At 68.0% G+C, this 55,006-nt stretch carries 60 protein-coding genes (2 of these 60 only partly in view); 40 read left to right on the plus strand and 20 right to left on the minus strand.

The genetic code is table 11. The features are described 5' to 3' along the window. The 23 genes from rpsC to rplQ form a co-directional block, all read left to right on the plus strand. Positions 1 to 198: the final stretch of a 30S ribosomal protein S3 gene (gene rpsC, locus ACJJV7_RS00260; protein WP_405371648.1), read on the plus strand. Its footprint begins 558 nt before the window's first position; 198 of the gene's 756 nt are visible here — the last part of the coding sequence; the start codon falls outside the window, past its left edge; the stop codon is at positions 196 to 198. Then, entirely contained in the window at positions 198 to 617 is a 420-nt protein-coding gene (gene rplP / locus ACJJV7_RS00265; RefSeq protein ID WP_405371649.1) for a 50S ribosomal protein L16, read from the plus strand. Before rpsC ends, rplP begins: the two co-directional genes overlap by 1 nt. Further along, positions 617 to 931, plus strand: coding sequence for a 50S ribosomal protein L29 (gene rpmC, locus ACJJV7_RS00270; protein ID WP_405371651.1), 315 nt, complete (start codon positions 617 to 619; stop codon positions 929 to 931). The genes rplP and rpmC overlap by 1 nt, the downstream gene beginning before the upstream one ends. Continuing rightward, positions 931 to 1,311, plus strand: coding sequence for a 30S ribosomal protein S17 (gene rpsQ / locus ACJJV7_RS00275; protein WP_405371653.1), 381 nt, complete (start codon positions 931 to 933; stop codon positions 1,309 to 1,311). The genes rpmC and rpsQ overlap by 1 nt, the downstream gene beginning before the upstream one ends. 4 nt (positions 1,312 to 1,315) lie before the next feature. Further along, on the plus strand, positions 1,316 to 1,684 hold the full coding sequence (rplN, locus tag ACJJV7_RS00280) for a 50S ribosomal protein L14 (RefSeq protein WP_248170008.1): 369 nt from the start codon (positions 1,316 to 1,318) through the stop codon (positions 1,682 to 1,684). A 2-nt stretch (positions 1,685 to 1,686) separates the two neighbouring features. Next, positions 1,687 to 2,046: a 50S ribosomal protein L24 gene (gene rplX, locus ACJJV7_RS00285; RefSeq protein ID WP_405371655.1), complete on the plus strand. Its 360-nt coding sequence runs from the start codon at positions 1,687 to 1,689 to the stop codon at positions 2,044 to 2,046. Between the two features lie 2 nt (positions 2,047 to 2,048). Next, on the plus strand, positions 2,049 to 2,639 hold the full coding sequence (rplE, locus tag ACJJV7_RS00290; protein ID WP_405371657.1) for a 50S ribosomal protein L5: 591 nt from the start codon (positions 2,049 to 2,051) through the stop codon (positions 2,637 to 2,639). A 98-nt stretch (positions 2,640 to 2,737) separates the two neighbouring features. After that, positions 2,738 to 3,136, plus strand: a complete 399-nt coding sequence (gene rpsH / locus ACJJV7_RS00295) for a 30S ribosomal protein S8 (protein ID WP_405371659.1) — start codon at positions 2,738 to 2,740, stop codon at positions 3,134 to 3,136. A 6-nt stretch (positions 3,137 to 3,142) separates the two neighbouring features. Beyond that, on the plus strand, positions 3,143 to 3,679 hold the full coding sequence (gene rplF, locus ACJJV7_RS00300) for a 50S ribosomal protein L6 (RefSeq protein WP_405371661.1): 537 nt from the start codon (positions 3,143 to 3,145) through the stop codon (positions 3,677 to 3,679). Further along, positions 3,679 to 4,038 carry a 50S ribosomal protein L18 gene (gene rplR, locus ACJJV7_RS00305; RefSeq protein ID WP_405371663.1) on the plus strand — a complete coding sequence of 120 codons (360 nt, stop codon included), beginning with the start codon at positions 3,679 to 3,681 and terminating at the stop codon, positions 4,036 to 4,038. Before rplF ends, rplR begins: the two co-directional genes overlap by 1 nt. Continuing rightward, complete coding sequence (gene rpsE / locus ACJJV7_RS00310) at positions 4,035 to 4,742, plus strand: 30S ribosomal protein S5 (protein WP_405371664.1); 708 nt, start codon at positions 4,035 to 4,037, stop codon at positions 4,740 to 4,742. Before rplR ends, rpsE begins: the two co-directional genes overlap by 4 nt. Continuing rightward, complete coding sequence (gene rpmD, locus ACJJV7_RS00315) at positions 4,742 to 4,927, plus strand: 50S ribosomal protein L30 (protein ID WP_405371779.1); 186 nt, start codon at positions 4,742 to 4,744, stop codon at positions 4,925 to 4,927. The genes rpsE and rpmD overlap by 1 nt, the downstream gene beginning before the upstream one ends. Then, the gene (gene rplO, locus ACJJV7_RS00320; RefSeq protein WP_405371666.1) at positions 4,927 to 5,487 is read left to right on the plus strand and encodes a 50S ribosomal protein L15; all 561 of its coding nucleotides are present in this window, start codon (positions 4,927 to 4,929) and stop codon (positions 5,485 to 5,487) included. Before rpmD ends, rplO begins: the two co-directional genes overlap by 1 nt. Before the next feature lie 100 nt (positions 5,488 to 5,587). After that, entirely contained in the window at positions 5,588 to 6,913 is a 1,326-nt protein-coding gene (gene secY, locus ACJJV7_RS00325; protein WP_405371668.1) for a preprotein translocase subunit SecY, read from the plus strand. Then, on the plus strand, positions 6,910 to 7,503 hold the full coding sequence (locus ACJJV7_RS00330; RefSeq protein WP_405371670.1) for an adenylate kinase: 594 nt from the start codon (positions 6,910 to 6,912) through the stop codon (positions 7,501 to 7,503). Before secY ends, ACJJV7_RS00330 begins: the two co-directional genes overlap by 4 nt. Further along, positions 7,503 to 8,336, plus strand: coding sequence for a type I methionyl aminopeptidase (gene map / locus ACJJV7_RS00335; protein ID WP_405371780.1), 834 nt, complete (start codon positions 7,503 to 7,505; stop codon positions 8,334 to 8,336). Before ACJJV7_RS00330 ends, map begins: the two co-directional genes overlap by 1 nt. 12 nt (positions 8,337 to 8,348) lie before the next feature. Further along, positions 8,349 to 9,026, plus strand: a complete 678-nt coding sequence (locus ACJJV7_RS00340) for a DsbA family protein (protein WP_405371672.1) — start codon at positions 8,349 to 8,351, stop codon at positions 9,024 to 9,026. A gap of 151 nt (positions 9,027 to 9,177) precedes the next feature. After that, positions 9,178 to 9,399, plus strand: a complete 222-nt coding sequence (infA, locus tag ACJJV7_RS00345) for a translation initiation factor IF-1 (protein ID WP_017201569.1) — start codon at positions 9,178 to 9,180, stop codon at positions 9,397 to 9,399. A 67-nt stretch (positions 9,400 to 9,466) separates the two neighbouring features. Then, positions 9,467 to 9,583: a 50S ribosomal protein L36 gene (gene rpmJ / locus ACJJV7_RS00350; protein WP_405371677.1), complete on the plus strand. Its 117-nt coding sequence runs from the start codon at positions 9,467 to 9,469 to the stop codon at positions 9,581 to 9,583. A gap of 145 nt (positions 9,584 to 9,728) precedes the next feature. Further along, positions 9,729 to 10,103 carry a 30S ribosomal protein S13 gene (gene rpsM / locus ACJJV7_RS00355; RefSeq protein WP_405371679.1) on the plus strand — a complete coding sequence of 125 codons (375 nt, stop codon included), beginning with the start codon at positions 9,729 to 9,731 and terminating at the stop codon, positions 10,101 to 10,103. A 31-nt stretch (positions 10,104 to 10,134) separates the two neighbouring features. After that, on the plus strand, positions 10,135 to 10,533 hold the full coding sequence (gene rpsK, locus ACJJV7_RS00360) for a 30S ribosomal protein S11 (RefSeq protein WP_018171470.1): 399 nt from the start codon (positions 10,135 to 10,137) through the stop codon (positions 10,531 to 10,533). Between the two features lie 118 nt (positions 10,534 to 10,651). Then, entirely contained in the window at positions 10,652 to 11,641 is a 990-nt protein-coding gene (locus tag ACJJV7_RS00365) for a DNA-directed RNA polymerase subunit alpha (protein ID WP_405371681.1), read from the plus strand. A 56-nt stretch (positions 11,642 to 11,697) separates the two neighbouring features. Then, complete coding sequence (rplQ, locus tag ACJJV7_RS00370; RefSeq protein ID WP_405371683.1) at positions 11,698 to 12,258, plus strand: 50S ribosomal protein L17; 561 nt, start codon at positions 11,698 to 11,700, stop codon at positions 12,256 to 12,258. Between the two features lie 347 nt (positions 12,259 to 12,605). Here the strand turns inward: rplQ and ACJJV7_RS00375 are convergent, their stop codons facing one another. Both ACJJV7_RS00375 and ACJJV7_RS00380 read right to left on the minus strand, forming a co-directional pair. Continuing rightward, positions 12,606 to 13,661: a GNAT family N-acetyltransferase gene (locus ACJJV7_RS00375; protein WP_405371685.1), complete on the minus strand. Its 1,056-nt coding sequence runs from the start codon at positions 13,659 to 13,661 to the stop codon at positions 12,606 to 12,608. A 152-nt stretch (positions 13,662 to 13,813) separates the two neighbouring features. Further along, positions 13,814 to 15,838 (minus strand): acyltransferase family protein, encoded by a 2,025-nt coding sequence (locus tag ACJJV7_RS00380; RefSeq protein WP_405371687.1) that lies wholly within the window; start codon positions 15,836 to 15,838, stop codon positions 13,814 to 13,816. A 300-nt stretch (positions 15,839 to 16,138) separates the two neighbouring features. Between ACJJV7_RS00380 and ACJJV7_RS00385 the strand changes: the two genes are divergently transcribed. The 3 genes from ACJJV7_RS00385 to truA are packed head-to-tail and all read left to right on the plus strand — an operon-like array spanning position 16,139 to position 18,799. Beyond that, positions 16,139 to 16,981, plus strand: a complete 843-nt coding sequence (locus tag ACJJV7_RS00385) for a universal stress protein (RefSeq protein ID WP_405371689.1) — start codon at positions 16,139 to 16,141, stop codon at positions 16,979 to 16,981. A gap of 38 nt (positions 16,982 to 17,019) precedes the next feature. Further along, positions 17,020 to 17,919: a PfkB family carbohydrate kinase gene (locus ACJJV7_RS00390; protein WP_405371691.1), complete on the plus strand. Its 900-nt coding sequence runs from the start codon at positions 17,020 to 17,022 to the stop codon at positions 17,917 to 17,919. A gap of 31 nt (positions 17,920 to 17,950) precedes the next feature. Beyond that, the gene (truA, locus tag ACJJV7_RS00395) at positions 17,951 to 18,799 is read left to right on the plus strand and encodes a tRNA pseudouridine(38-40) synthase TruA (protein ID WP_405371693.1); all 849 of its coding nucleotides are present in this window, start codon (positions 17,951 to 17,953) and stop codon (positions 18,797 to 18,799) included. 226 nt (positions 18,800 to 19,025) lie between these two features. On the opposite strand, the gene ACJJV7_RS00400 is transcribed toward truA, so the two are convergent. Then, positions 19,026 to 19,571, minus strand: coding sequence for a hypothetical protein (locus ACJJV7_RS00400; RefSeq protein WP_405371695.1), 546 nt, complete (start codon positions 19,569 to 19,571; stop codon positions 19,026 to 19,028). Between the two features lie 250 nt (positions 19,572 to 19,821). Between ACJJV7_RS00400 and ACJJV7_RS00405 the strand changes: the two genes are divergently transcribed. The 3 genes from ACJJV7_RS00405 (at position 19,822) to ACJJV7_RS00415 (ending at position 23,246) form a co-directional block, all read left to right on the plus strand. Further along, positions 19,822 to 20,463, plus strand: a complete 642-nt coding sequence (locus ACJJV7_RS00405) for a hypothetical protein (RefSeq protein WP_405371697.1) — start codon at positions 19,822 to 19,824, stop codon at positions 20,461 to 20,463. A 197-nt stretch (positions 20,464 to 20,660) separates the two neighbouring features. Continuing rightward, positions 20,661 to 21,512, plus strand: a complete 852-nt coding sequence (locus tag ACJJV7_RS00410; protein ID WP_405371698.1) for a fructose 1,6-bisphosphatase — start codon at positions 20,661 to 20,663, stop codon at positions 21,510 to 21,512. Between the two features lie 33 nt (positions 21,513 to 21,545). Then, positions 21,546 to 23,246: a glycosyltransferase gene (locus ACJJV7_RS00415; RefSeq protein WP_405371700.1), complete on the plus strand. Its 1,701-nt coding sequence runs from the start codon at positions 21,546 to 21,548 to the stop codon at positions 23,244 to 23,246. 73 nt (positions 23,247 to 23,319) lie between these two features. On the opposite strand, the gene ACJJV7_RS00420 is transcribed toward ACJJV7_RS00415, so the two are convergent. Together ACJJV7_RS00420 and ACJJV7_RS00425 are read right to left on the minus strand one after the other, a co-directional pair. Next, positions 23,320 to 24,384, minus strand: coding sequence for a response regulator transcription factor (locus ACJJV7_RS00420; protein WP_405371702.1), 1,065 nt, complete (start codon positions 24,382 to 24,384; stop codon positions 23,320 to 23,322). Positions 24,385 to 24,473: 89 nt separating this feature from the next. Beyond that, a complete protein-coding gene (locus ACJJV7_RS00425; protein WP_405371703.1) occupies positions 24,474 to 25,481 on the minus strand; it encodes a glycoside hydrolase family 6 protein in 1,008 nt (335 codons plus the stop codon). Between the two features lie 30 nt (positions 25,482 to 25,511). Here ACJJV7_RS00425 and ACJJV7_RS00430 point away from each other — a divergent pair, with 30 nt between their 5' ends. Then, on the plus strand, positions 25,512 to 26,207 hold the full coding sequence (locus ACJJV7_RS00430) for an endonuclease/exonuclease/phosphatase family protein (RefSeq protein ID WP_405371705.1): 696 nt from the start codon (positions 25,512 to 25,514) through the stop codon (positions 26,205 to 26,207). A gap of 23 nt (positions 26,208 to 26,230) precedes the next feature. On the opposite strand, the gene ACJJV7_RS00435 is transcribed toward ACJJV7_RS00430, so the two are convergent. From ACJJV7_RS00435 to ACJJV7_RS00460, 6 genes are all read right to left on the minus strand, one after another. Continuing rightward, entirely contained in the window at positions 26,231 to 26,785 is a 555-nt protein-coding gene (locus ACJJV7_RS00435; RefSeq protein WP_405371707.1) for a cell wall protein, read from the minus strand. A gap of 76 nt (positions 26,786 to 26,861) precedes the next feature. Further along, complete coding sequence (locus tag ACJJV7_RS00440) at positions 26,862 to 28,640, minus strand: DUF4012 domain-containing protein (protein WP_405371708.1); 1,779 nt, start codon at positions 28,638 to 28,640, stop codon at positions 26,862 to 26,864. A gap of 46 nt (positions 28,641 to 28,686) precedes the next feature. Further along, entirely contained in the window at positions 28,687 to 29,826 is a 1,140-nt protein-coding gene (locus ACJJV7_RS00445; protein ID WP_405371710.1) for a hypothetical protein, read from the minus strand. Further along, the gene (locus tag ACJJV7_RS00450; protein ID WP_405371712.1) at positions 29,823 to 31,457 is read right to left on the minus strand and encodes a sensor histidine kinase; all 1,635 of its coding nucleotides are present in this window, start codon (positions 31,455 to 31,457) and stop codon (positions 29,823 to 29,825) included. The genes ACJJV7_RS00445 and ACJJV7_RS00450 overlap by 4 nt, the downstream gene beginning before the upstream one ends. Positions 31,458 to 31,503: 46 nt before the next feature. Continuing rightward, positions 31,504 to 33,006, minus strand: a complete 1,503-nt coding sequence (locus tag ACJJV7_RS00455) for a sugar transferase (RefSeq protein ID WP_405371713.1) — start codon at positions 33,004 to 33,006, stop codon at positions 31,504 to 31,506. A 94-nt stretch (positions 33,007 to 33,100) separates the two neighbouring features. Next, positions 33,101 to 34,747 (minus strand): ATP-binding protein, encoded by a 1,647-nt coding sequence (locus ACJJV7_RS00460; protein ID WP_405371715.1) that lies wholly within the window; start codon positions 34,745 to 34,747, stop codon positions 33,101 to 33,103. Between the two features lie 83 nt (positions 34,748 to 34,830). Here ACJJV7_RS00460 and ACJJV7_RS00465 point away from each other — a divergent pair, with 83 nt between their 5' ends. Next, on the plus strand, positions 34,831 to 35,199 hold the full coding sequence (locus ACJJV7_RS00465) for a response regulator transcription factor (protein WP_405371717.1): 369 nt from the start codon (positions 34,831 to 34,833) through the stop codon (positions 35,197 to 35,199). A 2-nt stretch (positions 35,200 to 35,201) separates the two neighbouring features. Here the strand turns inward: ACJJV7_RS00465 and ACJJV7_RS00470 are convergent, their stop codons facing one another. Continuing rightward, on the minus strand, positions 35,202 to 36,125 hold the full coding sequence (locus ACJJV7_RS00470) for a hypothetical protein (RefSeq protein WP_405371719.1): 924 nt from the start codon (positions 36,123 to 36,125) through the stop codon (positions 35,202 to 35,204). A 3-nt stretch (positions 36,126 to 36,128) separates the two neighbouring features. Next, positions 36,129 to 37,616, minus strand: a complete 1,488-nt coding sequence (locus ACJJV7_RS00475) for a polysaccharide biosynthesis tyrosine autokinase (protein WP_405371782.1) — start codon at positions 37,614 to 37,616, stop codon at positions 36,129 to 36,131. 486 nt (positions 37,617 to 38,102) lie between these two features. On the opposite strand from ACJJV7_RS00475, the gene ACJJV7_RS00480 reads away from it, so the two are divergent. Both ACJJV7_RS00480 and ACJJV7_RS00485 read left to right on the plus strand, forming a co-directional pair. Then, on the plus strand, positions 38,103 to 39,074 hold the full coding sequence (locus ACJJV7_RS00480; protein WP_405371720.1) for a hypothetical protein: 972 nt from the start codon (positions 38,103 to 38,105) through the stop codon (positions 39,072 to 39,074). A 14-nt stretch (positions 39,075 to 39,088) separates the two neighbouring features. After that, the gene (locus tag ACJJV7_RS00485) at positions 39,089 to 40,072 is read left to right on the plus strand and encodes a glycosyltransferase family 2 protein (RefSeq protein WP_405371722.1); all 984 of its coding nucleotides are present in this window, start codon (positions 39,089 to 39,091) and stop codon (positions 40,070 to 40,072) included. 3 nt (positions 40,073 to 40,075) lie between these two features. Here ACJJV7_RS00485 and ACJJV7_RS00490 read toward each other — a convergent pair whose 3' ends face one another. The 4 genes from ACJJV7_RS00490 to ACJJV7_RS00505 form a co-directional block, all read right to left on the minus strand. Beyond that, on the minus strand, positions 40,076 to 41,023 hold the full coding sequence (locus tag ACJJV7_RS00490) for a hypothetical protein (protein WP_405371724.1): 948 nt from the start codon (positions 41,021 to 41,023) through the stop codon (positions 40,076 to 40,078). Continuing rightward, positions 41,013 to 42,029, minus strand: a complete 1,017-nt coding sequence (locus ACJJV7_RS00495; RefSeq protein WP_405371726.1) for a hypothetical protein — start codon at positions 42,027 to 42,029, stop codon at positions 41,013 to 41,015. Before ACJJV7_RS00495 ends, ACJJV7_RS00490 begins: the two co-directional genes overlap by 11 nt. Before the next feature lie 61 nt (positions 42,030 to 42,090). Continuing rightward, positions 42,091 to 43,185 carry a hypothetical protein gene (locus tag ACJJV7_RS00500; protein WP_405371728.1) on the minus strand — a complete coding sequence of 365 codons (1,095 nt, stop codon included), beginning with the start codon at positions 43,183 to 43,185 and terminating at the stop codon, positions 42,091 to 42,093. 12 nt (positions 43,186 to 43,197) lie between these two features. Next, on the minus strand, positions 43,198 to 44,355 hold the full coding sequence (locus ACJJV7_RS00505; protein WP_405371729.1) for a glycosyltransferase: 1,158 nt from the start codon (positions 44,353 to 44,355) through the stop codon (positions 43,198 to 43,200). Positions 44,356 to 44,679: 324 nt separating this feature from the next. Here ACJJV7_RS00505 and rplM point away from each other — a divergent pair, with 324 nt between their 5' ends. From rplM to ACJJV7_RS00525, 4 genes are all read left to right on the plus strand, one after another. Further along, positions 44,680 to 45,126, plus strand: a complete 447-nt coding sequence (rplM, locus tag ACJJV7_RS00510; protein ID WP_405371731.1) for a 50S ribosomal protein L13 — start codon at positions 44,680 to 44,682, stop codon at positions 45,124 to 45,126. Positions 45,127 to 45,155: 29 nt separating this feature from the next. Then, on the plus strand, positions 45,156 to 45,641 hold the full coding sequence (rpsI, locus tag ACJJV7_RS00515) for a 30S ribosomal protein S9 (protein WP_405371733.1): 486 nt from the start codon (positions 45,156 to 45,158) through the stop codon (positions 45,639 to 45,641). A 7-nt stretch (positions 45,642 to 45,648) separates the two neighbouring features. Further along, entirely contained in the window at positions 45,649 to 46,992 is a 1,344-nt protein-coding gene (glmM, locus tag ACJJV7_RS00520; protein ID WP_405371734.1) for a phosphoglucosamine mutase, read from the plus strand. Positions 46,993 to 47,382: 390 nt separating this feature from the next. Next, positions 47,383 to 48,741: a hypothetical protein gene (locus ACJJV7_RS00525; RefSeq protein WP_405371736.1), complete on the plus strand. Its 1,359-nt coding sequence runs from the start codon at positions 47,383 to 47,385 to the stop codon at positions 48,739 to 48,741. A 165-nt stretch (positions 48,742 to 48,906) separates the two neighbouring features. Here the strand turns inward: ACJJV7_RS00525 and ACJJV7_RS00530 are convergent, their stop codons facing one another. Then, the gene (locus ACJJV7_RS00530) at positions 48,907 to 49,029 is read right to left on the minus strand and encodes a hypothetical protein (RefSeq protein WP_405371738.1); all 123 of its coding nucleotides are present in this window, start codon (positions 49,027 to 49,029) and stop codon (positions 48,907 to 48,909) included. Between the two features lie 360 nt (positions 49,030 to 49,389). On the opposite strand from ACJJV7_RS00530, the gene ACJJV7_RS00535 reads away from it, so the two are divergent. Both ACJJV7_RS00535 and ACJJV7_RS00540 read left to right on the plus strand, forming a co-directional pair. Further along, entirely contained in the window at positions 49,390 to 49,560 is a 171-nt protein-coding gene (locus ACJJV7_RS00535; protein WP_405371740.1) for a CsbD family protein, read from the plus strand. Between the two features lie 184 nt (positions 49,561 to 49,744). Then, a complete protein-coding gene (locus ACJJV7_RS00540; protein ID WP_405371742.1) occupies positions 49,745 to 51,598 on the plus strand; it encodes a hypothetical protein in 1,854 nt (617 codons plus the stop codon). Between the two features lie 8 nt (positions 51,599 to 51,606). Here the strand turns inward: ACJJV7_RS00540 and ACJJV7_RS00545 are convergent, their stop codons facing one another. Together ACJJV7_RS00545 and ACJJV7_RS00550 are read right to left on the minus strand one after the other, a co-directional pair. Beyond that, complete coding sequence (locus ACJJV7_RS00545; protein WP_405371744.1) at positions 51,607 to 53,145, minus strand: GMC family oxidoreductase; 1,539 nt, start codon at positions 53,143 to 53,145, stop codon at positions 51,607 to 51,609. Then, a complete protein-coding gene (locus ACJJV7_RS00550) occupies positions 53,142 to 54,503 on the minus strand; it encodes an alpha/beta fold hydrolase (protein ID WP_405371746.1) in 1,362 nt (453 codons plus the stop codon). The genes ACJJV7_RS00545 and ACJJV7_RS00550 overlap by 4 nt, the downstream gene beginning before the upstream one ends. Positions 54,504 to 54,674: 171 nt before the next feature. Between ACJJV7_RS00550 and ACJJV7_RS00555 the strand changes: the two genes are divergently transcribed. Further along, positions 54,675 to 55,006, plus strand: the 5' end (the start) of a protein-coding gene (locus tag ACJJV7_RS00555) for an SDR family oxidoreductase (protein WP_405371748.1). It continues 565 nt past the right edge of the window; only the first 332 of its 897 coding nucleotides appear in the window; the start codon lies at positions 54,675 to 54,677; its stop codon lies off the right edge, out of view.

Raw genomic sequence — 55,006 nt, forward strand, 5'->3', positions numbered from 1 at the left:
GACTACGGCTTCTACGAGGCGAAGACCACCTTCGGCCGCATCGGCGTGAAGGTCTGGATCTACAAGGGCGACCTCACCAACAAGGAGCTTGCTCGCGAGCAGGCCAACCAGAAGCCGTCGCGCGATCGTGACCGTGGTGGCGACCGTCGTCGTGGCCCCCGCAACGAGGCCCCTGTCGCAGAAGGAGCGTCTGCCTGATGCTTATTCCCCGCAAGGTCAAGTTCCGCAAGCAGCACCACCCCAAGCGTGACGGTGCAGCGACCGGTGGCACGAAGGTCAGCTTCGGTGAGTACGGCATTCAGGCCATCACCCCCGCCTACGTGACGAACCGTCAGATCGAGTCCGCTCGTATCGCCATGACGCGTCACATCAAGCGTGGTGGAAAGGTCTGGATCAACATCTACCCCGACCGTCCCCTCACCAAGAAGCCTGCCGAAACCCGCATGGGTTCCGGTAAGGGTTCGCCCGAGTGGTGGGTCGCGAACGTCAAGCCGGGTCGCGTCCTCTTCGAGGTCGCAGGCGTCAGTGAGGAACTCGCTCGCGAGGCCCTCACCCGTGCAATTCACAAGCTGCCGCTCAAGGCACGCATCATCAAGCGCGAGGAGGGCGACGCGTAATGGCTGTCGGCACCAAGACGCTCGCCCCGAGCGAGCTAGATACATTCGAAGACCAGCGTCTCGTTGAAGAGCTGCGCAAGGCCAAGGAAGAGCTGTTCAACCTGCGCTTCCAGTCGGCCACGGGCCAGCTCGAGAGCCACGGCCGCATTCGTGCGGTCAAGCGCGACATCGCGCGGCTCTACACCGTGATCCGTGAGCGCGAGCTCGGCATCCGTGCCACGCCCGCTCCGGTTGAGGCGGCAACGAAGGCGAAGAAGAGCAAGGCCAAGAAGGCGGACGAGTCCGCTGAGGCCCCGAAGGAAGAGGCCGAGTAATGGCTGAGACCACCAAGAAGGCTCCTGCCAAGAAGGCAGCACCCAAGGCTGAGGCCCCCAAGACCGAGGCCCCCAAGGTCGAGGTCAAGGGTCACGAGTCGTCCGAGCGTGACGTCCGCGACGTCAACGCCCGCGGTTACCGCAAGACCCGTCGTGGGTACGTCGTCAGCGACAAGATGGACAAGACCATCGTCGTCGAGGTCGAAGACCGCGTGAAGCACCCGCTGTACGGCAAGGTCATCCGTCGCACGTCGAAGGTCAAGGCCCACGACGAGCTCAACGGCGCCGGCATCGGCGACCTCGTCCTCATCAGCGAGACCCGTCCGCTCAGCGCCACGAAGCGCTGGCGTCTGGTCGAGATTCTCGAGAAGGCGAAGTAATCACATGATTCAGAACGAGTCTCGCCTCAAGGTCGCCGACAACACCGGCGCCAAGGAGCTGCTCACCATCCGCGTGCTCGGTGGTTCCAACCGCCGTTACGCCGGCGTGGGCGACATCATCGTGGCGACCGTCAAGGACGCGATCCCGGGCGGCAACGTCAAGAAGGGCGATGTGGTCAAGGCCGTCATCGTCCGCACCGTCAAGTCGACCCGTCGTCCCGACGGTTCGTACATCAAGTTCGACGAGAACGCCGCCGTCATCCTGAAGAACGACGGGGAGCCCCGCGGCACCCGCATCTTCGGACCGGTCGGTCGTGAGCTTCGTGACAAGAAGTTCATGAAGATCGTCTCGCTGGCCCCGGAGGTCATTTGATCATGGCGAACATCAAGAAGGGTGACCTGGTTCAGGTCATCAACGGCCGCAAGCAGGACAAGGGCGGCGACCGCGGCAAGCAGGGCAAGGTCCTCGAGATCCTCGTCGAGCAGAACCGCGTCGTCGTCGAGGGCGTGAACTACGTCACGAAGCACTCCCGCGTCGGTCAGTCGCAGCGCGGCACCAAGACGGGTGGCATCGAGACGATGGAAGCCCCGATCCACATCTCCAACGTGGCGCTGGTCGACCCGTCGACCAAGAAGCCGACTCGCGTCGGTCACCGCGTCGAGGAGCAGACGAAGGACGGCGTCAAGCGCACCGTCCGCGTCCGCTACGCCAAGAAGTCAGGCAAGGACCTCTGAACATGAGCAACGCAACTGCCGCGGTGGCTGGCAAGATCCAGCCCCGCCTGAAGCAGAAGTACCAGGCCGAGATCAAGAAGGCGATGCAGGAAGAGTTCGGTTACCCGAACGTCATGCAGATCCCCGGTCTCGTCAAGGTCGTCGTCAACACCGGTGTCGGTGAGGCTGCGCGCGACAGCAAGGTGATCGATGGTGCGGTCGACGACCTCACCAAGATCACCGGCCAGAAGCCCGTCGTCACCAAGGCCCGCAAGTCCATCGCGCAGTTCAAGCTGCGTGAGGGCCAGCCCATCGGCGCGCACGTCACCCTCCGTGGTGACCGCGCGTGGGAGTTCGTCGACCGCCTCGTCAACCTGGCGCTTCCGCGCATCCGTGACTTCCGCGGCCTGTCGGACAAGCAGTTCGACGGCAACGGTAACTACACCTTCGGTCTCCAGGAGCAGTCTGTGTTCCACGAGATCAACCAGGACAAGATCGACCGCGTCCGCGGCTTCGACATCACGATCGTCACCACGGCGAAGACGGATGCCGAGGGTCGGGCGCTGCTGAAGCTCCTCGGCTTCCCCTTCCAGGCAGCCGACGCCAAGGCGTGATCGCCACGGTTCCCCCGGGACTTCCGGGGGAACCGCACCACCACAGGTCGCCTGTCGCGTAACGGCAGTCGAAACCTGGTGAACGAAAGAAGATTCACATGACGATGACAGACCCGGTCGCAGATCTGCTGACCCGTCTGCGCAACGCGAACTCCGCGCACCACGACTCCGTGGCGCTGCCGAGCTCGAAGCTCAAGACCCACATCGCCGAGATCCTCCAGCAGGAGGGCTACATCGCCGGCTGGGAGATCTCCGACGCACGTGTCGGCCAGACCCTCACGCTCACGCTGAAGTACGGCCCGAACCGCGAGCGGTCGATCGTCGGCATCAAGCGTGTGTCGAAGCCCGGCCTCCGCGTGTACGCGAAGTCCACCGAGCTCCCCAAGGTCCTCGGCGGCCTCGGCGTCGCGATCCTGTCCACCTCCTCTGGCCTCCTCACGGACCGCCAGGCTGAGCAGAAGGGCGTCGGCGGGGAAGTCCTCGCCTACGTGTGGTGATCTGAGATGTCGCGTATTGGACGACTTCCCATCGACATCCCCGCCGGTGTGACCATCACGGTCAACGGCCAGGACGTCGCTGTCAAGGGCCCGAAGGGTGAGCTCGCGCTCACCATCGCCCGGCCCATCGAGGTTGCGGTCGAGGAGAACCAGGTTCTTGTCTCGCGTCCCGACGACGAGCGCGAGTCGCGTTCGCTCCACGGACTCACCCGCACCCTGATCAACAACAACATCATCGGCGTGACGCAGGGCTACACCAAGGGCCTTGAGGTCGTCGGCACCGGTTACCGCGTGGCTCAGAAGGGCACGGCGGTCGAGTTCGCACTCGGCTTCTCGCACCCCGTTCTGGTTGAGGCTCCGGCGGGCATCACGCTCACGGTCGAGGGCAACAACAAGGTCACCGTCGCCGGGATCGACAAGCAGGCCGTCGGTGAGGCTGCTGCGAACATCCGCAAGATCCGTAAGCCCGAGCCGTACAAGGGCAAGGGTGTGCGTTACGCCGGCGAGGTCGTGCGTCGCAAGGCCGGAAAGGCTGGTAAGTAATGGCTGTGAAGTCGAAGTCCGTCGCGCGTGCGCGTCGACACGCCCGTCTTCGCAAGAAGATCGTGGGTTCCGAGGTGCGTCCGCGCCTCGTCGTGACCCGCTCGGCCCGCCACGTCTTCGTGCAGCTGGTCGACGACACCAAGGGGTTCACCGTGGCTTCGGCCTCGACCCTCGAGGTCGACCTGCGCTCGTTCGAGGGTGACAAGACCGCCAAGGCCCGCAAGGTCGGCGAGCTCGTCGCTGAGCGTGCGAAGGCCGCCGGCATCGATTCGGCAGTGTTCGACCGTGGTGGCAACCGCTACGCCGGCCGTGTCGCAGCGATCGCCGATGGCGCTCGCGAAGGAGGTCTGAACCTGTGAGCGAGAACAAGGAGAACGAAGTGACCGCCACCGAGCAGCCCGCCACGGCAACCGCCGCGGCCACGGCTACGGCTACGGCCACCACCGACGCACCCGCCGAGCGCGAGCCGCGCCGCGGTGGGCGCGAGCGCAGCCAGACCCGCGGTGACCGCAACTCGCGTGACCGTAACGACAGCCAGTTCCTGGAACGTGTCGTCACGATCAACCGCGTGTCGAAGGTCGTCAAGGGTGGACGTCGCTTCAGCTTCACGGCGCTCGTCGTCGTGGGCGATGGCAACGGCCTCGTCGGTGTCGGCTACGGCAAGGCCAAGGAGGTGCCCCTCGCTATCTCGAAGGGTGTCGAAGAGGCCAAGCGCAACTTCTTCCGCGTGCCCCGCGTCGGCTCCACCATCCCGCACCCCGTGCAGGGTGAGGCCGCCGCTGGTGTCGTGCTGCTTCGTCCGGCTGCTGCCGGTACCGGTGTTATCGCCGGTGGCCCGGTTCGCGCCGTGCTCGAGTGCGCCGGCATCCACGATGTGCTGTCGAAGTCGCTGGGTTCGTCGAACACGATCAACATCGTGCACGCGACGGTCGCCGCGCTGAAGCAGCTCGAGGAGCCCCGTGCGGTTGCCGCTCGTCGTGGCCTGGACTTCGATCAGGTCGCCCCGGTCCGTCTGGTCCGTGCCGAGGCTGAGGCTGCCAAGGCAGCGAAGGCAGGTGCATGATGGCTGCACGTCTGAAGGTTACGCAGACCAAGTCCAAGGTGAGCGAGAAGCAGAACCAGCGTGACACGCTGCGTTCGCTCGGTCTGAAGCGGATCAACGACTCCGTCGTTCGTCCCGATGACGCGCAGACGCGCGGATACATCAAGACCGTCGCGCACCTCGTGAAAGTTGAGGAGATCGACTGATGGCTGAGAAGAAGGTCGAGACGGTCGACACCGTCGAGCCGAAGGCCAAGAAGCCGGCTGCCAAGAAGGCTGCGGCGAAGCCCGCCGCTGACAAGGCTGCCCCCCAGAAGGATGCTGCGCGCCCCGGCGTGCTCAAGGTCCACCACCTCCGTCCCGTCCCCGGCTCCAACAAGTCGAAGATGCGCGTCGGCCGTGGTGAGGGCTCCAAGGGTAAGACCTCGGGCCGTGGTACCAAGGGCACGAAGGCTCGCTACCAGGTCAAGGTGGGCTTCGAGGGTGGGCAGATGCCCCTCCACATGCGTACTCCGAAGCTGCGCGGGTTCAAGAACCCGTTCCGCGTCGAGTACCAGGTGGTCAACCTCGACAAGCTCGCCGAGCTGTACCCGACCGGTGGCGACGTCACCGTGAGCGACCTCGTCGCAAAGGGCGCCGTGCGCAAGAACGAGAAGGTCAAGGTGCTCGGCACCGGAGACATCTCGGTCGCGCTGACGGTCGCCGTCGACAAGGTCTCGGGTTCGGCCGAGCAGAAGATCGTCGCCGCTGGCGGTTCGATCAAGTAATCGCGTCACAGGGGTCGGAGGGTAACCTCCGGCCCCTGTTGCCGTATGTTGGAATGCGGCGTGCCCCGACTCGCCCGGCATCCCACTGGAGGAAATCCCTTTGTTCAGCGCCATCGCGCGGGTCTTCCGCACTCCGGATCTGCGCCGCAAGATCGGTTTCACGCTCGGCATCATCGCCATCTACCGGCTGGGTGCCCACATCCCCACGCCGTTCGTGAACTTCCCGAACGTGCAGACGTGTCTCGACCAGTCAGGGTCGACCGAGGGTCTGCTCTCGCTCGTCAACCTGTTCTCGGGAGGCGCGCTGCTCCAGCTGTCGATCTTCGCGCTGGGCGTCATGCCGTACATCACGGCGACGATCATCGTGCAGCTCCTGCGCGTCGTGATCCCGCACTTCGAGACGCTGTACAAGGAGGGCCAGGCCGGTCAGGCCCGCCTCACCCAGTACACCCGCTACCTGACGATCGCGCTGGCGCTCCTCCAGTCGACCACGCTCGTCACGGTGGCACGCTCGGGCCAGCTCTTCGGCATCACCGGCATCGCCGAGTGCGAGCAGCTGCTCACCGATGAGGCCTGGTGGGCGCAGCTCCTCATGATCATCACGCTGACCGCCGGTACCGGCCTCATCATGTGGATGGCCGAGCTCATCACCGAGCGCGGCATCGGCAACGGCATGTCGCTCCTCATCTTCACCTCGATCGCCGCGACCTTCCCGTCGGCGCTCTGGGGCATCGCGCAGGCCCGCAACTTCGAGACGCTCCTCCTGGTCCTCGCCGTCGGCGTGGCCACGGTCGCCCTCGTCGTGTTCGTCGAGCAGTCGCAGCGGCGCATCCCCGTGCAGTACGCCAAGCGCATGGTCGGCCGCCGCACCCTCGGCGGCAGCAACACCTACATCCCGATCAAGGTGAACATGGCCGGCGTCGTGCCCGTCATCTTCGCCTCGTCGCTCCTGTACATCCCGGCGCTCATCGCGCAGTTCAACGCGAACCCCGCCGCCGACGGCAGCGTTCCGGGCTGGGTCGCCTGGGTTCAGGCGAACTTCACCACCGGTGACCACCCGCTCTACATGGCGGTCTACTTCCTGCTGATCATCGGCTTCACCTACTTCTACGTGGCGATCACGTTCAACCCGGTCGAGGTCGCGGACAACATGAAGAAGTACGGCGGGTTCATCCCCGGCATCCGTGCGGGCCGTCCGACCGCCGAATACCTCGACTACGTCCTGACGCGCATCACGCTGCCGGGCTCGATCTACCTCGGTCTCATCGCTCTGCTGCCGCTCATCGCCCTGGCCACGGTCGGTGCGAACCAGAACTTCCCGTTCGGCGGCGCCTCGATCCTCATCATCGTCGGTGTGGGTCTCGAGACCGTGAAGCAGATCGACGCGCAGCTGCAGCAGCGTCACTACGAAGGGCTCCTCCGATGACGACGACCCCCGCGCGCCTGCTGATCATCGGCCCCCAGGGCTCCGGCAAGGGCACCCAGGGTGTCCGCATCGCCGAGGCGCTCGGCATCCCCGCCGTCTCGACCGGCGACGTGTTCCGCGCCAATGTCAAGGACGGCACGGAGCTCGGCCTCAAGGTCAAGGCGATCATCGACGCCGGTGACCTGGTGCCCGACGAGCTGACGAGCGAGATCGTCCGCGACCGCCTCGCGCAGACGGATGCCGCGGAGGGCTTCCTGCTCGACGGGTACCCCCGCAACCTCGGCCAGGTCCGCGACCTCGACGCCTTCCTCGGTCTGCGGGACGAGCCCCTCACCGCGGTCATCGAGCTCTCCGTGCCTCGCGAGGAGTCGATCGCCCGCCTGTCGCGTCGCGCCTCGGAGCAGGGTCGCGCCGACGACAACGAGGAGTCGATCGCCAAGCGCCTCTCGATCTACGAGTCCGAGACCGCCCCGATCCTCGAGGTGTACCGCGAACGCGGCATCGTCGACCGGGTCGACGGCGTCGGATCGCTCGACGACATCACGGGTCGCATCGTCGCCGCGCTGTCGGCTCGCGGCATCTCGGCGTGATGGGCCTGCGCCGCTCGCTGTACAAGACGCCCGCGCACCTGCGCGCGATGGTGGAACCGGGCCTCATCACGGCGGCAGCCCTCGACGCTGTGCGGCCCGCGGTGGTCGCGGGTGTGACGACGCTCGAGCTCGACACGATCGCCAACGAGGCGATCGTCGCCCGCGGCGCTGAATCGAACTTCCAGCTCGTCCGCGGATACCGGCACACCACGTGCATCTCGGTGAACGAGCAGGTCGTGCACGGCATCCCCGGGAGCCGCGTGCTCGAGCCGGGCGACATCGTGTCGATCGACTGCGGCGCGCAGTTCCAGGGCTGGAACGGCGACTCGGCGATCACCATCGTCGTCCCCGATCCGAGCCGGCCCGAGCTCGTCGCCGCACGTCAGCGCCTGTCGGACGTCACCGAAGGCTCGCTGTGGGCGGGCATCGCCGCGCTCGCCTCGGCGTCGCGGGTGGGCGAGATCGGCGACGCCGTGCAGACGTTCGTCGAGTCTTCGGGGGAGGGCTACGGCATCCTGCGCGACTACGTCGGGCACGGCATCGGTCGAAAAATGCACGAGGGCCCGACCGTCTTCAACTACCGCGTCGAGGATCTTGGTCCCGAGGTGCGCCCCGGTCTGTGCGTCGCCATCGAGCCGATGATCGTCGCCGGCAGTGAAGAGACGCTGGTCGAAGACGACGACTGGACCGTCTCGACGGTCGACGGCCGCGACGGCTCCCATTGGGAACATAGCGTCGCCGTGCACGATAGAGGCATCTGGGTGCTGACCTCGCCGGATGGCGGAGCCTCGAAGCTCGCCGAATTCGGCGTCGCACCCGTCGAGATCAACTGAGAGGCAATCGGCATGGCCACCACGGCAGGAAAGACCAACTGGTTCGCGATCTGGATCAGTGTGGCGGTGGTCGCCGTTCTGGCCCTGGTCATCGCGCTCGTCGTCATCATGAACAACCAGGCGACGGCTCCGGCTGCCCGTCCTGACAGCGCGGGCATCGACGAGGCATCCGGCGCCGTTGTCGTGGGCACCGGCGAGGGACAGGTCGACGTCTACGTCGACTTCTACTGCCCTCACTGCCAGGACTTCGAAGACGTCTACGGGCCGACCATCGAAGACGAGCTCGAAGCCGGCTCGATCACCCTCAACATCCACCCCGTCGCCCTTTCGGGATTGAACGCCGCCTCGGGCACCGACTTCTCGAAGCGCGCCTCGAACGCGCTCTACTGCGTGGCGGATGCCGAGCCGTCGGCCGCCTTCCCCTTCTACACGAGCGTGTTCGCGCAGAAGCCGACCGGTGCCGGACTCACCGACGAGCAGCTCGTCGCCGAGGCCGAGAAGGCCGGCGCTCCCGGCGCCGCAGAGTGCATCGCGGACCGCAGCTGGGACGACCTCGTCGCCGAGCAGACCACGGCGATCCCGAAGGACCCGAGCACGGGTGGCGCGGGAACCCCCACGCTGATCGTGGGCGGCGAGTACGTCGCGCTCACGGGCGACCCCGAGGCGGACATCTCCGCTCGCGTCCGCTGACGCGGGTCGCGCTCCGGCGACACGCCCGCCAGGTGGCGGGGCCGGAAAATATCACGTACACTGAATCTTTGGTGCGTTGCGCCTTTCTCGGCGTGTCACCACATCCCCATTCACCGCAGACCGACCGGTTTGCATAACTGTAAGCGAGCGTATGGCCAAGAAAGACGGTGTCATCGAGATCGAGGGCGTGATCTCCGAGGCTCTCCCGAACGCGATGTTCCGCGTCGAGTTGAGCAACGGACACAAGGTCCTGGCCACGATCTCCGGCAAGATGCGGCAGAACTACATCCGCATCATCCCCGAGGACCGCGTGGTCGTGGAGCTGTCGCCCTACGACCTGACCCGCGGGCGCATCGTTTACCGCTACCGCTGAGCCCGGTCGAGAAGTAACGCCCCGCGCCGTTTCAGCGCGTCGGCGAAGACAGCGAAACAGGAACATCATGAAGGTCAACCCCTCCGTCAAGCCCATGTGCGACCACTGCAAGGTGATCCGTCGCCACGGCAACGTCATGGTCATCTGCAAGTCGAACCCGCGTCACAAGCAGCGCCAGGGCTGAACGGATGCCGCGTACGCGCGGCCCGCGAAACCACAACTGAACACATTTCGGCAGGATCAGAACCCGCATCGCGGGGGACACCTCGGGTCGGAGGCCCGGGCACCGATCCTGCTCCACACCTCCACATACTCCTAGGAGATACCGCATGGCACGTCTTGCCGGCGTAGACATCCCGCGCGACAAGCGCGTGGTGATCGCCCTCACCTACATCTACGGCGTTGGCCGTACCCGCTCCGTCGAGATCCTCAGCTCGACCGGCATCGACGAGTCGATCCGCGTCAAGGACCTCTCCGACGAGCAGCTGATCGCCCTGCGCGACCACATCGAAGGCACCTACAAGGTGGAAGGTGACCTTCGCCGCGAGGTCGCCGCTGACATCCGCCGCAAGGTCGAGATCGGCTCGTACGAGGGCATCCGCCACCGTCGCGGCCTCCCCGTGCGCGGTCAGCGCACGAAGACCAACGCGCGTACCCGCAAGGGACCCAAGCGCACCGTCGCCGGCAAGAAGAAGGCGCGCTAAGCGCCGCCGCTAGGTTCAGGAGAACACGCACATGGCACAGGCCAAGTCCGCAGCGCGCAAGCCGCGTCGCAAGGAAAAGAAGAACATCGCATTGGGCCAGGCCCACATCAAGTCGACGTTCAACAACACCATCGTTTCGATCACCGACCCCTCGGGCGCCGTCATCAGCTGGGCATCCTCGGGTGGCGTCGGCTTCAAGGGCTCGCGCAAGTCGACCCCGTACGCCGCCGGTATGGCTGCCGAGTCTGCTGCCCGTCAGGCGCAGGAGCACGGCGTCAAGAAGGTCGACGTCTTCGTCAAGGGACCGGGCTCCGGCCGCGAGACCGCGATCCGCTCGCTGACGGCCGCAGGCCTCGAAGTGGGTTCGATCCAGGACGTCACCCCGCAGGCGCACAACGGCTGCCGCCCGCCCAAGCGTCGCCGCGTCTGATTTTCTCCTCGGATGCCGGGGTGGCGCCATCGGCGCGCCCCGGCATCCCGAAGACAACTCAACACCTCTGAAAACTGCACGTGTCATATAGCGGTCACGTGACTGAAAGGAACCAATAGTGCTCATTGCACAGCGTCCCACTCTGACCGAGGAGAAGATCGGCGAGTTCCGGAGCCGGTTCGTCGTCGAGCCCCTCGAGCCTGGCTTCGGCTACACGATCGGCAACGCGCTCCGTCGCAGCCTGCTCTCGTCGATCCCGGGTGCCGCCGTCACCAGCATCCGCATCGACGGCGTGCTGCACGAGTTCAGCACGGTCCCCGGTGTCAAGGAAGATGTCACCGAGATCATCCTGAACATCAAGCAGCTCGTCGTTTCGAGCGAGCGCGACGAGCCGATCACCGCGTACCTGCGCAAGACCGGCGCCGGTGAGGTCACCGCCGCTGACATCTCCGCTCCCGCCGGTGTCGAGATCCACAACCCCGACCTCGTCATCGCGACGCTGAACGACGCCGCGAAGTTCGAGCTCGAGCTCACCATCGAGCGTGGCCGTGGCTACGTCTCGGCGACGCAGAACCGCAACGAGTACGCCGAAGCCGGTCAGATCCCGATCGACTCGATCTACTCGCCCGTCCTCAAGGTCAGCTACCGCGTCGACGCGACCCGTGCCGGGGAGCGCACCGACTTCGACAAGCTCGTCCTCGATGTCGAGACCAAGTCGTCGATCGTCGCTCGCGACGCCGTCGCCTCGGCCGGCCGCACCCTGGTCGAACTGTTCGGTCTCGCTCGCGAGCTGAACGTCGAGGCCGAGGGCATCGAGATCGGCCCCGCGCCGGTCGCCGAGGTCATGACCAACGAGCTGTCGATGCCGATCGAGGACCTCGACCTGTCGGTTCGCTCGTACAACTGCCTGAAGCGCGAGGGCATCAACACGGTGTCCGAGCTCGTCGCCCTCTCGGAGACGCAGCTCATGAACATCCGCAACTTCGGTCAGAAGTCGGTTGACGAGGTGAAGGACAAGCTCACGTCGCTTGGCCTGTCGCTGAAGGATTCGGTTCCCGGATTCGATGGCGCGCACTTCTACGGCGGCTACGAAGACGAGACCCTCTGAGCGGACACCGGTTCATCCGGGTCTCTCGCTGACTTTTTTCAACTGGAGTAACTGACATGCCCAAGCCCACGAAGGGTCCCCGTCTCGGTGGCGGACCCGCCCACGAGCGTCTGATGCTTGCGAACCTCGCCGCGGCGCTGTTCACACACAAGTCGATCACCACGACCGAGACGAAGGCCAAGCGCCTCCGCCCGTTCGCTGAGCGTCTGGTGACGTTCGGCAAGCGCGGCGACCTGCACGCACGCCGTCGCGTGCTCGCGGTCATCGGCGACAAGTCCGTCGTGCACGAGCTCTTCGCTGAGATCGCGCCGCTGGTCGCCGAGCGTGAGGGTGGCTACACCCGCATCACGAAGATCGGCAACCGCAAGGGTGACAACGCCCCGATGGCCGTGATCGAGCTCGTTCTCGAGCCCGTCACGCCGAAGGCGAAGTCCTCGAAGAAGGCTGCTCCGGCCGCTGCCGCTCCGGCCGCTGCTGAGGAGCCCGCGGTCGAGGAGACCGCAGCCGACGAGACCGCTGCTGACGAGAGCGCCGCTGCCGGCGCCGAGTCGCCCGAGGAAGGTGCCGCCGCTGAGGCCACCGCCGAGGAAGCCGTCGAGTCGGACGACAAGAAGTAAGAGCCCCCTCGCTGAGGGAACTCAGGGCCCGCCCCCGTTTCGGGGCGGGCCCTTCTTCGTGCCCGCGGGGGTGTGGGTGTGGCGGTGCGCGGGGTGTTCGGGTGGCGAAGGCGCAGGGGTAGGGCGCGGTGAAGGGGCCGTTTGCGCTACATGAGCGCGCCGACGGGATGCTGGGCGTGGCCGGGGTTCGCGCGCGAGGTGTTCGGGTGGCGCATGTGCGCGGGTGGGGCGCCTCGAGGGGGCCATACGCGCCGCACGAACGGCGGCACCCCGACCGCGACGCCGAGCAGCGCCGAGACACACGCCGCCACGCCCGCCTCGCCCCGCTCCGCCGCGGGCTCGCCGCCTCAGATGCGGCGGGTGAGGGCGACGTCGCGCTCGGTGGCGTAGAAGCCCAAGCCTTCGTAAAGCGTGTTCGCGCCGGTCGGCGATGCGGTGTCGACGTCGAGCACGGCCTTCTCGAGGCCCTCGGCGGCGATCGCGTGCAGCGCGTGCGAGACCACGAGCGGGGCGAGCCCTCGCCTTCGGTGGGAGCGGACGACGCCGATGAGGTCGATGTACGCGTGGGTGGCGCCCATCGACGCGAAGTCCTCGGGGTTCACCGATGCGAGGCAGAACGCGACGATGGCGCCGTGGGCATCCACCGCGAGGCGGGACAGGTCGGAGCGGAAGAAGTCGCCGCCGACGAACTGCATCCAACGCTCCGGCGCCGAGGGGAGGCTGCCCCAGTGATCGCGGAAGGCATCGTTGCGGGCGGCCATCGCGTCGAGGTCGCGGGAGTGGTCGTACGCCACCACGGAGATGCCCTCGGATGCTGCGATGTCGGGCACCGGCGCGGCAGAAGCGCCCGCGAGGTCGCGCACCATGGTCGAGAACCATCGTTCCGGCGAGAACCCGGCACGCTCGGCGATCGCGATCTGGTCGAGGTTGTCGTCGCGAGAGTGCATTCGCAGCACCCCTTCGCGGCCGCCGCCCTCGAGCGCGCGAGCGGCATCGGCGATCTGCTGCACGGCGCGGTCGTGCAGCCACGTGAGCAGCGCCGAGCCGATGCCCTGGCGACGCGAGTCGGGACGCACGGCGCCGCCGATGTCGACCGCCAGTGTTCCGTCGACGCGGGACGGATGCAGCATGGCGGTGCCCGCGGCGACCAGGCGCCCGTGCTCGTCGACGGCGACGAGCGTGTCGCGGGCGTTGTCGATATGGCTGAGCGCGAAGACGTCGGCGATGTCCTGACGCGGGGTGATCCAGGTCGGGTGGTCGGCGGCGTCGGCGGCGGCGAACACCTCGTGCACCGCGTCAATGTCGGCCTCGGTCGCCGGCCGCCAGCTGATGCTCGCGGGTGTCGTCGGCAGCGCGGGGGCGGTGGGCCGCCCGAGGCGGTCGGTGAGCGTCAGGGTCGGCACGCCGCCATCGTACGCGGCCCGTGTGCACGGCGGACAGTGCGCCGGGCCGGGTGCCGCGAAGGGGCGGGCCGGTCAGCCGCGCGGTGCGCGTGTGCACGGCCGCCACAGTGCCGCGCCGGTGTCGGGCCGGGTGCCCCGCCGGCGCGGGCCGGTCAGCCGCGCGGTGCGCGTGCCCCGTGGCCGGCATCGGCCGCACGACCGGCGTCGTCGCCGAAGGTCTTCGCGACCGTCCACTGCGCCAGCTCGACGCGGTAGCGGAGCTCTGCGCGCGCGTTCTCGACGTCGTCGATCGCGGTCTCGACGGTCGCCGCGAAGACGTCGCCGCCCGCCGCGCCGGGGTGGATCTGGTCGCCGGCGAGCAGGTCGGTCTGGGTCGAGATGGCCCCGGCCCAATCCGCGACGACCACTCCGGGGGTCGTCGCGGCGAAGTGCTCGAGGGTCTTGTTGACGCCGGGGATCCAGTCGCGCGGGGCGTAGGCGGTGACGAGCACGAGCGTCCGCTGTGGCCCGATCTCGTCGCGCAGCCGGGTGAGCTCCTTCGTCGTGATGGCGCCGTTCGTGCCGAGCCCGACCACCACGTAGTCGCGGAGCTCGCCGCGTCGTGCCAGGTCGGCGACGATGTCGTCCCCGGCCGACATCGGGCGCGAGACCTTCGCATCGATGTCGATGCCCGGCATCCGCTCGAGCAGGCCGTTCGCCGAGGCGAGCATGACCGAGTCGCCGACGGCGGTGATGCGCGCCCCGGCGACGTGGGTGGGAGCGGGCGGCGCCGGCCGTCCGTCGGGGGCGACGCAGGCACCCGCCTGGTCGGACAGGTTGGTCGTCGCGCACTGAGGGGGCAGCGGGCTCGACCCGGGCTGCAGAGCGGCGCCGGGATGACGCGGCGCGGCGGTGCGGGATCCGGATGCCGCGCGGTCGAGGGCGGCCTGTCCCTTCACGACGTACGCCTCGCTCGAGCCCATGCGCGGCGCGGCGGCGACGGCGGCGGTCGTGCCCCCGACGATCAGCGCGCAGGCGGTGACGAGCACCGCGGCGCGCATCCGCCGGGCCGGCCGTCCGCCGAACGCTCGCCCGAGCCGGCGGAGCGACGCGCGGAAGCCTGCGCGGCGGATGGGCTGCTCGACGAACCGGTACGACAGCTCGCTCGCCGCCAGAGTCAGCGCGATCGTCAGCACCCCGACCCAGAGCGGAACGCCCGCGTCGGGGGAGGCTCCGGTCGCCGCCGCGGTCAGCAGCACGACGACCGGCCAGTGCCACAGGTAGATGCCGAACGATCGTTCGCCGATCCAGCGCAGCGGGGCGACGTCCAGCATCCGTCCGAAACGGGCCTCGGAGCGCACGGCCGCCGCGACGGCGACGGTGGCTAGCAGCGACGCGACGACCAGCCTGCCGGGGAAGGTGGCGGCATCCGTGCCGGCAGGCAGGAGAGCGAGCGCGACGACGCCCGCGAGCGCGAGGGCTCCGACCGCTCCCGGCACGCCGCGACGCCGCCCGGACGGCCCGACGAAGGCGAGCGCCACGCCCAGCAGCAGGCCGTACGCGTGTGTGTCGGTGCCGTAGTACACGCGGGTCACCCCGCCGCCGCCGACGAGCAGGGTGGCCCACACAGCGGATGCCGCGGCGAGCCCGACCGCGATCGCCACCCGCCCGCGTCGCACCCGCAGCAGGAGCGGCAGCAGCAGGGGCCAGAGCAGGTAGAACTGCTCCTCGACCGCGAGCGACCAGAGGTTCCGCAGCAGCTCGGGTGAGGCGGCTTCGAACGACCCGGCGCCGAAGTACGACGACCCGGTTCCGATCGCGACCCAGTTGTAGGCGAAGGTGGCGGCGCCGGCGAGCTGCATGCCGAGACCGACGAGCACGTCGCCGCCGACGAGCCACGCGGCGCTGGCGCAGACGAGCGCCGTCAGGGCGATCGCGGGCAGCAGGCGCCGGGCGCGTCGCCGCCAGAACGCGCCGAGCGTGATGCGCCCCGTCGCGGCGTGCTCGCGCAGCAGCAGCGTCGTGATGAGGAAGCCCGAGATGACGAAGAACACGTCGACGCCGATGAACCCGCCCGGCAGCGGCCCCGCGCTGAGCCCCGGGACGCCCGGGAACAGGTGGTAGACGACGACCAGCAGGACGGCGATGGCGCGGAGGCCGTCGAGTCCGGCGAGACGCGCGGAGGGGGCAGGGTTCATGGCAGAGGCAGGATTCGGTGGGGGAGTCCGAGGCGCGATCGGGCAGTCGCGGCATCCAGTGTAGGTCGGCTCCGTGACTCTCCCGTGTCCGGATGACCCTGTGTCCGGACCCGGACCCGGACCCGGGGCGAGGCGACGGACGACGGATGCCGCGGGGTCACGGATGCCGCGGGGTCACGGTCTTGCGTCGCCCCCTGGAGTACGGCCCTCCTGACCGGTAGCGTGAAGTCACCGAGACTCGGACGATCCCCGGCATCCGTCATCGTGGGAATCGCGTGGTCGTCCACGAAGGGACGAGCCATGAGCGGGACCATCATCGTCGGAGTCACGGGTTCTCCCGTCGCCCGACGCGTCGTCGACTGGGCCACCGCCCGTGCGGTGCGCAACCGGCAGCCGGTCGAGCTGATCTCCGTCGTCGGCGGGGCCATCGGCACGGTCGGCGAGGCCGAGGTGCTCGGCGCCGCGCAGACCGCCACCCAGCAGCTGCTCGAGAGTGAGGCCGAACGGGTGCGTGCGGCCGGCGTGACCGTGACGACCCGGGTCGAGTCGGGCAACCCGGTGAACGTGCTCATCGATGCGTCGGGGACGGCCGGGCTGCTCGTGATCGGCAGCGACTACCGCGGGCCCGGCACCGGTCCGTCGCGGGGCGTGCACGGCATCCGCATCGCCGCGGGGGCGAAGAGCCCGGTGGTGGTCGTGCCCGACCGTGACGTCGGCGAGGGTGACGGCGTGGTCGTCGGCGTCGACGGGTCGGCCGTGTCGGAGCACGCGATCGAGTTCGCGGCGGCAGAAGCCGATCGCATGGGCGAGCCCTTGATCGCGGTGAGCGTCTGGACTCCGTTGCAGACGCCGCGCAACGCGATGGAGGTATACCCCGACCTGTATCTCGCGAACATGCAGTCGATGGCCGAAGAGGTGCTCGCGCTGTCGCTCGCGGGGCTGTCGTCGACGTATCCCGACCTGAAGATCGTGCGCCGCGCCGAACGGGGCCATCCTTCGCAGGTGCTCGGCCAGATCGCGCGCGACGCCCGGCTCGTCGTCGTCGGCACGCACGGCCGGGGCCCGGTCGCGCGCTTTCTCCTCGGATCGATCAGCCAGGAGGTGCTGTCGCACCTGCCGACGGTGACCGCCGTCGTGCGCTGAGGCGAGCGGATGCCGCGGCGTCTGGCACAGTGTGAGCCATGACCTCCTCCGTCCTCGTCATCGGCGAAGCCCTCATCGACATCGTCGTGCGCGGCGGTGACGACCACGAGCTCGTCGGCGGCAGCCCCGCCAACGTCGCCGTCGGCATCGCTCGCCAGGGCCTCGATGCCGTGCTTCTCACCCGCCTCGGGCGTGACGACCGCGGCCGCCGCATCGCCGCGCAGATCGAGGCGTCGGGAGCGGTCGTGGCCGAGGCGTCGTGGACGGATGCCGCCACCTCCACCGCCCGCGCCACCCTCCGGCCCGACGGGTCGGCCGAGTACGACTTCCGCATCGATTGGGCTCTCGACGCCGACGCGGCGAACGCGGCGGCCGAAGCGGCATCCGTAGTGCATGCCGGATCGATCGCCCTCTTTCTGCAGCCGGGAGCCGAGGTGGCGCTCGCCGCCCTCGAACGGGCGCAGCGGGCGGGCGCGATCGTCACGGTCGACCCGAACATCCGCCCCGCCCTCGTCGGCGACGATGCCCGCGCTGTGGCCGAGCGGGCGTTCGCGGCGGCGACGCTGGTGAAGCTGAGCGACGAAGACGCCGAGGCGCTCTATCCGGGGCGTTCGGCCGAAGACGTGCTCGAGGCCATCGCGGCGTTCGGCCCGCGCATCGTCGTGATGACGCGGGGGAGCGAGGGGGCGATCGCCCGCGGACCGGTCGGCGTGGTCGAGGTGCCGCCGCTTCGGGTGCAGGTCGCCGACACGATCGGCGCGGGCGACGCGTTCATGGCGAGCCTGATCGTGAGCGCCGTCGACGACGCGGCGCTGCTCGCCGGCGACGGTGGTGCGCTCGAACGGGCCCTGCGGCGCGCCGCGGTGACCGCGGGAATCACGGTGTCACGCCCCGGCGCCGACCCGCCCACGCGCGGCGAGGTCGACGCGCAGGTCTGAGGCTGAGGCGACCCCCGGCTAGGCTGACCCCGTGCGCCTCCGGATCGATCTCGCCTACGACGGCACCGACTTCCGGGGCTGGGCGCGGCAGCCCAACCTCCGCACCGTGCAGGGCACGCTCGAGGCGGCGATCGCCCGCATCCTGGGCGGCGATCCGAGGCTCGTCGTCGCGGGGCGGACGGATGCCGGTGTGCACGCGGCCGGGCAGGTCTGCCACCTCGACCTCACCGACGGTCAGCAGACGCGGCTGCGCGCGGGGCGGCATCCTGATCCGTCGGCGCTCGCCGGTCGGATCAACGGGGTGCTCGGGTCGTACTCCGACGTCGCTGTGCACCGGGTGGCGGTGGCGCCCGAGGGGTTCGATGCCCGCTTCTCGGCGGTCTGGCGGCGCTACTCGTACCGCCTCGCCGACCGCACCGGCGGCTACGACCCGCTCGATCGGCTGCGCACGACGTTCGTGAACGCGACCCTCGACGTCGAGGCGATGGATGCCGCGGCGAACAGCCTGCGCGGGCTTCACGACTTCGCCGCGTACTGCAAGCCCCGCGACGAGGCGACGACGATCCGCACCCTGCTCGAGTACGACTGGCGGCGTGACGACTCGGGCGTGCTGATCGCCAATGTTAGGGCCGACGCGTTCTGCCACAGCATGGTGCGGGCGCTCGTCGGCGCGTGCGTCGCCGTGGGCCAGGGCAAGATCGGGCTCGACCGGCTCGTCGAGATTCGCGATGCCGTCACCCGTACCAACGACTTCACCGTGCTCGCCGCGCGGGGCCTGACGCTCGCCGAGGTCGGGTATCCCGCCGATGAGCTTCTCGCCGCCCGCGCCGAGCAGACCCGCGCCCGGCGCGAGCTCGATCCCGCGACCGACGCCGAGTAGCGGGTCGCGCCGGCGCCGCTTCGGGTGGTGGCGGGGCGGGTGGTGACGGTTCGGGTGGCGGAGATGCGACCCTGGATGCCGGTGACCCCCGAACTTGCGCCACACGAACCCGCCCGCCCCGCGCCACACGAACCCGCCCGCGCGAACTCGCCCCACACAAAAGAAGAACCCCCGGGCCGAAGCCCGGGGGTTCTCACTGCGAGGGTTAGTCGCGAGTACCTATGCCTTATGCCGTCTGGCGAGCGCGGCGCACCGAGGTGGCAACCGCGATGCTTGCGCCAGCGAGGACGAGCACGCCGCCGCCGACCCAGAGGCCGAGGAGAGCGTCGCCGTCGAAGCCGGTGCCCGGGAGGGCGCCGCCGCCGGTGCCGCCCGTGGCAGCAACCTGGATGGTGACGGACTCGGAAGCACCGCTCACTTCGCCGTCAGCGGCCAGGGTGTAGGTGCCCTGAGCGTTGTCGGGAAGGGTGACCTCAACGGCAGCCTCGCCATCGGCGTTGGCTTCCTTGTCGATCGAGATGCTCTCAGATGCCGACGCCTGAACGAGCGCGAGCGAACCAGCCGAGGCGTTGAAACCCGTGAGCGTGAACGTGACGTTCTCGTTGGCCTCGAAGTTGTTGAACACAACGGTCGAGTTGTCGCCGGCAACGATGGTGATGTTGGTGCCGGTCACGGGGGCAGGAGTGTAGGCGCTCGCGACGGCCGGGGCCGCGAAGACCGCCGCTGCAGCAATGGCGAGAACCGCCGCTGCCTTGCTGATCTTGTTCTTCATGGATTCTGCTTTCGGTCGTCGGTGCGAGAGAGCGTGGGAGACATAAAAAATGCCAACCCCGCCCCCATTGGTTGGACATCACCCAGTATTCAGGATGCACTCAGCCAATGCAAATGATTTCGGTTTCGGTCAGGTAAACTTCCGCAACTTCCCGGCGGCCGGCGCGAAAACCGCTCCCGACCGGGGCATCCGCTTCGGCTCACCCGGCGCCGCCTAGACTGGCGGAGCACATCGGGCGTGAGGGGACACCATGCGGCAGGGGAACACCAGGATCACGCGGTGGGGAGCGGCATCCGCTCTGCTCATCGCGGCGGGTCTGCTCGCGGGCTGCGGCCCCTCGCCGTGGTCGGTGGCGAACCCCTCGCCGACCGCTACCGCCACTACCCGTGAAACACCTGTGGTTGTCGCGCCTCCCGTCGAGAACGATCTCTCGGGCGGTGCGACGGAGCGTCAGCTGACCGCGGGCGCCGTGACCGCGACGGTCAACTACTGGTCCGACCTCCGCATGGACCGCTGGCTGCCGAACGCGGTGAAGCCGGTCAGCCTGTCGATGGTGACGAAGGTCAAGCCGAACGACGGGCAGAAGGTCTACCTGCAGAAGGCGACCATGCTCGCCGTGCCGGCCAACGCCACGCAGACCTTCGACGCTCTCGCTCCCCAGACGGATGCCTCGTCGCTCACCGGCACGCCGGGCTACCTCGTGCTCGCCCCTTACAGCTATTCGCAGACGTTCAACGTCGGTCAGGTTCCGGCCGAGGCCACGTACGTCACCGTGCAGTTCACCTTCGACTACCTCGTGCAGACGACGCCGAAGTCGAAGGAGTACGCGAAGCAGACGGCGACGGACACGCTCACGATCGCCATCGCGCAACCCGCTGCCGACGAGGGCTGACGCGGGCGGCCGGCATCGGTCGAACCTCAAGATCAGCGCAAGACCAGCGCAAGAGCGTCGCGAGGCTCCCTGAAGTCCGCCCCGCGCGGGGCGTCGCGTTCGTAATGTGAATGTCGTGAGGCCGGCGGCGGAGACCCGAACCCCGCCGCCGGCCTTTCCAACTACTTCTCACACCCCCACCTGATCGAGGTTCTCGCATGGCCATCCGCCTCTCCCGCCGCACCCGGCTCGCCGCCGCCGCGGCCCTCACGGTCGGCGCGTTCGCGTTGACCGGATGTGCGCAGGTCGTCGACGCGTTCAACTCGATCTCGGGCACGAACGCCGCAGCAGCCACACCCGCGCCGGCCTCGACGCCGGTCGCCGGTGAGATCGAGATGCCGTTCGACTCGCAGTTCACCTACGACGGCTCGGTGCAGATGACGTACGAGATCGCCGACCAGCTCGAGGTCATCCTCGACTTCTGGGCCGTCGACTCGAAGCGCACGCACGAGTGGTTCACCGACGCGCCGAAGACCTTCGGGTTCGCGGTCAACGTGCACGACCGCCGCGTCGACGAGAAGGCCGTGCTCAAGCAGAAGCGCCGCGTCTTCCTCTCGAACGTCGGCATCACGTCGCAGACCGCGCAGACTTCCAACCAGGTGAGCTCGCCGTTCCAGTTCAGCTCCGACCCGCGCACCCTGGTGCCGACCGACACGATCCGCTCCGACAAGGGCCTGCTGATCAACAGCTTCCAGGGCGGCCTGATCGTGCCCGAGACGACCATCAACCAGCTGCCGCCCGACACCTACGGCATCACTCTGCAGTTCGCGCTCGACGTGTGGGTCGAGGGCACCGCGAACGACGCGAAGAGCTTCGCGCAGCAGACGGTCTACCCGGTGATCCCCATTGCCATCTACTCTCGGGAGACAGAGGAAGCCGGTCAGACCGGCGACACCTCGACTGATGGAACGAGCACCGACGGGTCGAACACCGGTGATTCGTCGGGCGATGGCACGACGAGCAACGGCTGGACCACGACGGGCGGGGCCACGAGCCCCACCACGCCGTAAGCATTTCTCCTACGTACACGACAAGGATCTGACGTGACGACCCCGTACACCCCCGGCCCGCAGGGCTGGCAGCCCGCGGCGCAGCCGCAGTGGCAGCCGGCGCCCGCGCAGGACTGGCCTGCCGCGCAGCAGGAGTGGCCTGCCGCGCAGCAGGAGTGGCCCGCAGCTGCCCCGCAGCAGTGGCCCGCTGCGCCGCAGGAATGGCCTGCCGCGCAGCAGGAGTGGCCGGCCGCACCGCAGCAGACCTGGCAGCAGGCTCCGCAGGGGCAGTGGACGGATGCCGGTGCCCCCCAGGGCTACGCCGGCGACGGGTTCGCCCCCACCGACCTCGTGCCGGTCGACGAGTTCGCCGACGACTTCGCGTCGGTGCTCGAGACGGCATCCGTGCACCGTTCGACCATCGGCTGCGTCGTGCCGGCCTACAACGAGGCCGAGTCGATCGCCGAGGTCATCACCTCGCTCCTCGAGCAGAGCCGCGTGCCCGACGTGATCCACGTCGTCGTGAACAACACGTCTGACGACACGGTGAAGATCGCGTCGGAGTTCAGCGGGCCGCACGAGGTCACCACCGAGCTCGGCCTCCAGTTCACCGAGGTCTTCGTCCACGACATCGGCAAGAACCCCGACAAGAAGGTCGGCGCGCTCAACTACGGCTACGCACTCATCGAGGGCTACGACTACCTGCTCGGCGTCGACGGCGACACGACAGCCGACCGCCGCGCGGTCGAGTACCTCGAGAACGAGGCCGTGTCCGACTCGCGCATCGGCGGCATCTCGGCGATCTACACGATCGACGACCGCCCCATCAAGGGCGTCATCGCCAAGTGGCTCATCGCCGGCCAGCGCACCCAGTTCGCGGCCTTCAATATGCAGAACCTTCTGCGCGGCCGCAACATGGCGGTGCTCGGCGGACAGTTCTCGATCTTCTCGACGACCGCGCTCCGCGACGTGATGAAGGCCAACCACCAGAACTCGCCGTGGGTCAAGGACTCCGAGGTTGAGGACTCGCTCCTGTCGCTGCAGATCAAGTCGGCCGGCTACCTCACGAAGATCAGCCCGTTCGCCCGTGCCGACGTGGGTGGCATGACCACCCTCAAGGGCTACGACGCGCAGCAGGTCAAGTGGACGTACGGCGCGATCGAGCTCATGTGGCCCGGTCAGCGCGGCGACACGAAGGGTCAGCCCTTCCACCCCAACCTGCGCCTGCGCTGGTTCGAGCAGGGCTCGATGCTCACGAACTTCTTCGTGCGCGTCGCGTTCATCACGCTGCTCATCGCCTCGCTATCGATCAACGCGTTCGTCTTCTCGCCCTGGTGGATCATTCCGCCGTTCGTGGCCGCCGGGCTGAACTTCCGCATGGCCCGCGCGATGGAGAAGTCCAACTCCCGCGACGTCGCGTTCGCCGTGCTGCTGTTCCCCGCCGAGATCTTCATGTGGATCCGCATCAGCCACTTCATCCGCTCATGGACCCGCTTCCTCTCGAAGAAGAAGGTCGACAACTGGGCGCTGCAGGCCCGCGCCGAGAAGGGTGGCGGCAGCTTCGGCCACTGGACGCCCTTCCTGATCCTCGCGATCATCGCCGTGGGCATCGCGGTGATCTGGAACCTGCTCGACCCCGTCACGCAGTCCGCGATCCTCTGGGTCGGCTGGCCTGTCGTCGGCGTCGTCACGGTGCTCCAGACCGTCACCATGGCCATCAAACTGTTCCAGCGACACCAGGGCTTCAAGGTCTGACCCGACATCAGGCCGCCCGACACGACAGCCCCGGAGATGCGTCTCCGGGGCTGTCGTGGTTCGAGCGGAAGGCTCAGGCGCTGGCGACGGTCTCCGACGTGAGCCGGTAGCCCACACCGCGAACGGTCTCGATGAAGCGAGGGTTGTTCGGGTTGTCGCCCAGCTTGCGGCGGAGGTTCGTCATGTGGGCCTCGATGGCCCGCTTGTCGGCTTCGCCGACAAAGTAGCTCGTGACGTACGACTCGCCGCGCAGCACGAGTGTGAGGTCGGCCTTGCTGCGTACGCGCCGCTTCGACTCCATGAGGGTCGCGAGCAGATCGAACTCGGTGCGGGTGAGGGTGAGCTCGCGACCGGCCACCAGTACGACCCGGTGCTCGGCGTGCACGGCGAGGTCGCGGTGCACCGTCCAGCCGGGGCCGCCCACGGGAGGCGTCTGGCCGGCGTGAGCCAGCTCGGTGCCGGGGGCACCGGCTCCCTGCTGCGGGCCGCCGGCGGACGGCAGGACGACAGCCTGACCACCCTGGTACGCCTGCGCGGGGTACTGCGGCTGCGGCTGGCCCTGGTACGGCTGCCCTTGGTAGGGCGCGGCGGGGGCCTGGTGCCCCTGCGCGGGGTACACGGGCGTCATGATGCGCTCGTCGAACACGGGGCTGGTGGGAGCGAGATCGGGTGCCGGCTCGGCCGGGCGGGCGCCGGGGAACGACGGGCCCGCGGCATCCTGTCTCGGAGCCGGCGGAGCCGTGGTGGTCGGCGGGTTGCGCGGGCGGCGCAGTAGCGACTCGACGCGGGCACGCAGCTCGCGCGGGCGGAAGGGCTTGACGACGTACTCGTCGGCGCCGGCGCCGAGGCCGAGCACGACGTCGGCCTCTTCTTCGAGGCCCGTGATCATGATGATGTAGGTGTCGCTCTGGGCGCGGATGCGGCGGGCGGCTTCGAAGCCGTCGATGCCGGGCATGTTCACGTCGAGCGTCGTGATGAGCGGCTGGTACGAGAGCACCGCGCGCACCCCGTCGATGCCGTTGCCGACCGAGACCGTCGAGAATCCGGCAGCCTCGAGCACCTCGACGATCAGGTGCCGGATGTCGGGATCGTCCTCGACGATGACCGCCGTCTTGTGCATCGTCATCGGATCACTCATCGACTTTGGCTCCCAGCATCCCGTGATAGAGGTCGGCTCTCATGCTACACACGCGGCGACGGCCGCCCCGAGCATGGGGGAGCTGAGGCTCAGCGCGCCTCGCGCGTGAGATCGACGGCAGCCTGAGGCCACCACACGCCGGCCGCGGGGCCGCCGTTGCAGTCGCCGTCGCTCTCGCCCGGCGGTTTGATCCAGAGGTTCGTGTCGACGACGCTGTCGCCGTAGGTGCCGCCGGGCTCGCCGACGGTCTGCCGCGGCGGGTTGCACCACTCGCCGCCCGAGGTGGCCGAGCCGTTGCGAGAGGTGTCGACGATCGCGTGCGCACCGTCGAGACGGGCCGACAGGTCGGCGGCGTAGGCGAACTCGTCGGCGCTGCCCTGATAGTTCGAGACGTTGGTCGCGAAGCCGCGCACCCGGTCGATCAGGCCGGTCTGGGTCAGCAGGCCCGCCATCTGCTCGGCGCCCAGCCAGTTGCTGTGCCCGCCGTCGAGGTACACCCACGTGTTGAGCGCGGTCAGCGCGTCGAGGGCGAGCCCCAGCTGGCGCGAGCGGTCGCTGATATTGCCGCACTCGGGCGAGAGGGCGATGCTGTCGGGCTCGAGCACGACGATCTTCTGCAGGTCGGGCGCGGTGCCCAGTGCGCCGCCGATCTCGGCGAGCCACACGGGGTAGTCGGCCTCGCTCAGGCCGCCGGCAGAGAAATTGCCGCAGTCTCGACCGGGCAGGCCGTAGATGACGATCGCGAGCGAGCGATCCGAGTCGCGCGCCTGGGTGATGAGGCTCGTGACGGTGTCAGCGGCGGTGCCGATCGGGTCTTGCTCGGGGGTGAGCCAATACGCGGTGGGCTGCTCGGCCAGGTACGCCGTGGCATCCTTCTCGTCGCCCGTGAGGTCTTTCATCGCGGCGCCGGCCTTCGACTGGCTCGGCGCGATGATCGTGGTCCCGACCCCGGGAGGCTCGGCCGTCAGGATGTAGAAGCCGCGCGTCACGAGGTTTCCGACCGCCGCGATGATGACGATGATGAGCACGAGCGCGGCCACCACGACGACGGGAATGAGTATGCGGGCCGGTGGCATCCGCAGCTTCCTGGGAGCCACTCTTGAACTCTAGTCATAGGCTGATGCTCGATGCTCACCGTCGTCTCTTACAACCTCCGCAAGCACGCCGCCGCGGGGGAGCTCGTCGAGCTCGTCACCCGCTACGACGTCGATGTGCTGTGCCTTCAGGAGCTCGACACCACCGACATGCCCGACCGCATCGGCGGCCTGAAGCTGGCGGCGGCCACGCAGGGAAACCGGCTCGGGCTCGCGATCTACTACCGCGAGAACGGGTTCCGCCCCGGCGCGAGCCGCACCTTCTCGCTGAAGAAGTCGCTGCACGACCTGGTGCTCAAGCCCGCCGACGAGCGGATGCTGGGGCTCCACCTGCAGGACATCGACAACGGCACGGAGTTCATCGTCGCGTCGTTCCACGCGGCGCCGCTGACGGCGCTGAACTCGCTCCGGCGGCATCAGATCCGCGCGGCTCTGCGGGAGCTGTCGACGCTGAGCAAGGGGGCGCCGATCCTCATGGTCGGCGACTTCAACTACCCGGTGTTCAAGGAGAACCTTGGGCAGGTGGTGCGCGAGAGCGGCTACGAGCTGAGCCTCAGCGACGCGCGCACGTACACGCGCTACAAGTTCTTCCGCGGGCACTACGACTTCGCGACGTCGACCGGGTTCGAGATCGAGCAGGTGACGACGCTGCCGCAGGGCAACAGCGATCATCTGCCGATCCTCGTGACGGCGACGCCGATCGTGCCGAAGAAGCCCTCCGCAGCCTGAGCCGCGGTTCGGCGCCGCGTGGGTCAGTCGTCGGTCCGGTCGCGGTGGCGGCGCAGGGCCGCCGCCCCGACGATGACGGCGCCGGCGAGGATGAGTGCGCCGCCGCCGATCCACAGGCCGAGGAGCTGGTTGCTGTCGAAGCCGCTGATGGGCAGGATGCTGCCCTCGTCGGACGAGGTGACGACGGCGCTCGCCGTGCCACCGGCCGATGTCGCCGAGACGGCGGCGATGTTGTAGACGCCGCGCGCGTCGGAGGGCAGGGTGATCTCGACCGGGGCGAGCGCGCCGGAGGCGTCGGACTCGCGCACGGTGCTGCCGGTGGAGATGGCGGTGCGGACCATGGCGAACGTCGCGCCGGCGCCGTTCTCGCCCGTGACCGTGATCGTCACACGCTCGTTCGCGCCGAACGTGCGGTCGTCGCACTCGAAGGTGATGGTGTCGCCGGCGCCCGCGCCCTCGGCGTCGGACGCGCAGGCGTCGACCGGCGGGTAGATCGTCGAGGCCGATGCCGAGACCGGCGCGGCCACGAGCAGGCCGGCGAGAAGGGCCGGAACGGCCAGGCGGGTCGAACGACGCATGGTGCTGCTTTCGGGGAGGGATGTTCTCGCGTGCTGTCGGCGAGAGAAGCCTCGCGTGCAGTGTACCCGCCAGGGCCTAACGAGCGCCGCAGGATGCCTGAACAGAGGGCGAAACCGACGAATCGGCCGTCGGGGTGACCCAGGCCTCCGCGTCGGTGATGTCGGTGTCGGCGCGCACGGCGATCGTCACGGTCTTGGTCTCGCCCGGGTCGAGGTCGACCGTGTAGGTCAGAACCTGCCGGCCGTCGACCATGCCGCCGCCGAATCCGCCGCCGTCGCCGTTGACGGTGCCCACGACCTCGAAGCCCTCGGGCAGGTACACCTCGCCGACCGTGCGCGCGATGCCGGCCGGCACGCCGAAGATTCCGTAGGCGGTGACGTACTCGGGAAGCGAGGTCGCGGCGTCGGCCGGGGCATCGCTCGTGAGCGTGATGTCGAGCGTGAGGGTGCGGGGCGTGCTGACCTCGGCGCAGCCCGACCAGTTGAGCGCGACGTCGGGGGTGACGTAGTAGTCCATCTTCGACCCGCCGCCCTCGTTGAAGTAGACGCCGAGGCGGGCGGTGTCGTCGTCGGATGTGGGGATTGCACCGGCGAGGGTGGTCTCGGCGATGAGCTGCTGCTCCGCCTCATCGGCGCTCCACAGGAGCAGCCGGTGTTCGGTGCCGGCGCGGCCGAGCCCGGCGACGAGCTTGGCGGGGTCGACATCGCCGCCCGTCAGGGCATCGAACACCGATGCGGCGGCCGCAGCGAAGAAGGCATCTTGGAACGCGGGATTGTCGGAGCGGGTGTAGACCTCGCTGAGCAGCAGGTCGACGGCGTTGTCGCTCGTGAGCTCCTCGCCGGTCGGAAGGGCGACGGGGCCGGTCGCCTCGAGCAGGTACGACAGCGCCACCGGGTCGAGGGACACGACGCTCGTGATCTCTTCGCCGGCGCGCTTCGCGAACTCGCGGCCGAGCTGGCCGGTGAAGGCGAAGTCGGGCACCTGCGTGATGTTCTGAATGAAGCGGCCCGGCTTCTTCTGGTAGATCGTCTCGTAGTCGCCGAGGTCGAGCACGGGCTCGGCGTACGTGTCGAAGTCGTCGGACGAGAGCTGCGACCCGAGCTCGATCTCGCCGGCGTCGGTCTGGAGCAGGGTCGCCGCGCCTACGATGCCGCCCTGCGATCGCCACTCGGCGTTGTTCTGCACGAGCAGCAGGTGGTCACGCGCACCGTCGGCACCGAGCATCGAGGGCAGCAGCGTGCTCGTGCGGGCCAGCGCGTCGGTCGCCGTCGCGGCCTGGTTCAGAAGCGTGTCGACGTCGGCGACGGCGTCGTCCACAAGGCCGATCAGGGCCGTGCGGTCGAGGGTCGCGAGGTCGTCGCGAGCGGATGCCGTCACGTCGGCGGCCTGCCAGGCCGGGTCTTCGAGGGCGGCGAACACCGCAGTGTCGATGCGGCCGTCGACGGGCACGAAGGCGCCTGCGCCGAAGTCGCCGGCCACGGCGGCGATCGGCGACGCGGCATCCGTCACGACCCGATCGATCGTGTCGGCGACCGTGCCGACGGCGGCGAGTTGCGGGCCCACCCACGGGAGCCCTTCGGCGGCGTTCCAGATGGGGTCGCTCGTGAGCTCCTGGGCGGCAGACGTGTCGCGGCCGAGGGCGTCGATCGATTCGACGGCGCCGCCGATGTCGTCGAGCTGACCGGCGAGGCCGGTGGCGCGCTCCTGCGCCGCGGTCAGGTGGCCGTAGGCGAGTCCGCCGCGCACCCCGAGCCACACCGCGAGGGCGATGGCGACGAGCAGCAGGGCGCCGAGCACCCAGGCGAAGACGCGACCGGCGAGACGCAGCGGGCGGGGGAGAAAGGGCTCAGACATCGGGACGATCCTACGGGTCGGGGCCGAAGGGCCCATGGGCGCCGGGTCAGGAGGAGAAGACCGCGCGCTCCCACCGGTCGCCGCCGGCCACCTGCGCGTGCTCGGCAGCGTCGGCGGCCAGGGCGCTCAGCCGGTCGATGTCGTAGTCGGCGAGGCTCGCCGCAGCGACACCGATGCTCGCCGAGAGGCGCACGGGCACCGCCTGCTGGTCGGTCACGGTCGCGACGCGCTCGAGCAGCTGCGACAGGAGGGCGCGCACGGCGGTGTCGGGCCGGGGGAGCAGCACGAGGTACTGCGTGGGCGAGACGGCGTGGATGTCGGACTCGGGTGGGAGCACGGCCCGGATGTCATCGGAGAAGCGGCTCGTGACGCGGTCGAACGCGCGGCCGCTCGAGGCCTCGAGCAGGTCGGCCGGGTCGTCGAGGCGGATGTCGAGCACCGACCACCACCGGTCGCCGGCTGCCTTCGCCCGGTCGAGGCGGTCTTGCGCGACGGCACGGAACGAGGTCGTCTCTCGTCGGCTGCCCTGCGCGGGGTTGTTGCGCGACAGACCGAGCAGGGTGACGAGTGCGCAGATGAGGTAGACCGAGGCCACGAGCTCGTTGAGCGAGCGCAGCGGCAGGAGGTCGACCTCGGTGCTGCCGCCGCCGCCCGATAGCGCGACGACCGCTCCCTCGACAAGCAGGGCCCCGGTGAGACCGACGAAGCCCAGCGAGCCGACGAGCAGCGGCGCCGTGATGTCGCGGAGCGACGGCTCGACCCGCCGGATCAGTTCGTAGGCGATCAGCGCCGAGCAGACCGCGGCCGCGGCGAACGCGAGCCGGAACACGAGGCCGTACCACTCCGACGTCGCCGTGAGCCCCAGGGTGAGGCACAGCGCCGAGAAGACCACGATCGTCGGCACGACGAAGATCGGCTCGCGGCCCCGCCTGGCACGGAGGCCCACCCAGACGAGCCCGGTAGCGCAGAGGATCGGCCCGTTCGCGGCGGCCCGCAGCCACGAGGCGTCGATCGCGTCGGCGGTGACGAGCAGGTAGCTGCTCGCCATGACGCTGGCGAAAGCCCCCGACCAGATCGCCGATGCCCGAGAGGGAAAGGGGAGGAAGCCGAGTCCGATGAGGATCACGGCGCAGGCCGTGGCCACCGCCACCAGCACGATCGTGACATCGATCATGGGCAGGTTCATCGTCCGGCTCCTTCGAGAGAGGGTGCGCTCGGGAGCGTCACAGTCATGGTCGTGCCTTTGCCGAGCGTGCTGTCGACCGAGATGGTGCCGCCGTGGTCGCGGGCGATGTCGAGGGCGATGCCCATGCCGAGGCCGGTGCCGTTGATGCCGTCGTCCTGCACGCTCTGCGCACGGAAGTACGGGGTGAAGACGTTGGCGACGTCTTCGGGAGCCATGCCGATGCCGTCGTCGGAGATGACGACCTCGACGGTGTCGCCCCGGCGGGCGGCGCCCACGCGCACCGAACCGCGGTCGGTGTATTTGATCGCGTTGCTGAGCATATTGTCGATGACCTGCCGGAGGCGGAACTCATCGCCGAGCACGAACAGGTCGGCTTCGAGCGTCGGCACGATGGTCAGCTCCGCCGCGGATGCCGCGGGGGTGAACGCATCGAGCGAGGCCTGCGTGAGGGCGGCGACGTCGACGAGCGAGCGCATCTCTTCGGTCTCGCGCGACGAGGTGAGGATGCCCTGGATGAGGGTCAGCATCCGCTCGCTGGCCGATTCGATCACGGCGAGGTGGTCGCGCTGCGAGGAGCTGAGGCCCTCGCTCTCGAGCAGCAGATCGGCGTGCCCGAGGATCGCGGTGAGCGGGTTGCGGAGCTCGTGCGAGACGACGCGCGTCATGTTCGGCTGCTCGCGCTGCGCTTCGGAGACAGCGGTGAGGTCTTCGAGCTCGATGAGCGACGTCGGCTCGCCGAGCGAGTTCGGCTCGGCGGCGCGGATCGACAGGCCCATCGCTCGCCACGACCCGGTGCGGTCGAACAGCCACAGCCGTTCGCGCTCGACGAGTTCGCCGCGGGCGGCGCGGGCGACCGACGTGTCGGACGGCCGCACGGCAGCGCCGCGGTAGTCGGTGTATTCGACGGCACCGCCGAGCGAGAAGCGGAAGTCGCGCGGATCGAGGGTGTAGAGCTCGCGGTAGGCGGCGTTCGCGGCGACGATCTCGCCGTCGGAGCTCACGCGGGCGAGAGCGACGCTGATCGAGTCGAAGAGCGCGTTGACGCGGTTCTCTGCGGCTTGCACGCGACGGAGGGTGCGGTCGAGGCGGTTGGCCTGGTTTCGCGTGAGATGGCGGAAGGCCCGGATGCGCCGTGCGCCGACGATCATGGTGATGCCGAGAAAGGCGAGCGCGAGCAGCACGATGAGCAGCTCGACGACGACGGCGGGCGAGAACGCGCCGGGGAAGTGATTGGCGAGGTCCATCACGGCCGTCACGCCGAGCGCCCCGATGAGCTCGGGGATGCCGTAGTAGGTCGCGACCCAGGCGATCGGGAACACCCAGAGGTAGCCGAGGGTCGACTCTGCGATCGACAGCAGACCGATGCCGACGATGTCGATGAGGGGGAGCGACAGGGCCGCGCGCTTCGAGAGCTGAGCCCAGGGGATGAGCAGCGATGCGGTGGAGGTCGCGATGATCAGGATGATGCCGGCGAGAAAGCTGGGGTCGGTGAGCAGCGGCACGTCGAGCACCGCGATGACCACACCGATGACGACGGTGCTGAACGTGAAGATGAGCTGCCACTGCCACACCGATCGCACTCGCGTGCCGATCAGCTGACTGTCCGCCCACCTGCTTTCTACAACTCGCACGTCTACCCCCGAGCCCTGAGTGTATCCACGGGGCGGGGTGGGTGTGTCAGAAGGCGGTGTCGCCGGGGGCGAGTGCGGCGCGCGCGGTCTTGACGAGGATGACGAGATCGCCGACGAGGGTCCAGTTCTCGACGTACGAGAGGTCAAGGCGCACCGACTCCTCCCACGACAGCGACGACCGGCCGCTGACCTGCCACAGCCCCGTGATGCCGGGCTTGACGAGGAAGCGACGGTGCACGTGATCGGCGTACTGCTCGACCTCACTCGGCAGCGGCGGGCGAGGGCCGACGAGCGACATCGACCCGCGGATCACGTTGAACAGCTGCGGCAGTTCGTCGAGGCTCAGTTTGCGCATGATGCGCCCGATCGGCGTGACGCGGGGGTCGTTCTTCATCTTGAAGAGCACCTGGTTGCCGGCGTCTCGCTCTTGCTCGACGAGCTCGTCGAGGAGCTTCTCGGCGTCGACGACCATCGAGCGGAACTTGAGCATCGTGAACTCGCGACCCTTGTGGCCGATGCGCTTCTGGCGGAAGAGCACGGGCCCCTCGCTCGAGAGCCGGATCGACAGGGCCAAGAAGGCCAGCAGCGGGCTGATGACGATCACGCCGAGGGTCGCCGCGGTGATGTCGACCACGCGCTTCGCGACGCGCTGGCCGCCGCTGAACCGGGGCGTCTCCACGTGGATGAGCGGAAGGCCGGCGACCGGTCGCGAGCTGATGCGCGGGCCCGCGATGTCGGCGATGCCCGGGGCGAGCACGAGGTGCTGCCGGCCCGCCTCGAGGTGCCAGGAGATCTCCTTCACCTTGTCGCCCGGCAGTTCGTCGGTGCTCGTCACGATCACGGTGTCGGCACGCGAGGCCGCCATCGCGCTCGGGACGGCGGAGATCGATCCCATGATCGGGATGTCGGTGCCCTCGATCGTGTCGGCGACCGCACCCGAGGGCACGCACGCGCCGACGACGTGGTAGCCCGCAGAAGGGGTGCGGAGCAGCTCGTTGGCGATCTCGACGACCGACCGCCGCGACCCGACAAGCAGCACACGCGCCGAATACGCGCCGGTGCGACGCACGGCGATGAGCCACTGCCGCCAGAGCCAGCGCTCGAAGAGCAGCACCAGGATGCCGAGGGGCAGGCTGATGAGCAGGAACCCACGCGCCACCTCGATGCCCGTGAGAAAAGCGACGATCGCGAGGACCCCGAAGAAGGTCACGCTCGACCGCGCGACCCGCGCGTATTCGGCGGAGCCCGCCCCGATGATGCGGTGGTCACGGGTGTCGGCGAGCTCCAGAGCGATCATCCAGGCGACGATGAGGCCGGCCGAGAAGAGCCAGTACGAGATCTCGCTGTCGACGCTCCCCGAGGTGATGGCGAGGTCGGCCGCGCCCACGCCGAACCAGGCGATCTGGGTGCCGTAGACGATCCAGATGAGCACGAGCAGGTCGCTGAGCCACAGTCGCCGCGCATAGGTGCGCCGCCAGTGGCGTCGCTCGCTCTGCTCCTGCCCCGCGGCATCCGCATTCATGGAGCTCACGTGCTGGTCGATCGCCACGCCGTCTTCCCTTCGCCCCCGGTCAACGTGGTTTTGACGGTAGCACCGGGGTGTGACGCAGGCGTGACGGGCCGGTGTCGGGGCGACGTGCGGGTCATTCGGCGGAGGGGAGGCGCAGCGACGCGCGAACGCCCCGGCCGGGAGTGGATTCGAGGGTCACGTCGCCACCGTTGCGGGCGGCGAGGTCGCGCGCCGTGGTGAGCCCGAGGCCGAGGCCCGAGGTCGACTGGGCTTCGGCCTCGGCGCCGCGGTAGAAGCGTGTGAACGCGTTGGCGAGCGAGTCGGCCGACATGCCGGGGCCGCGGTCGGTGACGACGATGACCACCTCGGCGCCCTCTTGATAGGCCGAGATGAGCACGCCGCCGTCGTTGCTGAACTTGACGGCGTTCGACACGAGCGCCCAGAGCGCTCGCCGCGCGTCTGTCGCGTTGGCCATGGCAGCGAGCTCGGGGCCCACGTGGGCGTGGATCGCGGCGCCGCGGCTGCCGGCTTCGGCGCCGTGCGCGGCGCGCACCTCATCGACGAGGGGAGCGAGCTCGACGCGGGCGACGTGCTCGAGAGGCCCCTGCGAGCGCTGGGGCATTTCGTCGAGCAGCGCTTTCAGGCGCGTCGCGCTGCGATGCACGGCGGCCGACCACTCGGCGGGGTCGCCGTCGAGGTCTGCGTCGACGAGCAGTTCGCTGTAGCCGAGGATGTTGGTCGTCGGCGTGCGCAGCTCGTGGCTCGTCGCGGTGACGAAGTCTTCGCGCTGACGCTCGAGGTCGAGCTGCATGCTCACGGTGCTCGCGCGGGCGCGCTCGGCGGCAGCGACGTCGTTGGCGGCGCGCAGGGCGAGCTCGGCGTTGAGGCGTGCCTCGAAGCGTGAGGTCACCAGGAGCACCGTGAAGATGCCGACCGTGCTCATGAACGTGACGAGGGCGATCGCCGCCTGCAACGAGTCGCTGTCGGCGGCCGCGACGCCGACGTCGGAGCCTGGGGCGATCGTCAGCACGAGTGCGACGATCGCGACGGCGAGCGACTGCACGAACGCGACGCGGGTGGGAAAGCGAAGCGCCCCCCAGGTGAGTACGGCGAAGACGAGAAAGCTGAGGGGTGTGCTCCCGAACGGGCCGAAGGCGATCGCGATGGCGATCGTGCCGATGGCGGCATGGGCGATGAACTCGATCGGGTTCACGCGGTCGTTGCGCATGGGCGGCAGGGCGGCGAACGGCGCGATGAGCATCATCGCCGAGCTGTGTGAGGCGAACGCGACGACGGCCGTGTTGAAGATGCCTGACCCCGTGAACGCCCAGGCTGTGACGCCGACGGCGAGGCCGAGGGCGATCGCGCCCAGCAGCACCGAGATGACGAACCGTCCGGCGCGCGGTGCGGAGTTGAGCCGGTAGTCGGTGCGCCACGCTCCGAGCAGGCCGAGCACGAGCGCGATCTCGAGGGTGTTGAAGGCGCCGTAGATCGCGCTGAGCAGGAGCGACCGGCCCGAGGCGACGTTCGCCCCCACCGTCACGATGAAGATGAGGGGCAGGGTGTACACCCGCTGGTGCGGCCTCGCCTGAAGCGCGAACCACAGCGACAGGCCCACGGCTGGCCACCATGCCGCGATAGGCAGGCCGGGCACGCGGAGTGTGATGCCGACGAGCCCCAGCGCGAAGATGAGCAGGGGAGTTCCCGCCCAGAAGAGAGCGTCTCGAGCCACGAAGAGGGCGCTGCCATGACCGCGTGGGGGGCGCGCGGTCGACGTCACGGGATACACCGTACCTCCGCATTGGGTACGCGAGTGTATCGTGAGGGAATCGCCGCGAGGTCGGCGCCAGCAAGGTGGTTCTCGTGGCGAACGTTCTGGTCGTGGAAGACGACACAGACGTGGCATCTCTGCTGCGACACATCTTGTCGAGCGTGGGTCATGAAGTGCACGTCGCCCACGACGGCGGGGCTGGTCTTGAGGCCGCGTATGCGCACCACCCTGACATGGTGATTCTCGACTGGATGATGCCCGTCAAGACCGGCATCGAGGTGTGCGCCACGCTGCGGTCAGACCCGGAGTTCGTGCGCACGCGCATCATGATGCTGACGGCGCGCTCGTCGCCGCAAGACGTGTCGCGCGCGAAGGCTGCCGGCGCCGACGACTACTTCACGAAGCCGTTCACGCCGCGCGAACTGCGCGCCCGGGTGGCGGACCTGCTCGCCTCGAACTGAGGTCAGCGGCTCGCGCTGAACAGCTCGTCGCCGGCCCACACCTGCACGGCGTCGGCCGTCACCCAGACGGCGGCGGGGGATGCCGGATCGTCGACCGACAGGCATTCGAGGGGCTCGACGTCGCCGTCGATGCGCGCGACCTGAAGCCCGTCACAATCGGCCGCGATCATGGTCGCGTAAACGGCATCACCCTGCACGTCGAGCGCGGTGACGCCCGATGCGAGCTGCTGCCACTCGCCGTCTGCTCGTGCATAGGCGCCGTCGGCGCACACGGCCGCAGCTGTCTCGCTCGAGGTGCGCAGGCTCCAGGGCGTCTCGCAGGGGGCGGCGACCTCGTCGCCGTCGATCACGGCAGCGCCGGAGGTGAGGTAGGTCGACTGGGGGAGGAGGTCGTCGTAGGGCGACCAGAAGGTGCCCTGCGTGAAAGTGCGCAGGGCCTGCGTCTCGCAGTCGTCGCCCATGTCGGCGACGAGGTCGGCCTCGGTGTCGGCGAAGGGCAGCAGGTCGCGCACCTGCGCGATGTCGCGGTAGGTCGGCGTCACGTCTGACCAGGTGTCGCCGTCGTCGTCGGAGCGCTCGACGACCGGCGCGACCTCGCCGCACGACCCGGCGGTCGCGCGCCACATCGTGCCGTCTCCGGCAGCCAAGAACCGCTCATCAGCGCCCGGCGCGGTGATCTCAGCGCCCGACAAAGGAGCGGTGGATGTCGGCGCCGGTGTGGGCGTCGTGGTCGGCTCGGGGTCAGCGCTGGGCAGGGCGTCGCCGGTGAACGTCGGCACCGGTGCGGCAACGCCCGGTGTGCGCTCGCCGCGCCCGCGGTCGAGAGCGAGAGCGGTCAGCGCGGCGACCGCGATTGCGAGTGCGAGCACCAGCAGAATCGCGACCACGCGGGGGATGCCGCGGCTCGCCGCCGACCGAGAAACCATCGGTCAGTTGGCGACGCCCGAGTCGCGCGCGTCGCGTCGCGACTCGAACCCGAGGTCGGTCGGCTCCGCGGGGACGACGGCGACGGGCGAGGAACGCTTGCGCCCGCGCTGACGCTTGGGTGCCTCCTGCATATAGCCGTACCCGCCATAGCCGTATCCGTAGCCGTTGTAATACGAGTCGGGGCCACGGGTGGGAACCATCGACATCACGAAGCCGGCGAGCTTGGCGCCGACGGTGCTGAGGGCCTCGGTGGCGCCCTCGAGCTGGTGACGCGTGGTCTTGCCCGCAGCGACGATGAGGATCGCTCCGCTGGTCGCGCGGCCGAGCACGGCGGCGTCGGTGACGGGGAGCAGGGGAGGGGCGTCGCAGAGCACGACGTCGAAGTCGCGTTCGAGCACCTCGAGCAGCGTCTTCATCTGCTTCGATCCGAGCAGCTCACTCGGGTTGGGCGGGATCTTTCCCGCCGGGAGCACAAAGAGGCTGCGGCCGCCCCACGGCAGCATGACATCGCCGACGCGAACGCGGCCGATGAGCACGTCGGTGAGGCCAGCGCCGCCTTCGATGCCGAGGTACTCGGCCACCTTGGGCTTGCGCAGGTCGGTGTCGAGCAGGGCGACCTTCTTGCCGGCGTCGGCCAGAGCGATCGCGAGGTTGATCGTGGTGGTCGACTTGCCCTCGCTGGGGATGGAGCTCGTAACGACGAAGCTCGCGCGACCACCCATATCGAGGAACTGAAGGTTGGTGCGGAGGGCACGGAACGATTCTGCGCGCGGGCTCAGCGGGTCGGCGTGCACGATGAGCGGCCGGTCTTTCGCCTTCGCGTCGAAGGCGATCGCGCCGAGCGAGGGTGCCGATGTGATCTGCTCCGCCTCGCGGGGCGTGCGCACGCGGTTGTCGAGCACGGTGCGGAGAACGGCGAGGCCGATTCCGAGTGCGAGGCCGATAAGCGCGCCGAGTGCAAGGTTCAGGGGAACATTGGGGCTCGCCGGCGCGAGCGCCGGCTGCGCGTCTTCGACACGGGTGAGTTGCACGGGGCTGGTGCCGTCGGCCGACTCCGGCTCGATCTGCGGCACAGCGCTTGCAAGGCTCGCTGCGATCTGGTTCGAGATCTCGGCAGCGACGACGGAGTCAGAGTTCTGCACCGTGATGTCGATAAGGGTCGAGTTGAGCGGCGCCGAGGCGGTGACGTTCTCGGCGAGTTCGCTCGCGGTGATGCCGAGGTCGAGTTCGGCGATCACCGGGTTGAGGATGATCGGCTTGGTCGCCAGGCCGACATAGGTGTTGATGCGCGCCTGCGTGAACGTGGAGCCCTGCTGAAGTTCGGCTGCAGTGCCACCCGTCTGCGTGGAGACGAAAACCGTGCTAGACGATTCGTAGACCGGCGTGCGGGTCAGCGAGTACCCGGCTGCGGCACCGAGGCCCACCAGCGTGAGGACGACGATCACCAGCCAGTTCTTGCGCAGGACGCGGATGTAGTCGCTGAGCTCCATGCTGCCTCTCGTGGTCACGCCAGAAAGGCGCCGCGGGTCATTGCGGTTCAGTCTGCCATAGGGGTGTGTCGGGGTGTGTCGGGGTGATGACGACGCCTGGTAGTCATGTGGGGTACTGGCCGGGAGCTGAAGCTGTACCGGCGAAGATTGGCTTTCTCCCCGGGGCGCCCGGCACAAGCTCGAAATATCGCGCCGTTACACTCGCAGAAACCACATCTCCGTAAGGCCAATTCCATGTCGAGAGCTGTCGCACGATTCGCGGGATTCGCCATCGCCCCAGCGATCTCGGCGTTGAGTCCTCTCCTTCTGCTGCCTATTTTGACGAGATCAGCAGGGCCGGACGGGTGGACTGCAGTCGTCATGGCTCAGTCCATCGGGATGGTCGCTGGGACATCAGCGATGTACAGCTGGGGCGTTTTTGGCCCAGCGCGAGTCGCGCCGGAGTCAGCGCAAGACGCGCGCGCAACTCTATTCACCTCTGGACTCATGCGGGCACTCCTCGTTGTTACGTTGGGGCCACTGGCCGCGATGCTGGCTAGCTGGGTTGCTCCAGATGAGTGGCGCGCCGAATCGGCAGTGATGGCGGGTGCATCAACCATTGCATTCGGTCTATCGATTGGTTGGTTCTTCGTCGGCCGTGGGCAACCGCTCCTGTTTGTCGCTTACGAGGTTGCGCCGCGCGCCGTTGCGGTGGTGGCCTCTGCGATCCTGCTCGCGAGCGGGGGATCCGTCCTCAGCTACGCGCTCCTCGTGTTGATCAGCGAGATCTTCATCGGGTTCGGTTCGACTGCGCTGGTTGCTCGCCCGACTCAACGCGTTGTAGGTCATTATCGAGAAGCGAAGGTGATCTTCGGTCAGTATTGGCGGCTGAGTTTGTCGGGCCTCGCTTCCTTGGGATACACCCGAGCATCGGTCCCAATCGTCTCGGCTGTCGACTTCTCAGGGGCCGCATCCTTCGCGGCCGCGGACCGTATGCAGTCGTTGGCGCGGGCGATTCTGCGCCCACTGACGCAGTCACTGCAAAGCTGGGTGTATACCTCCGTCGAGGACCTCCCCGTCTACCAGGCGCGCGCGTTTCGAGCGACGATGTCTGTGGCCACCGCGGGGGGCGTGATCGGCGTACTGATGGCCCTGCTGCTCCCAAACTTCGGGACGCTTCTCTTCAGTGATCTCATCCCGACGGGTTTCGACATCTCAATTCCTCTGGGCATCGCGATAGCGAGCATCGGCCTCTCTGGGGGCGTAGCCACCTTCTACCTGGTGCCGCTCGGAGCCACATCTGTGATCTCCAACTCGCTGCTCCTGAGTTCTATCGTCGCCGTCCCAGCGATTGTCATTGCTGCGTTTGTCGGGTCACCTCTCTGGCCTTTGGTAACGGTCGCATGCGTTGAGATAGCTGTGGCGATCTGGCAAGTGATCGGCGCGTTTTGGGCCGTCCGAAAGCGAGTCGAAGGTTAGCCAGGAGGAGAGTCATGACGGAACAACTCGGGCCTGTGAGCGTCGCACTGTGTACGTTCAACGGGGGCGCTTTCGTAGCAGAGCAGATCGAGAGCATCCTCAACCAGGATCATCGTGTGGCGGAGATTATCGTTGCCGATGATGGCTCCACAGATGACACTCTCTCGATCGTTGCCGCATATGTCGAAGAAGCGCGCAAACTGTCGGTCCAGATCCGGGTGTTCGAGGCGGAGGGCGGGCCCCTCGGCCCGACGAGAAATTTCGAGCGCGCGATAAGTAAGACTTCGCATCAACTTGTGGCCCTATCTGATCAGGATGACGTCTGGGCGCTCGATCGGGTAAGCAAAGGGGTTCGAGCCCTTCGTGAAACTGGTGCTTGGTTGTGTGTGTCGAACGCCGAACTGGTAGATGCCGTGGGTCATCCGATAGGAAGGACCATGTTCCAATCAATGTCTGTGCTGCCGTCGACCGGCATACGTCAATGGCGAACGTTGCTGATGAAGGCGAACAGATTTCCGGGGATGACCTACATCTTCGTTAAGGATGATGCAGAGAAAGTTCTTCCTGTCCCCACGAGCTGGATGCACGACTACTGGCTTGTCATTAGTGCGCTAGCCGCGGATCGCCTTACTGTCATCGACGACCCGCTGGTTCGATATCGTCAGCACGCGTCGAACGCAATCGGAGTGACCGAGAACGTCGTTCCACGCTCGGGCGCAAAAGTTTCACGCGCTTTGAGTAGAAGCATCAGCGGGGACAAAGACGCGCGCAGATGGCTGAATGCGAGCGCCCAGTTCGAACGTTTTACTTTTGGAGATCGTGAACTCCGAGTCCTGTTTGAAGAAAAGATCGCGTTCGAGAGAGAGCGGTCTACCTTGCCCGTGGCGCGCTGGCGCCGGGCCTGGCCAATCCTTCGGATGCTGCTGCAAGGTCGATACCGGAGGTTGGGCGTCGCAGGGGTTAAGGGTGCGGCGCGGGATCTCGCTGCCAGATACTGACCTTTAGAGCCGAGTCCTTCCTGAGTCTCGGGCTCGGCGACCGCGTGCCACGACGAATCCTCTGATTCGACGCGCTTCTCGCAATCCAGGGAGACTGCTTCGCTCGCGAACGGCTGCACCCACGAACACCAGCGCATCTCTGAGGAACGGCAGGGGCCACAGGCCGGGCCTATGACGCCCCAGCGCGTACTTGATCAAGAAGCGATTCTTGACTCCGAGAAGATCAGCCAACCGGTTTCCCCGAGTGAATCCGCGAACTGTCCGTACGTGACCGAACCCTGACAGGTAAACGACGCGCGAGTCGACGTCCACAAGTTTGGCCCGTATCCCTAGTTCAGCGTCCTCTCGATATGCGAGGAAGGTGTCATCGAAAAAGTAGGTTGTTCTTCGAACAACAAGTCTGTGCGCTCGGGCTGTGACGAGCATGCATGCCCCAGTCACACCAAGGCGTGAATGGACTGCCAAGTCCAGCGGCGGCACAGGGCTGCCTTGGAGATAATCGAAGTGTCGCCCGTATCTGTCCCAGAAGATTCCCGCGCTATCCACGGTGCCTGTGGGTCGATAATCCTCGTCAAGCCTCTCAAGCAGCGGTGCGTAGAGAGCGGTGGCCCCGTCCGCGACGGACGTGGCCACGAGCCGCGAGATGCCCTCGGGCGCGATCGCCAGGTCGGGATTGGCTACGAGTACGGAAGGGGCATCAGATGCGAACGCCCGTTCGAGAAGAAGGTTATGGCCTGAAGCAAAACCGATGTTGTCGTGCCGAAAGACCAAGTCGAACATGGAAGGTGTCAGGCTAGGCGGCGGCATGAGAGAACGCTCGGAGGCCGCGGCTCCCGATATCAGGATGCGAACCCGGCGGACTTCGTCTTCGAGTCCTGACCACATCTGCAGTATCTGTGCGAAGGCCATCGCGTCCGGTCGGTACAGAACTATCGAGACGTCAGGCTTCATAAGACTTCTCCAGGAGCCGGGCCAGCGCGGCACCACGGGCCTCCCAACTATGCGAATCGGCCAAGTCGGAACGCTCACTGGCCGTCGGTCTCGGATGGTCGACCCATTCGCGAATCGAGTCAGCGCTGTTTCCGAAGTCGATGAGGTACGCGTGCGTGATCGGCAACGCAGCGGGCCAGAGGAGACGTGGGCAGGCGACCTTCGCACCCAATGCTAAGTACTTGTACACCTTCATGAGGTCCTGGCTGAGGGTGTAGTCCGAGACGATATGGGGGACTAGAGCGACGGTGCGGGACCCAACCATTCTTGCAAGCTCTTCATCGGCGATCCACTTCCGGACCTCCAGGGCGGCGCCGGAGTGGTCTGCAAGCGCAGAAAGGGCTCGCCCCATCTCTCTGGAACGACCTGGCGCACCGATGACTATCTCGTCGAACCCGCCCGACGTCGCAAATCGTTCAAGAAGCTCGTAGTCGGTACGGCCGCGGAAGAAGTGTCCCTGCACGATCAGCCGTCGTCGATTGTCGCCCGACAGTTCGACGTCGCTGAGCTTGCCATCAAACCCGTTCGGGACGATGGCCTCCTGCCCCAGGCGCAGCTTTGCTGCCATGTACGGCGAGTTGCACGTAACCAGTCCGGAAGTCTTGCCCGCAGCCACCCTCCGGTATCCCGCCATCGCGTATGCACGATAGACCGGGTTTATGTCGGGTGCCTTGCTCCAGTCGTCGTAAAAGTCTGTCCAGGACGCGGACGCCAATAGCGAGACAAAGGCGGGGGACAATACGGCGTACTTGTGATCGTTCGTCTGTTCGCCCTGGCCGGGTCTGAGGCGGTTAGCCCGGACGTGGCCAGGTTGTTCCTCGCTGGCGCCGTGATAGATGAACCGCCTCGCTGGCTCCACTTCCAGGTGATCAGCCAGCGAGCGGAGAAGCTTCGCGGGCCTTGTGTTGCCGTTTCCCCCGGGTTGGACGGGCCAATAGACGCGCTCGAAAACTGACGTGTCCTTCAAGGATGTCTCCCCAATTCTCACAAAACGAAGTTCCGACTGCTTCCAGCGAGGCGTGCAACCATCACTTAGGCGATGTGGGGCGCGGTCTTGCCTTGCGGTCGCTAGCGCCGACCAGATCCACAAGGGTCGATCCAAACGCTTTGTATCCCGAGGCTACGTAGCACTGGAGTGAGTCGCGAGTCGCGCCTACATCGATGGCGCTTTGACTTCGCATCGTCCGCCCTGACTCGATCGCGCGGGCGATCAAGTCAGGTGACACACCCTGCACGGTCAGGAGATTCTTCGGTGTGGCATCACCGAGATCGTCGAGAGCGGGCGACGACCGAGTCACGGTGGGAATGCCGGCGGTCAGGCTCTGCCAGACCTTGTTTGCGACAACCTCGCGCGCCTTGTCCGAGTCGCCGAAGATGCCAGCGACGACTTGAGCGCCACCCATATGGCGCCCGATCTCCGAAGGCGGCAAGGCGTCGAGAAATTGGATCCTCTCGTTTAAGCCCAGTGAGCGCACAAGGGCTTCCGTCGCACCCCGGCTCGGCCCGTCGCCGATGAATATCGACGGCAGAGGGGATGGTTCCGCGGCTGCTATGCCCCGCACGAGGGCCAAGGTGTTGTGAAGCGGCAGGTAGTTACCGTAGTACAGGACATCCGCTTCGGGTTCACGCATCTCAACCGTCGTTGCCCAATCTGGCGCACCGACAGGAAGAGGAAGGAACCTGCGCCCGAAACGCTTCGCAAACCGCGTCGCTCGGGGGCGCGTGTCAGTGAGGCACACGGTGGCCGACCTCACTGCGAACCGGTCTACGCTGCGTAATGCGTATGCCCGAAGAGACAACCGACTGTGCAGAGCGAAGTCCCCAATTTCCGTCTCCTCGAATCCGACGAAGAAGTCGACGATGTGAATGGCTCGAGAGCGGAGTGCAGCAATTTTCGACGCAAACGCGTAAAGGAGAGAAAACTCGCTCAAAATGACAATCGAGTAATCAGTGGGTGCCGTAAAAGCCGCTCTACCTTGCTGCCACAGGCGAGAGGCACGGCTACCATGGTCGGGTCGCGCGACCACCGTGATCTCTGCGGCCAGTTCTTCTTGGAGATAGGCGCGTAGGCGCTCGTTCCGCGGGTATGACGGGTCGTGCACGGCCCAGTACAAGATCTTCACGACGGCTGACTCCTAGCGGCGGCCGCGGGCCGCGGCCGCCTTGTTGCGTGCCGTGGCATTTTTGTCTCGCGCGGAAGCAATGAGGTCGTTGAGGGCGACTTCATATCGGCTGTTGACGCCATCCCACGAGTAATCTTTCATTGCGCGTCGCTTAGCGTCTTCTCCGAGTCGCATTCTTTCGTGCGGGTTGGACATGAGTTCTCGAATCTCTGCTTCGATGATTCTTGCGCTCGGCGCGACAAACCGCCCGCTGGGGCCTAGGGTCTCTCGGTTGAACACCGTGTCGACCGCGATTGTAGGGGCGCCGAGAGCCATGGCCTGGACGAGAGCGGGATTCGTTCCTCCGACCGTGTGGCCGTGAAAGTAAACACCGGCGTGCTGCCAGAGCGAGTGAAGTAGGTCATCGTCCTTCACGTGACCAAGCCAGTGAACGTCGGCGAACCTCTGCGCCAGGCCGGACGCCCTGACATCAAAGGGACCCCCGTAGCCTTCACTTCCGACAAGGACGACAGGAATGCTCCCCGCGATGCCCTCAACCGCTTCGAAGAACTCCTCGACGGTGTTCTCGGGCACGAACCGGCACACCAGGAGGACGTACTCGCCTGCATTCACGATGCCCGGCAGCGGCAATGTCTGTTCCCGTGGATCGCCGCCGTACGGTATCACGACGCCTTCTCTGCGGAATTCAGATCTCCATCGGGCGGCGATCGCCTGAGCGTCGAAGACGAGCTGGTTCGCCCATCGGGCTGTGGCGCGTGCACCGAGGTGGAACACCGTGCGAGCCGCGAGGCCCCACTTCTTGCGCTCCCATTCGATGCCGTCGACGTTTACGAGGGTAGGGATGCCGCGCAGCTTGTAGATCGGCAGCCAGAGACAGTTGGCGACGTTCATGATCAGCGCTACATCGGGCTTTTGTGTTGCTGCTTGGACGGCTGAGGAGAGTCCGAACGTGAGAGTGCTCAAGGAGCGCCGTTCGATGCCCCACGTGTAACGTACCTTCACTCGAGGGTCGCGGGTTGGATCGGCCGGAACGGTCGCGTGCGGTCGGGAGTACACGGTTACGTCCCACCCGTTGTCGGCGAGATGCGGTGCGAGCTTTCTCACGGCGGTCTCGAATCCGCCGTAATAGCTCGGATACCCGCGGGTGCCGATTATCGCGACCGTACTCAATCTGTCGCCTCCTTTGCGCTACCGCGCCATCGTCGTTGCCAGAGGTGCTCTTCTTGGTCAGATCGCGAACCTAGCAGTCGCAGATGTCGGTTCTGTGACGACCTCTGAGCGGTCGTGTAGGCCAGGACGTGTGAGGTGCGCACGCTCGCGGAGACAGCACCTCGGCCGTGGTGGTATTATTGGTCTTTGGTGCCTGTGCCCTGCTGGCCTGGTACCGCGAACGTGAGCCCTCCACTGGCGTGTTCTTCCGGCATCCGCCGCCAGAACCACCCCGGAGTGGGATTCACGAACCTCTCCGTTCGAATCTATGAAAGCAGCTCTACTGTGACGCGCACTTACACCCCCAAGACTGGCGAGATCTCACGCCAGTGGGTCGTCATCGACGCCGCCGATATCGTCCTCGGTCGTCTGGCATCCCACGCCGCCGTGCTCCTGCGCGGCAAGCACAAGCCCACCTTCGCGAACCACATCGACACGGGTGACTTCGTTGTCATCATCAACGCCGAGAAGGTCGCCCTCACGGGCCAGAAGCTCGAGCAGAAGAAGGCCTACCGCCACTCCGGTTACCCGGGCGGCCTGAAGTCGGTCACCTACGCCGAGCTTCTCGAGAAGAACCCCGTCCGCGCAGTCGAGAAGGCGGTCCGCGGAATGCTCCCCAAGAACAGCCTGGGCCGCCAGCAGCTGTCGAAGCTGAAGGTCTACGCCGGTGCCGAGCACCCGCACGCAGCCCAGCAGCCCACCACGTACACCTTCGACCAGGTCGCCCAGTAAGCGCCGCCGAGAAGAACAAGGATTATCTGATGGCGAAGATCGCTGACTCCCTCGACCAGACCCCCGAAAGCTACTCGACCGAGACCCCGGCCGACGTCGAGGCCGCCCCGGCGCGCCCCGTTCTGTCGGTTCCCGGCGCCGCAGTCGGCCGTCGCAAGCAGGCCATCGCCCGCGTGCGCCTCGTTCCCGGCTCGGGCACGATCACGGTCAACGGCCGCACGATCGAGGACTACTTCCCGAACAAGCTGCACCAGCAGCTGATCAACGACCCGTTCACCGTTCTCGGCCTGGCCGGCGGCTACGACGTCATCGCACGCATCTCCGGTGGTGGCCCCTCGGGCCAGGCCGGCGCGCTGCGCCTCGGCATCGCCCGCTCGCTGAACCAGATCGACGAAGAGAACAACCGCCCGACCCTCAAGAAGGCCGGCTTCCTCTCCCGTGACGCTCGCGTCAAGGAGCGCAAGAAGGCTGGTCTCAAGAAGGCGCGTAAGGCTCCTCAGTACTCGAAGCGTTAATCCTTCGATGGCACTGTTCGGGACGGACGGTGTGCGGGGCCTCGCTAACGGCCCCCTCACCGCCGATCTCGCGCTCACCCTGGCCCAGGCGACCGCTGTCGTCCTGGGCCAGGGGCGTATCGCGAACGCACGAAAAGCAGCCGGCAAGCGATTGACCGCTGTGCTCGCCCGCGACCCCCGGGTCTCGGGACACTTCCTCTCGGCCGCCGTCGCCGCGGGCCTCGCCTCGTCGGGTGTCGACGTGCTCGACGCCGGCGTGCTGCCGACCCCCGCCGCCGCCTTTCTGATCGGCGACATCGACGCCGACTTCGGTGTGATGATCTCGGCCTCGCACAACCCCGCCGAAGACAACGGGATCAAGATCTTCGCCCGTGGCGGCGTGAAGCTGCCCGACGTCGTCGAACAGCGGATCGAAGAAGCCATGTCCGGCCCCAAGCTCAGTCCCACCGGGGGAGGAGTAGGCCGCATCCGCCGCTTCGCCGACGCTGAAGACCGCTACGTTGTGCACCTGCTCGCCTCGCTGCACCAGCGCCTCCACGGCATCCACGTCGTGCTCGACTGCGCCCACGGCGCCGCCTCAGGCGTCTCGCCCGAGACCTTCCGCGACGCAGGTGCCAAGGTCACCGTCATCGGCGCTGACCCCGACGGCCTCAACATTAACGACGGCGTCGGCTCGACGCACCTCGACGTTCTCGTCGCCGAAGTCATTCGCACCGGAGCCGACCTGGGCATCGCCCACGACGGAGACGCCGACCGCTGCCTCGCCGTCGATGCCGACGGCAACATCATCGACGGTGACCAGATCATGGCGATCCTCGCTGTCTCGCTCAAGAACCGCGGCCTCCTGCGTGAGAACACGCTCGTCGCCACGGTGATGAGCAACCTCGGACTCCACCGCGCGATGGAAGCGAACGGCATCCACGTCGAGACGACTGGCGTCGGCGACCGTTACGTGCTCGAGCGCATGAACAAGGGCCAGTACTCACTCGGCGGCGAGCAGAGCGGGCACGTCATCATGAGCGACTACGCCACCACCGGCGACGGCGTGCTCACCGGCCTGCACCTCGCGGCGGAGATCGTGCGCCAGCGCAAGCCGCTCTCGGAGATCGCCAAGGTGATGACAGTCTTCCCCCAGGTGCTCATCAACGTGCGCGGCGTGGAGCGTTCGCGCGCCACCGATGACGACGTCGTCGCGGCCGTCGAGGTCGCCTCGGCAGAGCTCGGCGACTCCGGACGCGTGCTGCTGCGACCCTCGGGGACCGAGCTGATGGTGCGCGTCATGGTCGAGGCGTCGTCTGAGGAAGACGCGCGGCGCATCGCCGAGCGGCTCGCGGAGGTCGTTCGGGGCTGAGGCCGCGGACGCCCCGAAGCGCGGTCGAACCGCTGACACTGAGCAGGTAAGAGATGCCTGTGTGAAGTAACCCCGTCCTCGGTGGCGCGCTGATCGGGGCGCAGGACGACAGTAGCGTCCACTTCGTTCACCCTCACTGCCGAAGACGACTTCGCGCGCACGACCGGCCTCGTTGACATCGCCGACCTGAACCCGGAGCGGTTCAAGCTCGTGAATACGATGCTCCCGCCAGCATCGGCAACCTATCAAGAGGAGGTCCGGTACGTGCAAGGCGGCGCGAGCGGAGCGGATCGGATAGTCATCTGTCGGAAGGATGCGACAGACGCCTACGTGTGGGCGGACTTGGCCTAGCGGGCCGGGTGATCTCCGCCCGTCCGGTAGCCTTCGGCTATGCAGATGACGGGCGTGCGGCAGGCGTTTTGGCCCATGGCGGCGTGTGCGCTCACCGCCATGGTCGTCGTCGCAGTCCTCTGGCAGCCCACACTCGGACTCGGAGGGATCGCTGCTGTCGGGCTCGTCGCCATCGCGGCAGCGAGCCCCGCAGCGGGCGCGATCATCTGGGTCGCTGTCGTCGTGATGGTCCCGTTCTGGACTTTCGGGCTCACGATCACACCAGGGTTCATCTCCCTACCGATCGCGGTCGGACTTCTTCTGCGCCGGTTCGGTGACTCCGTCAACGGCAAGAGTTCGACCTCCGGAGGCCTCGCAGCGATCGACGTTTTCATCGGTGCCGGTGTCGTCCTCGCTGTCATCTCGCAGCAGGTGTTCGGGCAGGCCGCGTTCCTCACATCCAACGTCGTCGTCACGCTCTTCGGTGGTTACCTCGTCGGCAGGATCGTCCGTCAGTCGGCGTCCCGTACGTTCGCGATCGCGATTATCGTCGTCGCGGTCTGGGGCATCGTCGAGTTCGTCACGGGGTGGCATGCGTTCGTGAACCTGAATGCCAGCGTCGGCGGCCTCGGCCCCGCGCTGCAGGAACGCGGCGGGGTCACCCGATCCGAAGCGACCCTCGGTCACGCGATCGCCTACGGTGCCGCCCTCGCCGCTGCTGTGCCGCTGGTCGCTCAGCTCAAGCGCCCCCTGATCTGGCAGCTCATCCTCATCGGTGGTGTCCTTGCGTCAGTCAGCCGGGGCCCCATCATCGCCGCCGTGTTCGCCTTCGCGATGATGGCGTGGGTGTCCCGCAGCACCCGAGTGAGGGTGTGGTCGAGCATCCTCCTCGTCGCCGGTCTGATAGGCATCTACTTCGTCTTCACGCTCCTCTACGAGGGTGCGGGGCAGAGCGATGTGACCCTGTCGCAGGAGGCGCGCGATCAGCAGCTTTGGCAGACCCTCAGCTTCGCGAACTGGTTCGGCCCGGCGACAGGTATGCAGATGGATCTCGAGGGTAATTACGTCGTCAACGGTATCGCTCGCGTCGACAGTGCCCCGCTCCGCCTCGCGCTGGACTACGGCTTCATCATCGCTGCGCTGCTACTCACTCCGTTTGTCTTCGCATCGTTCGCGGTGCTCTTCCGCAAGGCCGGCCCCGCCACCGTGGCGCTCGCTTCGCAGATCCCTGTCGTGTTCGTCACGTCTTACATCACGCAGTGGCAAACGATCATCTACTTCCTCGCCGGCCTGGCCGTCACCGAATACCTCGATGCGAAGCGCGAGGCAGCTAGCTCGGAAGACCGCACATGGCGGCCTACAGCCCGACAGCGAGCACAGAGCACACGGCAGCGAGCCCGGATGTCCGCGGCCAATTAACATCCGGCTCAAGGTAGCGGCGGCACAAGGCGATCAGCCATGGCATGAGGAGCCTCGACGCTGTCGTCGGCTTGGCGTTTCCTCGGGATTCGTCGCCGCACGACCCTAGACCTCGCCTAACGTACGCACATAGTTCAGCGCGTCTGCGCGGGGCCGGCTCTCGGGTCAGCCCGAGATCAACGCCACCCCGACCAAGAGTGCGACCCCGATCGCCAGCACGACGACGGCCGCGATGAGCCACGGTGACGTGCCGGGCTTGCGGATCTTGCTTCGCCGGTGTCTGCGCATGCGTGGACCGTACGCCCGCGATATTGCGGGCGCATGACGGTTCCGTAGCCGGTGCGCGTCAGCGGTCGCCACAGCCATCTCCGCCACACGGGGGAGGCTCACCGACCGCCTCGCTCATACGCTGAATCCATGGATATCGCCTCGATGATCATGGGCGCCTCGATCGCGTCCATCGCCTGGATCGTGTTCGTTCCCTGGTCGAAGCTCCGGCAGCTGAAGGCCGCGGAGAAAGACGAGTAGTCCGGGCTGTACCTCATCTCCCGGCGATGCGCGAGCCCCTGGCCGCATCGCGAGCCGGTTCGTAACGTGGAGGCATCCGGAGCGCACCGATTCCGGACAGATCGACGGAAGGACCACATCATGGGACTCGACGACAAGATCAAGAACGCTGCAGAAGACCTCACCGGAAAGGCCAAGGAGGGCGCCGGCAAGGCGTCTGACAACGAGCGCCTTGAGGCCGAGGGTCAGAACGACCAGACCAAGGCCAACGTGAAGCAGGCCGGCGAGAACGTGAAGGATGCGTTCAAGTAAGCAGCTCCACAGGCTTCGGCGCCCCGGATCAACTGCGATCCGGGGCGCTGTCGTGTGTCCATACCGACACATCCGCAGCGATCACCATTCGCAGGGATACACTTCTCACTAGGGCTGATCCGGCGAGGACCAGCTCCAAAGTTCTGGGGAGAACGAGATGTTCTGGCGAGGGCCAGCGCTCGCAATGAGACGGCGCGTCAGGCTCGGCGCCCACGTATGGTGGGACGCCGTATCGAGCGGTGCCTATTTCACGCTCCCCGCCCTCCTGGTCACCCTCCTCCTCACGGCCACGGTGCTCGCACCACTGCAGCACTACAAGACCCCTGCCGACCTCTTCGCCTCGGTTCTCGTCGGAGTCGCCGGTTGGGCTCTGCTCGTCATCGCGCTCGTGCCCGTCACCGCACTCGAACGCCGCCTGCCCACCGTCGGCGGCCGCGCCGCGCTCGTACTCACGGCCACGGTCGCCGCCGCCGCGGCTCGCCCCTTCATCAACGAGGGCCTGTTCTTCGTCTTCTTCGGCACGACCCCCATGCTCGACGGCGTCGCGACCCGCATCATCTCGAACCTCTTCACCTGGCTCGCCGCCCTCTCGGTCGTCGCGATGACGGTGCGCTCGGTGCAGCTCACCCGCGGCACCCGCGGGCGCCTCAACACCGCCGTCAGCACCCTCTCGGTCGGCCGCCGTCGCCTCGCCCGCTTCGAGAACGACAACCGGGCGATCATGGCCGACATGATCGACACGCTCCGCACCGAACGCGAGCGGATGCTGGCCGGCCCCCTCGACTTCGCCGCCGTGCGCGACTACTCCGAGACCGTGCGCGCCGGCAGCCACCGCCTCGAAGAACGGTCGCGCCTCAGCGTGCGGCTGCTCGACGCCGGACCCGACGACACCACCCCCGACGACGGCAAAGTCTCGCTCCTCAGCCTGCTGCGCCCCACCCCCTACGGCGTCACCGGCATCGTCTTCCTCGCCGGCGCCCTGCCCTACGCCAACGGCATCGGCGGCCCCGCGACCGCGTTCTACACGTTCCTCATCGGCATGCCCCTCACCCTCGTCGCCGACATCGCCATCCGCGTGCTCGGGCGGGGGAGGGATGCCGCCTCGCGCGGCGCCGCGATCGTCGCCGCGTGGGCGGGCACCGGCATCCTCGTCACCCTGCTCGCCCACGCCCTCGTCGACAGGCCCGACCCGTCACGGCTGGTGCCGCTCGTCTCGATGCCGATCGTCGCGATCGCGCTCGCCGCCTGCACTGACGCCATCGCCCGCTCCGCCGCGAGCTCGCGCCGGCTCGAAGCCGTGCTCGGCCTCGTCGCCCGCACCCTCACCGCCAAGACCGGCAGCGCCCGTCGCCCCCTCCGTCACGCCGCCCACGTGCTCCACGGCCGCGTGCAGGGGCGCTGCGTCATGCTCGCCGCCTACGCCGACGAGGGCGCGCTCACCGACGAAGACATCGCCAAGTTCCGCGCCGACACCGACGCCGCCTTCGACTCGGTGCTCGACTTCGCCGCCGAAGACAACACCGACACCGACACCATCGTGCAGTCGGCCCACGAAGACCTCGACGAACTCGTCGCCACGTGGGGCGCCGTGCTCGAAGTGACCGCCGACATCTCTCAGGCCGCGGCTGACGTGCTCGTCGACCCCGAGATCTCACGCAAGGTCGCCACCGTCGTCAACGAGGGCTTCGTCAACGCCGTCAAGCACTCCGAAGCCAAACAGGTCTGGCTCTCGATCGGCGTCGAAGAGAACGCGCTTCTCGTGCGCACCTGGTCGATCGGCGTGCTCGACCGCGGCGCCGCCCCTCGCAGCGGCGACCTGCTCGGCACCGGCGCGCGCATCTTCCAGCGCGGCGACCAGGTCGTGCTCGAGGTGCCCGTGCCCCTCTGCGGCGCGGCAGCGACCGGCGGCACGGCCGACGTGATCCCCGGCTCCATCGACTTCGGCGTGGCCGGTGGTGCGAGCGCCGGCGACGGCCCCGGCATCGCCGGAGCCCGCAGTGCGCGGCTGTTCCGCCGGCGTGCCCGCTCGGCGAGGTAGCGAGCGGGTCAGCCCGCCAGCATCCGGTCTGCCGTGCGCAGGCCCAGGGCCATCTGCGTGAGGGCCGGGTTCGCGGTCAGCGAGCTCGGGAACGTCGAGTTGTCGCAGATCCACAGGTTGTCGATCTCGTGCGACCGCCCCGAGGCGTCGACCACCCCGTCGCCCGGGTCGTCGCTCATCCGGCACGTGCCGAGCGTGTGGCACGACCGCTGCAGCACCCGCGTGCTCGTCGCCCCCGCCGCGCGGAGGATGCGCTCCATGACGCGGATGCCGTGCCGGTCGATCGCCTTCTCGTTCTCACCCTGCGTGAACGTGACCTCGGCCCGCGGCATCCCGTCTTCTGCGATCTCGGCCGACAGGGTCAGCGCGTTCGCCTCGGACGGCAGGCACTCGCCGTTCATGCCGACGCCCGCACTGAACGGGTACGCGTCGATCGCCGACATCAGGTCAGCGCCCCACAGGCCCGCGCTGCGCACGAGCTGCGTCGCGAAGTTCATGGGCATGACTCCGAGACTCTGCAGCAGGTAGCCGCCGATGAAGTCGGCATCCTCCGGCCGCACGAAGTCTTCGCTGATGATCGACGACGGGTAGCCGCGATACCCGCGGATGGGCTCGTCGAACGTGCCCCAGACCTGCACGCCGCCGTGAGCGAGAAAGTTGCGGCCGACCATGCCGTTCGCGTTCGCGAGGCCGGTGTGCAGCAGCAGGCGCGGCGTCTCGATGCCGCCGCCCGCGAGCACCAGTGCCGCGCACCGCTGACGGTGATCGACGCCGTCACGGCGGTAGACCACCGCCGTGACCTTTCCGGCGGCGTCGCGCTCGATGCCGTGCACCATCGCGTCGGAGCGGATCTCGGCCCCGGCCGCGACCGCAGCCGGAAGGTAGGTGATCGCCGTCGTCGCCTTGCTGCCGAACCGGTCGCCCTGGTGGATGTCGCCGTTGTTGATCGTCGCGCGGCGGAGGCCGTAGTGGGGCTGGTCGCGGTCGCGGGTGAGGATCGCGGCAGGGCCGTCGGTCGCCGTGATGCCGAGCGCCTCGCAGCCGCGGATCATCGCATCGGACGAGCCGTTGCGCGCGACCGGCGGGTAGGCGTAGGTGCGCGACGGGTCCCACGGGTAGTGCGCCGGGCCGCTCACGCCGATGTCGGACTCGACCTCGGTGATGTAGCGGATGAGCTCGGCGTGATCGATGGGCCAGTCGCGGCCCTCGCCCGACTCGGTGCGCAGCCGCATGTCGCGCTCGTCGGGGCGGGGCGTGAACGCGCCCCAGTGCAGCGTGCTGCCCCCGACGCCGAATCCGCTGTTGTTCGGGCCGAACGCCGTCGGGTCGTCGCCACCGCTCAGGCGCTCCGACATCCAGTTGATCTTCGTCGACTCGATCTCGTCGGGCGTGAACTCGCGAAGCCCGAAGTCGGGCCCCGCCTCGAGGGCGACGACCCGGAGCCCCGCCTGCGCGAGACGCGCGAGCACGGGGGCGCCGCCGGCGCCGGTGCCCACGACCACCACATCGACGACCTCGTCATCGGCGAGGGTCTGCATGGCGGTCATCGGGGAGTCCTCTCGGTGGTGCGGCCCAGCTCGGTCGGTTCCCACTCCTCGCGGGTGCCCGCAGCGAGCAGCTGCCACCCCGCGGGCTCGGGGCCCGTGCCACCGACGGCGAACCCGTCGAAGCCGATGCGGGCGAGCGACGCGGGGTGCGCGAGCCACGCGCGCATCAGGTCGTTGCGGGCGTCTTCGAACCAGGCCGGCGAGGGGGCGCCGTCGATGTCGCCCTGGATCAGCCCGGCGATCACGCGGTCTTGCGCGGCGTCGTCGCCGTCCGGCCAGAAACCGGCGACAGCATCGAGCCCGGCGCGGTACGCGTCGACGTCGGGCGGGGAGTCTGCGGGGCGCCAGCCGTCGCCCACGCCGTCGGCGAGCATGCCGTCGACGCGCAGGGCGAGGTCGATCGCGGCGCCGCCTTGCGGCACCAGGCGCGCGGCGAGCTGCCGGAGCGTGTCGAGCTGCGCCGCCGTGAGCGCGCGAGGCGTCGCAGCGGCGTCGTCGGCGAGCGCCCGCTGCGCGAGGGTGCCGCGCACCTGCGGGTCGACCCGGCTCGACGCGATCACGCGGCCCCACTCCGGCGCGATCACGGGCGCGTGCGCACGGATCTCGTCCCACAGGCGCTCGAGCTCGGCAGCGACCCGCTCGGGCGCCTCGTAGGGCAGCAGATGGCCGGCGCCCGGCATCCGCTCGAACCGGGCCCGCGGATACGTGCCCGCGAGGAGGTCGGGCTGCGCGTCGGCGCCGAGGTTGTCGTCGTCCTCGCCGCCGAGCACCACGACGGGCAGGTCGAGCCGGCCCACCAGGGCCGAGGCGTCTTCGCGGCTGCCCGTCTCGAGCCAGTCTCGCCACGCGGATGCCGGCTGCGCCACGACCGCGTCGAGGGCGTCGCTGTGCAGCTCGGCCGAGAGCGGGGCGCCGAGGTTGTCGGTCACGAAGGTCTCGGCGTCGGCGCGCGACAGGTGTGCGCCGGCCGCCCAGCCGAGCATCTCGGCACGCTTGTCGTCGGGCATCGGTTCGGGCGACGGGGGAGAGGGGGCGAGCAGCACCGCGCCGGCGAGGCCGAACAGCAGCTCGTCACCCGACAGCACGCGCGCGATCACGCGCGCCGCCACCTTGCCGCCGAGACTGTGGCCGCACAGCAGAAACGGACCGCCGGTCGCGTGAGCGCGGATCCGCTCGATCGCGGTGTCGGCCAGGTCGTCGAGCGAGGCCGCACGGCCCCGGTCGAGCAGGTCGATGCCCACCACGGTGAGCCGGTCGCCGGCTGCCGCGGCGATGCCGTCGGCCGCGGCCGCATCCAGACCCAATCCCGGGAGGAAGAAAACCGTGCATTCCGAGACCCGTGGGTCGGCGATCGTCATTCGTTCACTGTAGGTAGCCGCCCGCAACGATGCGGGCGCTTGCGCGGGCGTCGGCGCCGTGCGATGATCCGGCTGCCTCGGGCCGGGTGCGACGGCCGGTGCCGGGTGCCATGGGCGTGCCGGTTGCGCAAGGGGGGTCGCCGGTGCGCGGCCGGCTCGTAGCGTGTTCGTGTGAGCACCGACCAGTACACCTTCGACAACCCGGTCACCCGCTATGCACGCGTCGAGCCGCCCGTGCAGCATCAGCCCGAACCGGGCGTGCAGGCGCGCATGACGCCCGTTCCCGACCTCGGCGAGAACACCTACCGCGGCTCCGACCGGCTCCGCGGCCGCAAGGCTCTCATCACCGGCGGCGACTCGGGCATCGGGGCGGCCGCCGCCATCGCCTTCGCGCGAGAGGGAGCCGACGTCGTCATCGCGCACCTGCCGAGCGAGCGCGACGACGTCGACCACGTGCTGCAGCTCATCGCCGACGCCGGCGTCACCGGCGCCGCGATCGCCGC

The sequence above is a fragment of the Microbacterium sp. Ld4 genome, from assembly GCF_045066555.1.
In the GTDB taxonomy this organism is placed as follows: domain Bacteria; phylum Actinomycetota; class Actinomycetes; order Actinomycetales; family Microbacteriaceae; genus Microbacterium.

Excerpts from the sequence above, each read along its gene's own strand:
- ACJJV7_RS00330 (WP_405371670.1), top strand. The coding sequence starts at position 6,910 with ATGACGACGACCCCCGCGCGCCTGCTGATCATCGGCCCCCAGGGCTCC.
- ACJJV7_RS00385 (WP_405371689.1), top strand. The coding sequence starts at position 16,139 with ATGAGCGGGACCATCATCGTCGGAGTCACGGGTTCTCCCGTCGCCCGA.
- ACJJV7_RS00550 (WP_405371746.1), bottom strand. The coding sequence starts at position 54,503 with ATGACGATCGCCGACCCACGGGTCTCGGAATGCACGGTTTTCTTCCTC.
- ACJJV7_RS00380 (WP_405371687.1), bottom strand. The coding sequence starts at position 15,838 with ATGAACCCTGCCCCCTCCGCGCGTCTCGCCGGACTCGACGGCCTCCGC.
- map (WP_405371780.1), top strand. The coding sequence starts at position 7,503 with ATGGGCCTGCGCCGCTCGCTGTACAAGACGCCCGCGCACCTGCGCGCG.
- infA (WP_017201569.1), top strand. The coding sequence starts at position 9,178 with ATGGCCAAGAAAGACGGTGTCATCGAGATCGAGGGCGTGATCTCCGAG.
- ACJJV7_RS00405 (WP_405371697.1), top strand. The coding sequence starts at position 19,822 with ATGCGGCAGGGGAACACCAGGATCACGCGGTGGGGAGCGGCATCCGCT.
- ACJJV7_RS00540 (WP_405371742.1), top strand. The coding sequence starts at position 49,745 with ATGAGACGGCGCGTCAGGCTCGGCGCCCACGTATGGTGGGACGCCGTA.
- ACJJV7_RS00525 (WP_405371736.1), top strand. The coding sequence starts at position 47,383 with ATGCAGATGACGGGCGTGCGGCAGGCGTTTTGGCCCATGGCGGCGTGT.
- rpsK (WP_018171470.1), top strand. The coding sequence starts at position 10,135 with ATGGCACAGGCCAAGTCCGCAGCGCGCAAGCCGCGTCGCAAGGAAAAG.
- ACJJV7_RS00440 (WP_405371708.1), bottom strand. The coding sequence starts at position 28,640 with ATGTCTGAGCCCTTTCTCCCCCGCCCGCTGCGTCTCGCCGGTCGCGTC.
- ACJJV7_RS00480 (WP_405371720.1), top strand. The coding sequence starts at position 38,103 with ATGCGGGCACTCCTCGTTGTTACGTTGGGGCCACTGGCCGCGATGCTG.
- rpsH (WP_405371659.1), top strand. The coding sequence starts at position 2,738 with ATGACGATGACAGACCCGGTCGCAGATCTGCTGACCCGTCTGCGCAAC.
- ACJJV7_RS00545 (WP_405371744.1), bottom strand. The coding sequence starts at position 53,145 with ATGACCGCCATGCAGACCCTCGCCGATGACGAGGTCGTCGATGTGGTG.
- rplE (WP_405371657.1), top strand. The coding sequence starts at position 2,049 with ATGAGCAACGCAACTGCCGCGGTGGCTGGCAAGATCCAGCCCCGCCTG.
- ACJJV7_RS00400 (WP_405371695.1), bottom strand. The coding sequence starts at position 19,571 with ATGAAGAACAAGATCAGCAAGGCAGCGGCGGTTCTCGCCATTGCTGCA.
- ACJJV7_RS00430 (WP_405371705.1), top strand. The coding sequence starts at position 25,512 with ATGCTCACCGTCGTCTCTTACAACCTCCGCAAGCACGCCGCCGCGGGG.
- ACJJV7_RS00490 (WP_405371724.1), bottom strand. The coding sequence starts at position 41,023 with ATGAAGCCTGACGTCTCGATAGTTCTGTACCGACCGGACGCGATGGCC.
- glmM (WP_405371734.1), top strand. The coding sequence starts at position 45,649 with ATGGCACTGTTCGGGACGGACGGTGTGCGGGGCCTCGCTAACGGCCCC.
- rpsQ (WP_405371653.1), top strand. The coding sequence starts at position 931 with ATGGCTGAGACCACCAAGAAGGCTCCTGCCAAGAAGGCAGCACCCAAG.
- ACJJV7_RS00535 (WP_405371740.1), top strand. The coding sequence starts at position 49,390 with ATGGGACTCGACGACAAGATCAAGAACGCTGCAGAAGACCTCACCGGA.
- ACJJV7_RS00410 (WP_405371698.1), top strand. The coding sequence starts at position 20,661 with ATGGCCATCCGCCTCTCCCGCCGCACCCGGCTCGCCGCCGCCGCGGCC.
- rplF (WP_405371661.1), top strand. The coding sequence starts at position 3,143 with ATGTCGCGTATTGGACGACTTCCCATCGACATCCCCGCCGGTGTGACC.
- rplR (WP_405371663.1), top strand. The coding sequence starts at position 3,679 with ATGGCTGTGAAGTCGAAGTCCGTCGCGCGTGCGCGTCGACACGCCCGT.
- rplO (WP_405371666.1), top strand. The coding sequence starts at position 4,927 with ATGGCTGAGAAGAAGGTCGAGACGGTCGACACCGTCGAGCCGAAGGCC.
- ACJJV7_RS00445 (WP_405371710.1), bottom strand. The coding sequence starts at position 29,826 with ATGAACCTGCCCATGATCGATGTCACGATCGTGCTGGTGGCGGTGGCC.
- rpmJ (WP_405371677.1), top strand. The coding sequence starts at position 9,467 with ATGAAGGTCAACCCCTCCGTCAAGCCCATGTGCGACCACTGCAAGGTG.
- ACJJV7_RS00530 (WP_405371738.1), bottom strand. The coding sequence starts at position 49,029 with ATGCGCAGACACCGGCGAAGCAAGATCCGCAAGCCCGGCACGTCACCG.
- ACJJV7_RS00435 (WP_405371707.1), bottom strand. The coding sequence starts at position 26,785 with ATGCGTCGTTCGACCCGCCTGGCCGTTCCGGCCCTTCTCGCCGGCCTG.
- ACJJV7_RS00340 (WP_405371672.1), top strand. The coding sequence starts at position 8,349 with ATGGCCACCACGGCAGGAAAGACCAACTGGTTCGCGATCTGGATCAGT.
- rpsI (WP_405371733.1), top strand. The coding sequence starts at position 45,156 with ATGGCGAAGATCGCTGACTCCCTCGACCAGACCCCCGAAAGCTACTCG.
- rplQ (WP_405371683.1), top strand. The coding sequence starts at position 11,698 with ATGCCCAAGCCCACGAAGGGTCCCCGTCTCGGTGGCGGACCCGCCCAC.
- rpmC (WP_405371651.1), top strand. The coding sequence starts at position 617 with ATGGCTGTCGGCACCAAGACGCTCGCCCCGAGCGAGCTAGATACATTC.
- ACJJV7_RS00390 (WP_405371691.1), top strand. The coding sequence starts at position 17,020 with ATGACCTCCTCCGTCCTCGTCATCGGCGAAGCCCTCATCGACATCGTC.
- rpmD (WP_405371779.1), top strand. The coding sequence starts at position 4,742 with ATGGCTGCACGTCTGAAGGTTACGCAGACCAAGTCCAAGGTGAGCGAG.
- rplN (WP_248170008.1), top strand. The coding sequence starts at position 1,316 with ATGATTCAGAACGAGTCTCGCCTCAAGGTCGCCGACAACACCGGCGCC.
- ACJJV7_RS00420 (WP_405371702.1), bottom strand. The coding sequence starts at position 24,384 with ATGAGTGATCCGATGACGATGCACAAGACGGCGGTCATCGTCGAGGAC.
- ACJJV7_RS00485 (WP_405371722.1), top strand. The coding sequence starts at position 39,089 with ATGACGGAACAACTCGGGCCTGTGAGCGTCGCACTGTGTACGTTCAAC.
- rplX (WP_405371655.1), top strand. The coding sequence starts at position 1,687 with ATGGCGAACATCAAGAAGGGTGACCTGGTTCAGGTCATCAACGGCCGC.
- ACJJV7_RS00475 (WP_405371782.1), bottom strand. The coding sequence starts at position 37,616 with ATGGAGCTCAGCGACTACATCCGCGTCCTGCGCAAGAACTGGCTGGTG.
- rpsM (WP_405371679.1), top strand. The coding sequence starts at position 9,729 with ATGGCACGTCTTGCCGGCGTAGACATCCCGCGCGACAAGCGCGTGGTG.
- ACJJV7_RS00470 (WP_405371719.1), bottom strand. The coding sequence starts at position 36,125 with ATGGTTTCTCGGTCGGCGGCGAGCCGCGGCATCCCCCGCGTGGTCGCG.
- rplP (WP_405371649.1), top strand. The coding sequence starts at position 198 with ATGCTTATTCCCCGCAAGGTCAAGTTCCGCAAGCAGCACCACCCCAAG.